Consider the following 57671-nt stretch of genomic DNA (forward strand, 5'->3'; position numbering starts at 1 on the left):
GCCGCTGGGAACGCCACGTCGCAATTCCGATGCCGGACCGAAAGGCGCTCGCGGCGATCCTCGCTCATCATCTCGGCGCCGATCTCGAGGGCGTGCTCGCCAGCGCTCCGCCGAAATCGCCGATCCTGGCAAACAGCGTGCACGACGGGGAAATTGATGTCGGCAGCGCCGAGCGCAATTCCGACGACTCGGGCGCGACCACCTCAGAGGAGCCTCGGCCATGACACCTTCCCCCTCGACAGCGCTGGACACGCTGGCCCGCCAGGCCGTCGGCATGAGCGGCGCCGACATCGAACGCCTGGTGCGTGAGGCGCGGGGTCGAGCGCGGCGCGAACAGCGCCGTCTGGCCTATGCCGATCTCGAAACGGCGCTCGCCCGGTCGAAGCCGCAGCGCTCCGCCGAGCTTCGCCATCGGATCGCCGTGCACGAGGCCGGACATGCCGTCCTGCGTCATGCCTTGAGCCTCGGAACGATCGTCGCCCTCTCCGTCGTCGACGAAGGCGGCGGAACGACCACTGCGCAGGACGACCAAGCCATTCAAACCGAAGATCGGATGATGGCTCTGATCGCCGTCTATCTCGGCGGCCGCACCGCGGAGGAACTGGTCTTCGGCGAAGTCTCCGCAGCGAGCGGCGGACCCGAGTACAGTGACCTCGCCCGGGCGACGCGACTGGCCCTCGGCATCGAGATGTGCCTTGGCCTCGGCGCCGACCGTCCGCTGGTGCACCGCAATCTCGACCTGGCCGAGCACATGCTCCTGCGGGACGGCGCTCTGCTCGACCGCGTCAACGCCAGGCTGGAGGCAGCACAGCAGCAGGCCCGGATCACGACCGCTGCGCATCTCGATCTGCTTCTGCGCCTTGCTGATGCGCTGACCGAGGCGGGCACGCTCGACGCCGACGAGATCACCACTATCCTCGACGGTGACGAGAAGGCGGCACCGCCGCCGTCGGGCTGAAGGGCTTCGGCAAGCCCGCGTTCATCATTGCGCGGCGACGGGCGTCACCCCTCCCGCCGTTCGGGTACTTTCGGAGATAGAGGGTTGCCGCGTCTTGGCTGCAGGCTCCTGCAAACATCATGGCGCTGGATTCCTACCTGCGGCTCCTCGGTCTCCGGGGGCCTCTCTTCTCCCATCTCACCGGGACGCTCCAAGGCGCCCGATAAAGGACTTTCCGATGAGCATCCTCATCGCGGCCGACGGCACCGTGCTTAACCTCGACGAACTCGATCTGCTCCACCGCCTCGTCGCTGACCTCGAGCGCATCCAAAACGGCGACAGGCCGACTCGGGGCGATCTGGCCGACGCGCCGATCCTCGACAACTGGTCGCTGGCCATGCGGCTGCAACCGTGCCTGGTGGGGCAGGTCCACGGCCATCCCTCGATCGCCCGCGGCCACCGCTCGGTCACTTCGCAACTCCACCTGTTCGCGCCTCACCACGGCTACGCCCGGACGCTCTCCCGCTTCTATCGCCTCGGCGAGCCGCGGGGCGAGGACTAGAGATCACAAGTGGACTCGGCGCACGATGAGGAGCGGAAAACTTTGCCGCTTCCGCCCGATCTGAAAGGCAAGGTCAGGCCGAAAAGGGTCCGGCAGCTCTGGAGCAATTCCCAGCGGAAAGCGGCCGGCTAAAAATCCGTCGATTCCGTCCGAAGCCCAATCGCCGCGCTCCAAAGCGGCCATCAACGCCAGTCGGGAGCGAGCGCAACCAGGAACTAGCGCACGACACAACGTACAATTTCTCCTCTCAACCTCTTCTTGAGGGGAATCACTTGTGCCGTAACGCCGGCGCGGCTTATGAAAAGTGAGCTTCGAATGGGGGGGTAGGCATGCCCAAGGTTGTGTACGTCACAGGAGCGCCCGCGGCGGGGAAGAGTTCCACCTTAAGGAAGCTCGCGGAAGACGTTCCTGCGCTCAAGGTCTGGGAGTACGGCGCACGTTTAACAGAACATTTAAGGGAGCGCTCCGCGGATGTAGAAAACCAGGCCGACCTCCGATCTCAGTCCGCTTCCATTGTGAAACCTTCTGATGTGGCAGAAGTTGACCAAATACTTCTCTATTTCGTGGAATTACATCGAACCGATTATAATATTTTGATCGATTCCCACCCCGAGACAAAAGAAGAATACGGCTACCGTATCACGCCGTTCTCTCTTGATCAGTTCACACGACTCGCGCCCGACGAAATTTGGCTATTCTATGTGAGCCCTGATGAGACCCGGAGGCGGATTAGCTTGGACGCCGCCGGACGCCCGTTGGTCACCGAAGAAGAAGCGAGGATGCACACTGCATTGCAGTCGTCAGTGGCAGCGACATACGGCATGGCCATAGGTAGACCAGTCTACTTATTCGACACCGCAGGTTCTCAGGAGCAGCTCGCTTACCGACTCCGCCAGAGGCTCCAGTGAACGGATTTTTCGACTGGCTGAGCAGAGCTGTAGGCAACGGCTCACACCAGGCGCCGGCTGCGTCAACGCCTGCCACGCCGCACCAGGAGCGGCGTCGTGTCGATCTGCGGAAGGCTATCAACGCCGTGTCCGACGTGGTCCAGAACCGGCCCCGCCCGCTGCGCGTCTTCGATCAGATCCATATGAAGACGGGCGATATGGTCTTGCAGAGCGAGATTATCGCCGATTGGGCCGATGGGAAACGCCTGGCGTTTATCGGCGATGGCGATGCGATCAGTGTATGTGTAGCGTACCTTCGAGTGCGTGAGGTTCTCAACTTTGGTCCTGCTCATATCACAGTGTTCGACTTCGACGAACGAACGGTGGAGGCCGTGATGAAGTTCGCTGATCGGGAGCGAATCGGGAACCTTGATGCACGCCTTTACAATGTGCTCGATGCCTTCGACGTATCGGATCGCTACGACTGCTTTTATACCAACCCGCCATGGGGGGCGTCAAACAACGGCGAGAGCGTGAATGTGTTTGTTCAGAGGGGGATGGAGGCAACTGATCACTCCGGCGAGGGAGTAGTCGTTATAGCGGACGATGACGAACTTGACTGGCCGAAGCAGGTTCTAGCTAGCGTGCAACGCTTCGCTTCCAGTCAGGGCTTTTATGTCTCCCGGATGCAGCGAAAATTGCACGAATATCACCTCGACGATGCACCAGACCTGAAGTCCTGCAACCTTTACCTAACTGCATTGCCCGGCAACCCACCTCGCGAAGGCAGTGGCGCGATCACAGACCCCCGACGACTCGAGAACTTTTACGGACTATCTCAGGAGCCTCGGGTCCGGTACGTGAGAGCAAGGCGTCGTCTCGATTACGGCGTGGCCCACGAGGATGAGTACAAACTTGAGTTTTTGGAGAGCGGCCATGAATGAGATCGTTAAGCCGGGCGCGGGCGTGCTTTTCATGAAGATCGGCACTCATGCACAGGAAGAGTTGGCAGATATTATCGCTCGAAAGAAGGAAGAGATAAGCAAGACCGGGTATGGGATGTGGGGCTACGGAGGCAATACGTGCCATCCAGCTTCAATGGTTCAGCCTTTTGCGAGGAAATTCGCGCAAATCGGCCAGCCTATTCATCTCTGTATGGAGACGATGAACTCAAGCCATATTGCTGCACCGATGTGCGCCGCTGAATACTCGGTAGATGGGGTGCAGTGGGAGGAGATTCCGCATACGATCGAAGTCCGAGGGTCCAAGTATGCGTTGGTGATTGATCAGCTTAGAGAGGAACAACTCAAGTTGCCTCTTGATCAGACGCGCGTTCCGGTCGGACCGAGCACAGGACGGTTGGGCAGCCGGTACGTCAAGGGCCGCGTCGATAAAGCCTGCTTAAGCGTCCTCGACGCTCCAGAATTGACCAACGAGGGCGATCCTCGCGAAATTGATATCGACCTGGTAGCAACGCTACGCGAGCCGTATGCGGTATTCCTGCGCGGCGAGCGTTAAGGTGTCTGTGGCTTCTCGCGGACGAGGCCTCGGAAACTTCCCTCTCGCGAGAGCACGCCCGGGGCTTCTCCATTCAGGTGACGGGAGTAGCTCGCAAGGCCATCGAGGACGTATTGTGGGTCGGGTGCCTCTGACAGGGAGCAGCCAAAGCACGACGTGACGGCCCGATCCGCAAGCGGCTCACCACAGACTCTGACACGGACATTGTCGTGCCCTGCGGCCGAGACAATGCAAGCCACGAGCTGTTCAAAGCACATTATGCGCGAGTCCGCTTCTTTCGCCGCGACTCGCGACATAGCAACGATAGCGCGCTTATCGCCCGTCACTAGGAAGCTACACGATCTGTTCGCAAGCACCGCGAGCAGTTGGCTCTCTCCGCCATCTAGTTCTAGGCCTCGTCGGTTGGCTTCAGCTTCTAGGTCAGCCGCGATCGACAGCTCGGTGTCGTCCGGCTCGATCATCAGAACCCTGGCAAGGAGGCGGGAAAATGCGGCAGACGCTCGATTGCGATCCATGATGTACTTAGCGCGTTCGATGCGCTTTGCAATCACGAAGCGGCCTACCCCGAGCATTGCGGGCGCGACGTCATCGATCGTCAAGACCTCAACAGTCTCTTCAACTAGGGTGTAGCAAGCTGCCTTTAGGGCTACGTCGTTGTCGATAAGCGTTCTTTCAGTCATCTTTACCGAACATGACGTTTCGGAGGAAATGGGCGCCTTCGTCGTTTAGGAGGCTCCAGTCCAGCTCCGTTTCAGCAATCTGGTTCACTTCGTCGGAAGCACGTTTACGTTCTTTGTAGATGAAGCGGAGCGATGACATCGCCACAGCCCATGCATTGCGGCGGTATGCTAGGCAGAGCGCTAGAGTGCCTGGCTCTACACCGTACTCACCAGAGGCGGCTAAAACGGCCGCTGCTAGCGTGGGCGAGTTGAAGCTAGATAGGTTCGTCTGAATGTCGGGCTCGGGCGACCCCGTGAGCAACATCAGAGCGAACTGGTCGGCTTCGCGCTCTTGGGAGTCCGAATCATGAAAACGAGCAGGATCTTGAACGTCAACTAAGGCGGGAGCCTCGGCAAGATGGTTGAGCATGACGTGCCCAAGCTCATGCGCCAATGTGAAGGCTACCGGAGCGGGGTAGGCTGCATCCTTGCCAAGCAGGACCGCGAAGCGCCCGTCCATGCCGACAACCATCGCATGCATGGACTTTGCTTCTAAGGGGAAGACGCGCAGGTGAATGACCGGAACGCCGAGAGCCCAACAGGCGGCTAACAGCGATTGGAGATCCACAAATCGCGATCCACGCAGGATGGCGTCCCTAAGGGCATCGGAGGAGACAGTCCGGGTCGGCGGACCGGCTGTTGCGCGGAGTAGCAGGCGCCCTACAGACATGCCAAAGGAGGATAATGCTGCCCGCTGACCCTCATCCCCAGCGGAGAGGTGCTTGAATTTGACGTCGTCGTCCCAAACGAACTCCACACGCTCACCGAGGAGAGGTTTGGGCTCGAGCCCCAGCCTCCGCGCGAGGGCGAAGCGGAGCTCCGCGCGTCCTGACGGCGTAGCCCCGGCTTCGTCAGTCCACCACGACGGCCATGCAGCGCGGATAGCGGCACGGCTAATACCTGCACTTCTCAGCCGCTCGATGAGTTTGTTTTCGCCGCTTGCCACCGCTGCCCCTGATAGATGCCCTGATGAAGGGCTAGCATAACGCGATGCTAACGCGAAGTGCGCTAGAGGAGCTTCCCTCCGGAGGCGGAGTCAGTTCGGCGTGGCCCACTCCTGAGTTCGGACACCAAGGTGGACCATTCATCTACTCCACGTTGACCGGCATCTTCGAGCTTCGATCGCATTTCCGCGCTAATCTCCACTGGGTCCGTGAGGCGCACCCAATAGCTACCGGTTAGCTCCGCCACTAGATTCGCTTCATAGTCTGCACGCGTACTCGCAGGGTGCACCCGACGAATGAGCGCCGTCACCTGCGAAGCACCCACTGGCGCCCCAGTCCCTCCAACATTCCGGTATGCGCTGGGATCAAATACGTCCCCTCGGCGAAGGATCAGCGGGGACTCCGAACGACACATCAGCGCATAGTGGGCTCGCTTGCCTCCTCCGGTGGTGCTTCCCCTGCTTGTGATCAAGGAGCGGGGCGGCAGCTCCCGTTCCACCCCACAGGCGTCAATGTAGTGGCGCCAGACGAAGATGCGGGTCGGTGCGCTATCGACCGGCTTTGGGCGGGACTTCATGATCGAGAATACTGCCCTCACTGGGACATTCGTACGTGCGAGCACATTCGTGATCACTGCGGGGGCATTTCCTACGCCCCACAGAAACAGGCCTTCGCCAGCCCGCCGCTCAAGCTCTTTTCGAGCGATTATTGTATCAAGCTTCTGCCCTGCCTCGGCTTGCATCCGGGACCAGCATACGAACTCCTCATTCGCGTCCTTGTGATGCCAGTCGCAGGAGGGATCAGTCTGCATTTTTTCGTTCATCGCTGTAGCCGGGGTCGTACCTACTGCCTCCCTTGGCATTGCTCCAGGCCAACCTCAACACCGGGGCGCCACAATCACCGTTCGACCCGAATAGCTGTGGAACCTATGTGCATAACCCTCTCCGCCGCTATCAGGTTCTCAGCTTCCGCGGTAAGGTGTTAACTTACGCAATTAATGGCATTCATCGCCTTCAGAATCCCAGCGCAAAGCTGGGCTCTATTCGCGAGACCTCTTGAGAGCCAAGGACCTGCTTTGAAGCAGAGACCGGGGCGCGATCTCGCGAGCCATAAAGCCATAAGCTTCTGTTTCTCCGCCCTCCGATCTTGCCTCTGAAGGAGGGACAAGTTGAACCGCGCCGGGTTTGCCGGAGGCTCCCACTCCTGAGAGGATGGAGCCACGATGAGCAAGACGACCAACAAATTCTCGCCGGAAGTGCGCGAGCGAGCGGTGCGGATGGTGCTGGACCATGAAGGGGAGCACGTCTCGCGCTGGACCGCCATTCTTTCGATTGCCCCGAAGATCGGCTGCGCGGCGCAGACGCTGAACGAATGGGTCAAGGCGCCATGTCGAAGCCGTCGAATTCGCGACACTCGAATGGGTGGATTGGTTCAACAACCGCCGTCTGCTCGAGCCGATCGGCAACATTCCGCCCGCGGAAGCTGAAGCCAACTATTACGCCGCCATGGACCAAACCGACATGGCCGCATAGCTAAGATCAATCAGCCTCCGGCAAATCCGGCGCGGTTCAGCCATCGGAAACGGCCGCGCTTCATGTTCTGGTCCTCGTCGATTGGCCAGAACGAGCTTCAACCTGGATCAAGCCCCGGGGGCAACGTCACGCGCCATCCGGTCGAGGGCGGCGACTGGAAGGCCCTTCTCGATGCTCGCCATCAGGCCGAAGGGCGAGGCGGCCATGGCGTCATCGCCGGACAGCCCGAGAACGGCAACCACGTCTTCAAAGGCCTGCATCGATCCGCCTCCGTATCATCGAAGGTAGGATAGAGCCTTCGACGGGCGTGAGCCACACGGGCGCTTGGGGGAGCCAGCCCATACGGATGCATTTTACCGTGCGGATTTCCCTCTGTGGCGGAATGTCGCAAGGTCCGGAGAGGAGGGGAGCGGAGTTTAAGGAAAAGCTCCTTGCGAATTCATGACTTATCCCAATTCGGGGCGGCAGAATGGGGGCTTTGTCCCCGGTGATTTGCCGCCTTGGTCTACGTCTTCCGTGCGGGATCGCTCAAATTCGAATTGTTCTCTTTATGTCCTGTCAGGTCCTGCGGACGCACAACCCGCGTCCCGCCAATTCCGGCGCCAGCAGGACCAACAATGCTCAAGGACAACAGCAAGCAGACCCACGAGACCGCCGCCGACACGGAGACCGCCCAGGGACAGATCCGCGGACGCAAGCGCAAGGCGGATGTCACCCAACAGGCCATCGACAAGCTGAACGAGCAGGAGCGGCAGCGTCTGGCTGATCTCCGCAATCGCGTTCACGAGCTCGGCCGCCGGACCACCGGGCAGGTCTTCGATTTCGGGGCGTATCTCGAGGAGGCGGCTGAGCTGTTGCCGGAAAAGGCCTTCGAAGGTTGGGTGAAGCGGGAGTGCGAGATCTCGACCCGCCACGCCCGCAACCTCCGCGCCGTGCACCGCGCGCTCGGTGAGCGTCAGGACGAATGCATCGACTACAACATTCCGCCGTCGGTCCTCTTCAAGATCGCGGCCGCGGACGCGAAGATCATTGACACGGTGATCGCCGCCTATGGCAAAGGTCGCCGCCTCAAGGTGCGCGAGGTCGCCGAGATGGTCGCGGGCGATGCCGGGACGGACGGTGAGCCGCTGGCGCCGGAACTGCGCGGCGGCGCCAAAGGCTTGAAGGCGCTCGCCGCCGCCAAGGCCGCGCGTCAGCAGAAGAGCTTCGAGGCCGGGCTCCAGTTCATCCGGACGACCTTCGAGGAGGCGCTGGAGGCGGCCGGACAGAAGCGACTGTCGAAGAAGGATCTCTGGACGGCGCTGGAGCTGCCCGGGCGGCTCTGCCACCGCGAGCTGACGGAACTTCTCTGCGACATCGACGCGGAGACGATCAGCGGGACGGTCTCGCACAGCCACCACGATCTGCCGGAAGGCCCGTGGACGGAGCTTCACGACCTGCTCGGCAAGCTTGGTAGTCGGGAACACTGGCCCGACGCGGCAACGCTGAAGGCTTGGGCCGAAGATCGCCTCCTGCCGCTGCTCGCCTTCGCCCTGGACGGCACGCCGATCGAGCCGCGCGCGCCGGAAGCGAACGCGGATGCGGACGCCGTCTACGCCGACGCGGAAGAAGAGGACGTCGCGGACGACGAGGCGGATGACGCATTGGAAAATGCCGAAGCCGAGGTCGTTGCCGCCGATGTGGGGCTGGAGCCGGGCTACGCGGAAAAGTTTTCCGCTGCGGACCAGATCGACGCAGCAGCTCCGGCCGAGGACACTTCGCTGGATCCGCTCGATGACCCCACCGCCTCGGATGACGATGAACACGACCGCGTTGCCGCTTCCGACGAGGCGTCGGCCGCGGAGGCTCTGCGGACAACGTCCCTGGCGGGGCTGCGTCCGAACCGCAGGGCGTCGCTGACTCCGCCGCCGATGCCGACAGAAATGGTGCGTCCGCAGCCCGGGCCCGCTCGGTAGGCAGCGCTCTTGGCGTTGCGGCTTCGCCTTCGGGCGGGGCCGTGATGCCGTGAGCGACCGGACAACGGCGCACCATGACCTCCTCGAAAGCCGACAAATCCGGTGCCTCCGTCAGGCGCCAACGGCGCAATGCGGACCAAGCGGACTATCAGCGAGCGTATCGTGCCGCACAGAAGGAGCGCCGCCGTCCGTCGCGGGACGACGTCGCGCGGGTTCTCCTCAATTGGATCATCACGCTGCTGTTGGAAAACAAAGACCATGACGGCCTGATGAATTTCCGGACGGGGGTCGTGCTCCGCCTCGTCGAGCAGGGCTTCGACCGGAAGGAAAGCCAACTTCGTTTCGACGGTCTCATCGACAAGTATGAAGACGGCTGGGACTTCCGCCGCAAGCCGCATCTGATGAAGCCTGAACTCGACGAGGCCGAGTGAAAGGCGATTTCGATCCGCAGCCGACGAGCGATCCACGGACCGCGACCGCTTCCGGCTCGGTCTCGTCTGACCTGATCGTCATCGGCGTCGCGTGACGGGCCTCACAATCCGGCCGAGGCCGCGCCATTCGGGGCTTCTGCTAACGCCGTTAGCGCTCAATACGTGAATCGGGGCCATTACTCCTGCAAACGGCGTTTGCCGCCGCAACGATGGTCCAGACGCACGACGTGACTGAGTCGCTAAGCGGTGCCAGCCCTCTCTTGGCCGAGGGGGAGGTGAAGCAGGCCGGCAAAAATCGGCTCCATCGTTCTTCGGTGTTTGGCATCCGTGATGTCGACGCACTAGCGAGCGTCCCCATAAACGGGTTCATCGGCGCGTCATGATCTGGTTCAATCTCCCGGAAAGGAGATTGCCATGTGACGCCATGAACTGACGGACCAGGAATGGGCGGTCATCGAGCCGCTGCTGCCTCGAAATGGCCGCGGCGTCGCCCGTGTTGACGATTGCCGGGTGATTAACGGGATTTTTGTGGCGGTTTCGAACGGGCTCATCCTGGCGCGATGTGCCGGAGCGCTACGGCCCTCGGACCACGCTCTACAACCGCTTCTCCCGCTGGCGGGCCGCCGGTGTGTGGGATCGCCCGCTGGCCGCAGTTTCTGAGGCCTACGATAGCGACATCGTGATGATCGACAGCTCCTGCGTCCGCGTCCACCAAGCATGGTGCCGGCGAAAAAAGGGGGGCCTGCCGATCCTTGCATGGGACATTCGCGTGGCGGCCTGACCACCAAAATCCATGCCCTCGGCGACGCCGACGGACGCCCCGTGCGCCTCGAACTGACGGCTGGACAGGCTAGCGGCGCCCCCATGGCGACCAAGCTGCTCGACGCTGTCGCACCCGGCGCCACCGTCATCGCCGACAAGGCCTATGATACCGACGGCATCCGCTCCTTCGTCGCCAGCCGTAAGGGTTGGGCGAACATTCCGCCGCGATCCATCCGAAAGGACGCCTTTGCCTTAAGCGGCTGGGACTATCGTCAGCGCAACCGGGTCGAACGCTTCTTCAACCGCATCAAACAGATGCGAGGCCTCTCAACCCGTTACGACCGAAGGGCGGACAACTTCCTCGCCGTCCTCAGGCTCGCCGCCATCCGTATCTGGATCAACGCCAAATGAGTCGGCTTCCTAGAACGATCCTTTAGGCAGAATATCCGTGCTTCATGGAACCCCAATGTGATGCTGTATACCCCGGCTCGGAGCACAACATGGAACACTTGGACGAACTTGCAAACGTGGCGGGCATTGCCGGAGTTGCCGTTGGTGCATCGGTCCTGGTCTTCCGGGTGGCTATTGCCCGTAGCACAAGTTGGCCGCCTGCGACGGCGTCTCGGCTCGTCAACCGAATTGCAGTTTATTCATTCGCAGTTGCTCTGGCTGCAATTGCAGTTCGGATCTGGATTGAGGTCCGACCGAGCGCTCAAGAGCGCGCTGCCGCGCGGCAAGCGGATTGCCTGAAAGAACTCGCAGATCTTCCATCGCACGACGCTTCTCTCGCGCCTCCTGCGGCCATTGAAGCAGGCGGAAGCGTTAAGGCTGGCCGCAGGATAGCGATTAGGGCCGATCGACTGGAGCGTAAATTTATCCAGGCAACGTGCGGCGATGTTACTGCCGAAGACATCGACATAATCATCGGCAGCGTCAAGGCGCTGATGGGAGAGGCAGGGCAATGAAACGCCTAATAACTGGGTCGCTCCGGATTGAGTTGGCGCTGGCTGCCTTTTTTCTCTTGTCAGCGCCCGACGGGAGGGCACAGGATATCTCAACACCTGCCATTCAGGCAGATGGCGATGTTATCTCCGGCCGTGACATCAACATCACGCAAATCATCAACGGTCTCACCGAACCGCAAGTCGCTGACATCGTTCGAAGAGTTTTAGACGAACAAGATGCATCTCAGATCATTGCGGGTCTTGCCGAAAAATTGGGAATAACGAATGCGGCAACGGAAAATTTCTTTCGAATATTGGGGCGAAAGAACGTTCCTCACGAGGAACTGCTGACCACGCTTGCCGATATTGCCGTAAGGCACAAGGAGTTGGTCACCCGTCTTGCGGCACTCGAGCCGGAGAACCCCCAAACGCGCCGTTTGTTCGATAAGGCGAAGTCCGCGGTGGAGGCTGGCCAACTGGAAGAAGCGGATCGGCTGTTATCTCGCGCGGAGGGGAACGAGTTGACCGCGGCGCGCACGGCCCGGGAGATCATTAGGCAAGCGGCCGAAGCAGCCAACCAGCGGTTTCTGACGGCGGCACAAGCGCGTGGTGAACGCGGTGAAGTCGCGTTGCAGACCTTGGACTACCTGACGGCCGCCGCGCATTTCGAAAGAGCTGCTGAGATCGCAGGAGAGGCTTCGGCGGATGCTGCTGTTACCTACGTTGTGAGGCAAGCAAATGCTCTGGCCGTATATGGAGACCAGCACGGTCAGAATCAACCTCTTAAGAAAGCAGTTGTCCTATTTCGGTCAGTACTGGAGGAGCGCACGCGCGAGCGCGTGCCGCTCGACTGGGCCATGACGCAGATCGGCCTGGGCACTGCGCTTGAATGGCTGGGCGAGCAGGAGGCGGGCACGGCACGTCTGGAGGACGCGGCAATGGCCTTCCGCTCTGCGCTAGAGGAGTTGCCCCGCGAACGCCTGCCGCTTGACTGGGCCACGGCGCAGAACAACCTCGGCGCTGCGCTTACCGCGTGGGGAACGCGGGAGGCAGGAACAGCGCATCTGGAGGAGGCGGTGATGGCCTTCCGCTCAGCACTGGAGGAACGGACGCGCGAGAGCGCGCCGCTCGATTGGGCTGCGACGCAGAGCAACCTCGGCGGCGCGCTTGTAGCGCTGGGCGAGCGGGAGGCCAGCACAGCGCGTCTGGAGGAGGCGGTGATGGCCTACAACTCTGCACTAGAAGAGTTGACCCGTGAACGCGTGCCATCCTACTGGGCTACGGCGAAGAACAACCTCGGCAGCGCACTTGCCGCGCTGGGCAGGCGGGAGGCGGGCATCGCGCGTTTGGAGGAGTCGGTGATGGCCTACCGGTTGGCTTTAGAGGAGCGAAACCGCGAGCGCGAACCGCTTGACTGGGCTGCGACGCAGGCCACCCTTGGCAGTGTGCTTGCCACGCTGGGCGAGCGGGAGGCCAGCACAGCACGTCTGGAGGACGCGGTAACGGCCTACCGCTCTGCACTGGAGGAGTTGAGCCGCGATCGCCTGCCTCTCGGTTGGGCTGCGACGCAGGCCAGCCTGGGCAGTGTGCTTGCCACGCTGGGCGAGCGGGAGGCCAGCACAGCACGTCTGGAGGACGCGGTAACAGCCTACCGCTCTGCACTGGAGGAGTTGACCCGCGATCGCCTGCCTCTCGGTTGGGCTGAGACGCAGGCCGGACTGGGCAGAGCGCTTGCCACCCTGGGTGAGCGAGAGGTGGACACAGGGCTTCTGGAGGAGGCGGTGACGGCCTACCGCTCTGCACTGGAGGAGTCGACGCGCGAGCGCCTGCCGCTTGACTGGGCCGCTATCCAGAACAACCTCGGCAACGCGCTTCAGATGTTGGGCGTGTGGCAGGCGAGGGCAGCGCGACTGGAGGAGGCGGTGACGGCCTATCGCCTTGCACTGGAGGAGTTGACCCGCGATCGCCTGCCGTTTGGCTGGGCCAAGATACAGAACAACCTTGGCAACGCGCTTCAAAGGTTGGGCGTGTGGCAGGCGAGGGCAGCGCGCATGGAGGAGGCGGTGACGGCCTATCGCTTTGCACTGGAGGAGTTGACGCGCGAGCGCCTTCCGCTTGACTGGGCCGCGGCGCAGAACAATCTCGGCATAGCGCTTACAATGTTGGGTTTGCAGGATGCGGGCACAGCGCGCCTGGAGGATGCGGTGACGGCCTGCCGCAATGCACTGGAGGAGCGAACCCGCGAACGCTTACCGCTCGACTGGGCCGAGACGCAGATGAACCTCGGCTTTGCGCTCGCGGCGCTCGGGATGCGGCAGGCCGACAAGATGCGTCTGGAGGAGGCCGTTTCAGCCTATCGATCGGCGCTAGAAGTATTACTCTGCAGGGATTTTGCAGTTCAGTGTAAGAAATCGCAAAAAATGCTAGATATTCTGTCAGCCGTTTTAAGACAATGAACAGATAGTCACTGGATTATTACACCTTTGTCGCGGGAGGGATCACGAATCGCTGCAAGGTCTTTCTCACTTGCTACTGAGGTGACAGCCCAACGACAACGGTATCGGCTTTATCCCTCCGCCTCCTCCACAAATCCCTCCTCGATCGGCGCGGCTTCCGTCAGCTTCCCGAGGTCGAGCATCACGGGCGGCCGATTGCGCTTGGCCTCTTCGGCCGCTTGCGCCATGCGGCGTTCCAACTCCGCCTGCGCGCGTTCGGCCTGACGGCGTGGGGGCGCCTGCATCGGTAGCTGCGGCGGATGACGGAGACGGCGGCCGAGTCCCTGCTTCCGACGGCGTTCGACGATCTTCTCATATTCGCCGAGAACCGCGTCGGCCCAGGCCTGCAGGCCGCGGTATTTCAGGTTCAGGCGCTGACTCTTGTTGTAGTGGTCGCGCGTCACCTGCGCTTCGCGCGCCGCGGGATCGAGCTCGGTCGGCGCGTGGTCGAGGATGGCGGAGGCGGTCGCGGCCGGGAGGCCGGTGTGGGTGGCGAGGTGGGAGGTCATCGCCTTGCGCAGGTCGTGCAGGGTGAAATGCGGCAGGCCCGCTGCGGCGAGCAGGTCGGTCCTGTCGCCGTCCTTGCCGCGAAGGCGGTTCAGCAGGCTGTTCAAAATGGTGTCGCCGATGGGCTTGTCGGCGTGACCGTCCTTGTCGCGCAGCTTGGTGCGCGAGGACGGGAAGACCCAGAGGCTGTCCGGGCGGCGATGGGGATCGAGCAGGGCGCGGGCGAGGGTGCGTTCGAACACCTCTTCGGGGATCGGCAGGGCGAAGGGGCGGCCGCTCTTCATCGCGCTTGGCAGCCAGGAGACCTCGTACCAGCCGTCCGTGTCCGTGCGGTCCTCGATCCGGTCGGTGATGACGTTATAGGCGGCGTGGGTGCGCTGCGCCGTCAGCGCCACCCACCAGAGGGCGGCGAGCGCGATCTCGCTTGTTTCCAGGCGGATCTTGCGGTCCGGCTTGATGCGGTGGCGCTCGGCGATGTCGAGCAGCGTGGCGACCTGGGCGGCCGTCAGTGGTGGGATCGGCGGCTGGCCGTCCATCTCGGCGAGTGTGGCTTCCGTCGCATAGGTGTGGTGGGTGAGTTCCAGCCACCAGGGCGCGATGTCGTCGAGGTGCGCGGCTGCGTGGTGCTTCTTGGTCCACTTGAAGGCCGCCTTGGTGTAGATGACCAGCTTGCGCTGCCGCGCCTTGTGGCCTGCCGCCCACCACGCATCGCGCAGCCCCTCCATATCCACCTTCTGGATATCGCGGACGAGCATCTTGCCGAAGCGCGTCGTGACCTCCGGGTGGCGCAGGATCAGTTCCGTGTCCTTGATCGTCTTGGCGCTGGCGGGCTTCAGCCTGCCGTTCGCCTTGACCTTCGGCTGGGCGACGTGCTCGGCGATGTAGCGGTCGACGAGCGTCGGCCAGCGCCAGGCGCCGTCCCGCTCCGCGGCGAAGGACGCGCCCTTGGCCGCTGCCGTCGCGGCCGACTGCCCGCTGAGACGGGCCTTGAGGTAGACGTCGACCTCCAGCCCTTCCTTCATGCGCTCGCGGATCTCGCCCGCCAGCGCATCGGCATCGGTGACGGTGTAGAGGACGCCCGGCTTGCGCTGCTCGCTCTTGGTGTCGGGATGGCCGACCGGGGCGAGGCGCTTGAACGTGCCGCTCCATTTCAGGAACCACCCGGCGCTGTGGCCGGAGACGCGGATCGACAGGCCGACGCGGCCCGGATCGGTCAGCGATAGCGCCTGCGAGGAGGCATGGCGGCCGTCGGCCTCGGCGAGGGCGCGCTTCTGCGCGGCGGGACCGAGTCGGACCTTCTCTGTGGGCATCGGCGCCTCCCGGTGGATATGGCAGATCCCATATCCACTCCATATCCAGTGACCGGGTGCAGAATCGGTCGATCCCGGCCTGGAAAGCGCTGGCAGAGTACCGCGGAAACCGTAAGCCAAACATGAAAAAAGCCCGGAAAACCGGGCCTTTTCAGCTCTTTATGAAGAGAAGGAGTGGCTGGGGGACCTGGATTCGAACCAAGACTAGCGGAGTCAGAGTCCGCTGTTCTACCATTAAACTATCCCCCAGCGGGGCGAGCGCCCAAGCGCTGCGAGGGCGCTATATAACGATGTTGGCGCCGTCTGTGAAGCCTCCCGCGAACTTTTTCCTGCATGGCGCCCGCCGCCATCGTCTTCGCGCCATTCCGCTTTCGCCCTGCCCTTGTGCTTCGTCTGCGGCTTGGTACACTTAACGCAACACACGCCGAGACGGGCATGGCGCGATGCCGTGTCCCACGCCGGAGAGACAAGAGTGACTATCCGTGAACTGCACGGGAGAGAGTATCCGCCAGAGGAATCTGTTCGAAACAAAAAGCTTTTCGAGGATCATGCTTTCGGACACGGCGCATCGGAGAGCCTGAGAGCTTCCGATGCGATCTCCCACCAACGTGAAGAGGCCTCTGCCGCAAGGTCAGGTGCCCCAGGCGCTTCGCAAACCGCGCGACGTCATACGCCGCCTTCCGCGCCGGGCGGCCTGACCAAACGCCAGAAGCGCCGCCGACGCCGCGCCGGGGCTTCGCCTTGCGTGGCGGAGGCTTCGCCGGCCGCCGAAGTTGGGGAAAGCCCTGAACGCAGCGAGAAGCCCGCGCACAAGCCCCGGAGAAAGCGCCGGAACGGCCGCTGCGCTCCCGCGGCGGACCATGCCCCCAAGGTGGCGCCTCCCAAGGCCGCGCAGGCGGCATCCTCGCCCAGCGGCGGGTCGGTGGCGCGAAGCACGGCCCTGGAGGCGCCCGGCATCATCTCGGTGCGCTCGCCGGCGGCTAACGGCGTACGGCCGCGCGCCTATGCCGCACTCGACCTCGGCACCAACAATTGCCGGCTGCTGATCGCCATTCCGACGCGCCCCGGCCAGTTCCGGGTCATCGATGCCTTCTCGCGCATCGTGCGGCTCGGCGAAGGCCTCAGCCGTACCGGACGGCTTGCCGCGCCCGCCATGGACCGCGCCCTCGCCGCGCTCTCCGTGTGCAGCCAAAAGATGGCGGCGCGCACCATCGCCGACGCCCGGCTGATCGCGACCGAGGCTTGCCGCGCCGCCGCCAATGGCGAGGAATTCATCGAGCGGGTGCGCGCCGAAACAGGGCTGGACCTCAAGATCGTCAGCCGCGAGACCGAGGCGCGCCTTGCCGTATCGGGCTGCGGCTCGCTGGTGGACCGGGAGGCCAAAGGCGCCGTTCTCTTCGATATCGGCGGCGGCTCTTCCGAGATCGCCCTGCTCGACCTGCGCCCCGGCTACACGCGGCGCCTGTCGAACCGCATCGTGGCGTGGACGTCCCTGCCTGTTGGCGTTGTCACGCTGGCCGAGCGGCATGGCGGGCGCGACGTCTCGCCGGAGACGTTCGAGGCGATGATCCAGGAGGTGCTGGAGCGCATCGAGCGCTTCGAGGGCCGCTCGCGGCTCGAGGATCTCGTCGGCACTGATTCGTTCCATCTTCTCGGCACGTCGGGAACGGTGACGACGCTCGCGGGCGTCCATCTGGCCCTCGAGCGTTATGATCGTCGACAGGTGGACGGAACATGGCTGTCCAATGGTGACATCGACCGGCTGATCGCCAAGATAGCCGGCTGGAGCTTCGAGCAGCGTGTCGCCAATCCGTGCATCGGCAGCGATCGCGCCGATCTGGTCCTTGCCGGCTGCGCGATCCTGGAGGCGATCCGGCGCGCCTGGCCGGCGAAGACGCTGCGGGTGGCCGACCGGGGCCTGCGGGAGGGCCTGCTCACCGAGATGATGGTCGCCGATGGCGTATGGCGCCGCCGCTCCAACGAACGATCGAGGCGATTGGCATGAACGACAGGCACGGCGGCGAGCGCGGCCTCACCGTCAAGGTGAAGAGCAAGCAGAAGGCCTCCTCACGACGCTGGCTGGAGCGCCAGCTGAACGACCCCTATGTACGCCGGGCAAAGGCCGAGGGCTACCGCTCCCGCGCGGCCTATAAGCTCATCGAGATCGATGACCGCTACAAGCTCCTGAAGAAGGGCATGCGCGTGGTCGACCTCGGCGCGGCTCCCGGCGGCTGGTGCCAGGTGGTGGTGGATCGAACGGGGGCCGGCGCCGACGCGGTGCGCCTCGTCGGCATCGACGTCCTGCCCATCGAGCCCCTCGCCGGCGCGACCTTTCTGGAGATGGATTTTCTCGACGACGCGGCGCCCGGCCGCCTGATCGAGGAACTCGGCGGGGCGCCCGACGTGGTGCTGTCGGACATGGCGGCGCCGACCACCGGGCACCGCCGCACCGACCATCTTCGAACCATGCACCTTTGCGAGATCGCCGCCGATTTCGCGCTTCGCACGCTGCGGCCGGGAGGCCACTTCCTGGCCAAGACATTCCAGGGGGGCACGGAGAACGAGCTTCTTTCGAGCCTCAAGCAGGCATTTTCCAGCGTGCACCACGTCAAGCCTCCCGCCTCGCGGGATGGGTCGGTGGAGCTCTATTTGCTGGCCCGAGGCTTCAAGCGACGCGCATCCCCGGAAACGGAGGATGGTGCCGAGAACGAGGCGGCCGAATGATTCGACCAGGCCAGTTCCTTTGCCGGCTTACTCCGCTGGCTGGCGGCCTGCCACCTCAGCCCCGGCGTCATCGCCGAGCGGCGTGAAGCTCAGCGTGGCGGAGGCGGAGAGAAGGCCGACGAGGATGAAGGCCACCGAATAGGTGGCAATCGCCGGCGTCTCGCGTCCGCTGAGGTGGATGCCGATCTCGAGGATCAAGCCGGCGAGGGCGACGCCGAGGGCGATCGAGATCTGCTGCGCGGCGGCGAGCATGGCCGTCGCGTCGCCGGCCCGCTCATTGGGCACGTCCGCGAAGGCCAGCGTGTTCACGCCGGTGAAGAACATCGACCGGAAGAAGCCGCCGACCAAAAGGAGCGCCAGGACGATGGCGACCGGATAGTCCGGCCGCAAGAGGCCGAGACCCGCCGTCGTCAGGCCGCTGAGGATGGCGGCCCAGATCAGCGTGGCGCGGAAGCCGTGTCGCTTCAGAACGGGCTTGGCCGCGAACTTCATCGCCAGGGCGCCGCTGACGCCGACACAGGTGATGAGGCCCGACTGAAAGGGCGAATAGCCGAAGCCGAGCTGCAGCATCAAAGGCATCAGGAAGGGCACGGCGCCCGCGCCGATGCGGAAGATCGTGCCGCCGGAAATGGCGGCGCGCAAGGTCGGGATGCGAAGCAGCGAGAGCCGGAGAAGCGGTTCGGGCACACGGCGCGCATGGCGCATGTAGAGAAGGCCCGCCGTCGCGCCGATCGCCATCATCGCGGCGCCGACGGCTGGGGGCAGCGCGGGCAGCGAGACCACGGACGACCCGAACACGAGGCCCGCGCAGGCGAGCCCCGACAGGACGAAACCCCGTCCGTCGAAATGGACGTTCCTGACCCTGTCGATATGCGGCAGGAAGCGGGTGGCGAGGACGATGCCGAGAAGGCCGATGGGGACGTTGATGAGGAAGATGTAGCGCCAATCCGCGAAGGTGGTGATGGCGCCGCCGACCGGCGGGCCGACGAGCGGCCCCACCAGGGCGGGAATGGTGAACCAGGCCATGGCCGAGACGAGATCGGAGCGCGGCACGGCGCGCACCAGCAAGAGGCGGCCCACCGGCGTCATCATGGCGCCGCCCATGCCCTGGGCGAACCGTGCGGCGACGAAGCCCGTCAGGGAGCCGGCGAGGGCGCAGGCGATCGAGCCCAAGACGAAGATGACGATGGCCGCGCGGAAGACGAGCTTGGGTCCGAACTTGTCCGCCATGCGCCCCGAGATGGGAATGAAGATGGCGAGGGAGACATAATAGCTGGTCAGCGCGAGCTTGAGCGCGATCGGACTGGTCCCGATATCGGCGGCGATCGCCGGCAGGGAGGTGGCGATGACCGTCGAATCCATGTTCTCCATGAACAGGGCGACGGCAAGAACAATGGGAACGATGCGGGTCAAGGAAGCCTCGAGCGGGCGGGGAGCGCGCCTTGCGGTGCTGTCCGATGGATCGGGATTGGAAGCCGGGTGGGCGAACGAACGAAAACGCCTCGACTGTCATTATGGTTCAAGTTGGCGTGTTTCAACCTTTCTGCGGCGCTGCCTCGAGCCAAATGAGCGCTCAAGGTCTCAGGACGACAAAAGGACGGAGGATAGGGCGATGATAGCAGGACTCGGTTTCAGCCGGCGCTCGATGATGAAGGCGGGCGCGGCAGTGGCGGCAGGGCTGGGCGCCGCCGTCACCTCGCGGTTCGACATGGCACAGGCCGCGTCGTCTGGCGAAACCGGCGCGGCGAAGGCTCCCGAGGGCAGTCCGATGCCGGCATGGTCGCGGGTAAAGCTCGGCGACGCCTTGATCACCACCGTCCTCGACGGGACGCGCGCCGGCGACGGGCCCTATCCCACCTTCGGCGCCGATCAGTCGCAGGAGGCCGTGGCGGCGCTGATGCGCGAGAACCACCTTCCCGAGAACCGCTTCGTCAACATGTTCAACCCCGTCCTCATCGAGATGGGCGGCGAACTGATCCTGGTGGATACCGGCATGGGCGCCGGCGCGCGGGGCAACGGAATGGGCTTCCTCACAGAAAGGATGAAGGAAGCCGGATACAAGCCCGACGACGTGTCACTCGTCATCCTCACCCATTTCCACGGAGACCACATCGGCGGCCTCATGGAGGACGGCAAGCCCGCCTTCGCCAATGCGCGCTATGTCGCCGGGGCGAAGGAATACGAGTGGTGGACGTCGGACGAGGCCCGCTCCGGCGATCGCGCCAAGAACGCCGAGATGGTCGAGAAGAACGTCGTCCCCTTCAAGGACAAGATGACCATGGTCAAGGAAGGCGACCAGGTCATCGAAGGCATCACCGCGCATGAGGCATTCGGCCACACGCCGGGGCACATGATCTTCGCCGTTCAGTCGGGCGGCAAGAAGCTCTGGCTGACCGGCGATACGGCCAATCACTTCGTCGCCTCGCTCCAGCGGCCGGACTGGTCGGTGAGCTTCGACCAGGACAAGGCGATGGCGAAGGAGACGCGCCGGCGCGTCTTCGACATGATCGCCGAGGAGCGCTCGCCCTTCATCGGCTACCATATGCCCTTCCCCGCCCTCGGTTATGTCATGAAGATGGGCGAAGGCTACCACTACATGCCCCACACCTATCAGCTTCTGGTGTGACGGGAGAGGCCGGTCCCTTCGCTGCGGTGCGAAGACCGGCCTTCCCAACCCCCGCTCGCCGTGCTACCAGCCCTTGCCATCCCAGTTCGCCCCGGCCCTTCGGCGCCGCGCGCGGCGAACCCTTTCTGCTTGACCACCTTCAGGAAAGACGGCGATGGCTCGGATCATTCAAACCGCAACCGGCGACACGGCGCTCACCTTCGATGACGTGCTGCTTCAGCCCGCCTATTCGGAGGTGATGCCGGGACAGGTGGACGTGCGCACGCGCATCACCCGCTCGCTGAAACTCAACATACCGATTCTCTCGTCGGCCATGGATACGGTGACGGAATCGCGGCTGGCCATCGCCATGGCGCAGGCCGGCGGCATCGGCGTCATCCACCGCAACCTCACCCCGATCGAGCAGGCCGAGGAGGTTCGCCAGGTCAAGAAGTTCGAGAGCGGCATGGTGGTCAACCCCGTGACTATCGGCCCCGACGCGACACTTGGCGATGCCAAGGCGCTGATGGCGCAGCACCGCATCTCGGGCATCCCCGTGGTGATCAACGGCGGGCTCGGCGGCCAGACCAAGGGGCGGCTCGTCGGCATCCTGACCAACCGCGACGTGCGCTTCGCCACGGACGATCGTCAGCCCATCCATGAGCTGATGACCAAGGAGAACCTCATCACCGTGCGCGACACGGTGGATCATGCCGGAGCGAAGCGCCTGCTCCACGCCCACCGCATTGAGAAGCTCTTGGTAGTGGATGAGGAAGACCACTGCATCGGCCTGATCACGGTCAAGGACATCGAGAAGTCGCAGCTCAACCCGAACGCGGCCAAGGACGCCCACGGCCGCCTGCTCGTCGCCGCCGCCACCAGCGTCGGCCCGGACGGCATGGAACGGGCGGAGCGCCTGATCGACGCGGGCGTCGACCTCGTCGTCGTCGACACCGCGCACGGCCAGTCCTCGCGCGTGCTCGAGGCGGTGAGCGCGGTGAAGCGCCTGTCCAACGCCGTCCAGGTGGTGGCCGGCAACGTCGCGACGCCCGAGGGCACGAAGGCGCTGATCGATGCGGGCGCCGACGGCGTCAAGGTCGGCATCGGGCCGGGCTCCATCTGCACGACGCGGGTGGTGGCGGGCGTCGGCGTGCCGCAGCTCTCGGCGGTTCTCGGCGCGGTGGAAGTGGCCGACCGGGCCGACATTCCGGTGATCGCCGACGGCGGCATCAAGTTTTCGGGCGATCTCGCCAAGGCGCTGGCGGCGGGCGCCTCGGCCGCCATGATCGGCTCGCTGCTGGCCGGGACGGAAGAGAGCCCCGGCGAGGTCTACCTCTACCAGGGCCGCTCTTTCAAAGCCTATCGCGGCATGGGCTCTGTCGGCGCGATGGCGCGCGGCTCGGCGGACCGCTACTTCCAGGCAGAGGTTCGCGACACGCTGAAGCTGGTGCCGGAGGGCATCGAGGGGCAGGTTCCCTACAAGGGGCCGGTCGCCGCCGTGCTTCATCAGCTGACGGGCGGCCTGCGCGCCGCCATGGGCTATGTCGGCGCCCCAAACCTTCAGGAATTCCGCGAAAAGGCGACGTTCGTGCGCATCTCGGGCGCGGGCCTCGCCGAAAGCCATCCGCACGGCATCACCATCACCCGCGAAAGCCCGAACTATCCGGGCGCGAGGGGCTGACACACTTCTCTCCCGCCGCAACGACGCCAAGGGTACGGACTGTCGTGGTGGGTGTGAAGCAAGACAAGACTCACGCCGGCCGGAACCGGCGTGAGGAAAGCTCTCAGGGGTGGACGCCTACCACTCAGCCGGCGGGCGTAAGGGTCACGGACGTGCCGGCGGCGGCCGCGTTGAGGCCGATCTGACCGGTCAGGCTGACCGTCTGAAGCTGGATCGAGCCAGCCGTGCCGCCGACGAGAATGTTGGCGCCCGCTCCGGCTCCGACCGTCGCCTGGACGCTGGCGCCCTCATAGAGCCCGCCGAGCGAGCCGCGATGATAGCCGGCGGTCGGCGCGAACACCGCCCAGACGAGTTTGCCGCGCGTGGTGAAGCCGACATCGATGCCCATCTTGCGGATGGTGCCGGTATAGGCCTCGGCGCGGCCCGTCTTGGAGGACGGCTGGAACATGCAATCCAGCGTCTTGGCGGAACCGAGGACGTAGCCGACGCCGCCGCCGACATCGCAGCTGAGATATCCAAGCCTGACGCCGCCATAGGAATCGGTCTGCTCATAGGTGGGGGCGGGTTCGGCAACGACGAGATCGGCGGCTTGAGCGAGAGAGGCGCCGCCGAACAGGGATGCTTGCGCCAGCATCGTGATGGCAAGGGCTCGCTTCATCGATATCTCCTTCTGGATGTGATCGCTTGGTTCATGGAACAAGCGCGAGACGCGGCACTAACGAAGTCGCGCGCCAATCGATCCATCCGAAGCGGCGGTCCCGATATTCTTGTTCGCGGTGTGCGCGCGATGCAACAGCGCGAGCGTTCAGGCCGCGCGCGAAGCGATCAGCGACCGAATCCGCTCGGCATCGGCGGGCGTGGCAGGGTTGTAGACGATCATTCCGAGATCGGGGCGGCCATCCACGGCGAAGGCGGAGAATTCGAGAGCGATGGAGCCCACCTCGGGATGGCAAAGCCGCTTCACGCATTCTCCACTCGCCGCAATATCGTTGCCGCGCCACAGCGCCTCGAACTCCGGGCTGGCAAGAGACAATTCCTCCACCAACTCGGCGATCTCCTTGTCCGCGCCGGCTCTGGCGGCATCCGCTCGGAAGGCTCCCACGACGTAGCGCGCGACGCCCATCCAGTCCTCCTGGACCGCCTTGATGCGGGAATTCCCGAAGATCAGGCGCAGGATGTTGCGCTGCCGTGGGGGAAGCCGGGCATAATCCGTCAGCAACGCCGCCGCCGCGCGATTCCACGCCACGACGTCCCACGTGGCGGTCTTGACGATGGCGGGGCTCTCACCCAGCGCGTCGAGCACACGCTGCAGCCGCGGCGTCACACCGTCCACCGGCTTGTAGCGGGCTTCGGGTGGGTGTCCGCGCCCGAGCATGAAAAGATGCTCGCGCTCGGGCTCGGTCAGCATCAGCCCGCCCGCGATGCGGTCGAGAACGTCGGCGGAGGGGGCGCCGCCGCGCCCCTGTTCGAGCCAAGTGTACCAGGTCGGACTGATGTTGGCGCGCTGGGCCACCTCCTCCCGGCGAAGCCCGGGCGTACGCCGGCGCCCGCCCGAGAACCCCAGTGCGGCCGGATCGAGTCGCAGGCGCCGATCACGCAGAAAATTGCCGAGCTTGTTGCCGGTTGCAACGGACATGGCCAGCCTGTTGATGATTATACCAGGATAAGGTCACTACTTTAACAGGACAAAGCTTAGGCCGAAAAGGTTCGCCGAACAACGACGGAGACTCTTATGCGTGTATTTCTGACTGGAGCGACCGGGTTCATCGGCTCGCACATCCTTCCCGAACTGCTCGAGGCAGGGCACCAGGTGCTTGGGCTGACGCGTTCGGATGCCGGCGCGCGGGCGCTCGCGGCGGCAGGCGCCGAGGCGCATCTCGGGACCCTCGAGGACACCGACAGCCTGCGCGAAGGAGCGGCGCGCGCGGACGCCGTGATCCATACCGCCTTCGATCACGACTTTTCCAATTTCGCGGCCAACTGCGAGAAGGACGGGCGCGCCATCGCGGCGCTGGGCTCGGCCCTCAAGGGAACGGACCGGCCGATCCTCATCACCTCGGCCGTCGGGATGGGTGCCACCGGCCCTGGCGAGGCGGCGAGAGAGGATGTCTTCGACGCTCATCATCCCAGCCCCCGCATCGCGTCCGAGCGAGCAGGCGCGGCCCTTTCGGCAGAAGGGGTCAACGTCTCCGTGATCCGGCTCCCTCAGGTTCACGACACCGCCAAGCAGGGCCTCGTCTCTCCCTATATCGAACTCTCGAAGGCCAAGGGCGTGGCGGCCTATGTCGGCGATGGCCTCAACCGCTGGTCGGCGGCGCACGTCGTCGACGTGGCGCGGCTCTACCGGCTGGCGATGGAGAAGGCGCAGCCGGGCACACGCTATCATGCGTCCGCAGAAGAGGGCGTTCCGGTCCGTGAGATCGCGGAGGTGGTGAGCGCTGGCCTCGGAGTTCCGACGGTCTCCCTCTCCCCGCAGGAGGCGGGAGAGCATTTCGGCTGGCTCGCATTGTTCGCCGGATGGGACATGCTGACTTCGAGCGCGTGGACACGCAAAGCGCTCGGCTGGGAGCCCAGGGGCCCGGGACTCATCGCCGATCTTCGGAATATGGACTATTCGGTCGTCGGCGCCGCGCACGGGGCCTGAGGGCTCACCGTTCACTCGGCCTCAGGGGGTCGGTAGGGCGGTCAGGCCTTTTCGACCTTCTGACGAGCGAGGTTCATGTGACCGTCTCGGCGAAGACATAGCCGAGGCGGTATTCGGTGAGGATCATGGTGGGTTCGGCGGGATCTCGTTCGATCTTGCGCCGCAGCCGCGCCACCAGGACGTCGATCGTCCGATCCTGCGGGTTCCACTGGTGGTCCCCGATCGCCTCGATGAGCTCGCCGCGACTCATGATGCGACCGGGATGAAGAACGAGGGCGGCCAAAAGACTGAACTCGGCGTGGGTGAGGCGCACCGACTCACCGGCGGGCGATTTCAGCCAATGCTCCTCCAGATTGAGGCTCCAGCCGGCGAAACGGCGCGCCTTGTTGCGCAAGGGCGGCTCTGCGGGGCGCGCGGTGCGTCGCAGCACCGAATGAACCCGGGCCAGAAGCTCACGGTTGGAGAACGGCTTGGTGATGTAGTCGTCGGCTCCCAGCTCCAGGCCGACGACGCGATCCGCCTCGGCCGTCTTGCTGGTGACGAGGATCACCGGGATTCGCGACCGGTCCTGGATCTCGCGCATTAACGCCAATCCGTCGCCATCCGGAAGGCGAATATCCATCAGGACGAGGTCGAAGGTGACGCGATCGAGAAGGCGTTTGAGGCCGCTCGCGCTATCGGCGGCGGCAACACGAAAGCCTTCTTCCTGAAGATAGGCGACCAGCGTTTCCTGGATCACCGGCTCGTCGTCCACCACGGCGATTCGGATCTGGTTGGGAATGATCGCGACGCTCGTCCAGTTCATCAACTCTCTGCTTCTTCTTGGATCAGCGAGGTGCGCGCATTTCATGCGGCAGACCGTTGCCGCACCGTGCTCCCGCGACCGGTCTTATTCCATGACCTTCCTCAGTATATTGAGCAACCCAAGCGGGAACTTCATACTCTTAATGGTAGAACTTCCTTCAGGCCGCCTGATACTCCGACAGTGCATATAACATGAGCCTGCCGAAGTCTTTGCCCGGCTATCGATTTTGCCGCCGGATGGGCGCGCGTCCCGGCGGCCGCGCCCCTGAACCAGCAGGGGGCGGCGCCGATGCGGCACCGCCCCCCTTGACGTTACCAAGCCGGCCGGCGCCGCTTCGGGCACCGGCCGGCAGAAGAGTCGGGTCGATCAGGCCGCGTCTTTCGGCGCGTCGAAGACCGTCACGGCCGGTGCCTCGCCCTTGAACTTCTCGACCTCGGCCATGCAGGTCGCCGCCGAGGTTCCCTGGGCCAGACGCGACGTGCCGATGTCGGGCGTCAGGACGTTCACATCGCCATACTTGCAGATCGTGTTGTCGTCCGAGACGTCCTCGGGGTCGTACCAGCCGCCTTCCCACAGGCGCACCACACCGGGGCGGATCTCGTCGGTGACGACGGCGCCCGCCAGCACCTGACCACGGCCGTTGAACACCCGCACGATATCGCCATTGGCGATGCCGCGCTTCTCGGCGTCCTTGGTGTTGATCAGGCAGGGCTCGCGGCCCGCCACCGTGTACTGCTCTCGCACCTTGGTGCCGGCGAGCTGCGAGTGGAGGCGGTACTTCGGGTGTGCCGAGTTGACGTGGAGCGGATAGGTCTTGTCCTTCTGGCCCAGCCATTCCATCGGCTCGATCCACGTCGGATGCGGAGGGCAATCCTCGGTGTAGCCCATCTTCTCGATCGGCTTGGAGTAGATCTCGATCTTGCCCGTCGGCGTCGGCAGCATGTTGATCAGCGGGTCCTCGCGGAACTCGGCATGCTTGACGTAGTCGCGGTTCTTCTCCGGCACCTCGAATTCGAGGATGCCCTGTTCCCAGAAGGCGTCGAACTCGGGCATTTCGACTTTCTTGCCGGCGGCCTGAGCCTTCGCGGCCTCGTAGACCTCCTTGATGCGGTCCATCTCGCTCTTGCCCTCGGAGAACTCTTGGCCGATGCCGAGCTTGTCGGCGAGAGCGGAGAAGATGTCGTAGTCGCTGCGCGATTCGAACACCGGATCGATGATCTTCTTCATGGCCAGAAGAGCCTTGCGGCAGGTCGGGCTGACCATCTCGATATCATTCCGCTCGGCCGTGGTTGCCGCCGGAAGGACGATGTCGGCGAAGCGGGCGCTTGCCGTCCACTCGATGTCCTGGACCACCACCGTCTCGAACTTCTTCCAGGCCTTGCGCATACGATTGCGGTCCTGGTGGTGATGGAAGGGATTGCCGCCCACCCAGTAGGTCATCTTGACGTCGGGGTAGAGGTGGGTGCCGCCATTATGCTCGTACGACTCGCCGGGCTTCTCCAGCATGTCGACGACGCGTGCCACGGGGATGATCTGCGCCCCCTTCTCTTCCGGCCACTCCTTCGTCTCCTTGCGCTTGCCGGCCGAGATCGGCGAGCCGATGCTCGGGCCGTTGGTCACGGGAGCGCCGCAGGCGTCGAGGTGGTAGCGCTGGCTGAAGCCGCCACCGGGAAGACCGATCTGGCCGATCATCGAGGCGAGCGTCACCAGGGCCCAGGGGAACTGCTCGCCGTGGTGCTGACGCTGCGTCGACCAGCCGCTGACGATCATGGTGCGGCCCGCCACCATACGGTGGGCGAGGTCGCGGATGTCATCCGCAGGAATCTCGGTGATCTCGGAGGCCCACTCGGCCGTCTTCTCGACGCCGTCGGAACCCTTGCCCATCAGGTAGTCGGCGAACTGCTCGAAGCCGTAGGTGTAGTCGGCGATGAAGTCCTTGTCGTAAAGGTCCTCGCTGAGCAGCGTGTGGCAGAGGCCGAGGGCGAGCGCGACGTCCGACTGCGGCCGGATCGCGATCCATTCACCGTTGAGATCGTTACAGGACTCGACCTTCACCGGGTTGAGGAAGACGGTCTTCTTGTTCGCGGCCTTGAGCTCGTCGATCCAGTTCCACTCGTCATGGCTGGGGATGGTGTTGGAGATCCGGTTGTTGTTGACCGGATCGACCGCCCAGAAGACGACGAGATCGGAATGCTCGTTGACGGTCTTGAAGGTCGTCTGCGGCCCCTCGGCCTCGATCATGCCCATGACGTAGGGCATGATGGCCTCGATGCCGGCCTTGGAATAGTTGCTGGAGCTTGAGACCGAACCGCCCATGAGGTTGAACAGGCGCTGCAGCATGGCCTGCGGGTTCATGCGCCCGGCGCTGCGCCAGCCATAGGAACCCGTGTAGAGCGCCCAGGGGCCTTCCTCGTCCTCGAGACGCTTGATCTCCTTGGCGACGAGGTCGAGCGCCTGGTCCCAGGAGACGCGCACGAAGTCGCCCGCGCCGCGGCTATCGCGCTCGGCCTGCGGTCCCTTTTCGAGATAGGCGCGGCGCACCATCGGGTAGCGGATGCGGCTGGCCGAATAGACGATGTCCTGCACGCCATCCAGCATCTCGGCCGGATGCGGGTCCTTCTCCCACGGCCGCACGCTGGCGAGCCGCCCGTCCTCGACCTTGCCGTAGAAGACGCCGAAGTGCGATCCGCTGAGAACCTCGCCCGCCTCGCCGGCGGCGAAGGCCCGGCCCATGCCCATCGGGAGCATCGCGCCGGCGACGCCAAGAGCCGTCAGGGACGAGCTGACCTTCAGAAAGCGTCGCCGTGACAGCGAGCAGGACGTCAAGGATAGACTCGACATGTCTTTTTCCTCTCCAGTTTTGTGAAACATTCGAATGAAGTCACGCGGGCCAGTCGACGGTCCGCGCCAGAAGCGCCGCGAGCAGCGATGCCGCGGACGCATAAAATCCCGTGCGGTCGTGATCGCGACAGGATTGCGCGAAAGCGGGAACCCAGCCCTCCATGCGCTCGCGCAGCCCCTCGGCCGTCGCCATGTCGCTTTCGTCGCCGCTGACGGCGCCAAGCCGCAGCGCGTCGTCGAAGAGCGCCAGCTCGACGACGAGGTGATCGGGCGCCTCGGGAAAGTCTGTCGTCGTCTCCATTCCCTGCTGGCGCAGGAGGAGAGCCATCTCGCCAGCCGGCTCCTGATAGAGCCGGCCCGATCCGCGATAGGCCGACTCGTAGGGCGCCGCGCTCTTTGGTCCGCCAAGCCCCATGAAGAGCTGGCAGAAGGCCCGGTTGAGCGCGATCTCGGCCTTCTGCGAAGGCCCGAGCGCGACAAGCGCCGCCGCCATCGCCTCGACCTCGCGAGACAGTCCCTCGATGCGGATCAGCGGCTTGAGGACACCCGATTCCTCCGGCCGAAGGATGGCCTCGACATCGGCGAGTTCGAGCGGCGAGCCAAAGAGCCGGGCACACAGACGGATGGCATCGGCGTAGACAGGGGCGCTGACGCTCAGGAGTGAATTTTCTCCCATGTCTTTTCCTTTTCCTTTCCGCTTCAGTTCCCGATCAGCTGCCGGCCGCCATGTCCTTGGCGTGCAGCTGATAGAAGTTCTGAAGGAAGCGGACTTCCTCGGCGCTCAGCGCGGTGTAGCCCTTCATCTCCTTGATGAGGCCGATCCACTGGTTGGCGAGGTAGTGGTTGGCAGGAGGCGTGGCGTGGCAGGCTCCGCAGGCGGCGCTTTTCAGCTCCGACCCGTATTCCTCGAGGCCTTCCGCGTTGCTCGTGAGATTGTCCGCCTTGGTCCAGGCCACGAAGCTGGCCTCGTTCCACGTCAGGTCGGTCTCGGGGTCGACCTTCGTCTGATGGACCTCGAGCGTCTCGGCGGCTTCCGTCGACAGCGTCGCCTGGAAGATGCGCCGGCCCATCGCCGCGACGAGCAGCCGTTCCACGCCTTCCTGGGTCCAGCCGTCGATGGAGACCTTGGCCCAATCGCCGGAGCGCTCCAGCACCTTGGCCTTGGTCAGCGGCATGAGCTGGCCGTCGCCCTTGCCCGACGCGTCGGACGGCTGCTCCATGTAGAGCGGCATCGTGGCGATGGCGTAGACCTCGTCCGCGCCATCCTTGCCGGCCTCGGCCTTGAGGTCGTTGAGCATGGCCTTGTATCCGGCGGCCATGTCGGGGAGCTTGTGGGCGATGCCCTTGTGGCAGGAGATGCAGGTGTCGCCGTTCTTCATGGCGGTCTGCATTTGCTTGGCCGCCTCGGGCTTCTGCTTGTCGAAATCCATGTGGGCGAAGTCGTGGCAGCTGCGGCACGTGGCGGAGTCGGTCTCCTCCATGTGCTTCCACACCTGCTTGGCGAGGCGCAGGCGGTTCTGCTCGAACTTCTCGGGCGTGTCGATCGTGCCGCGGATCTCGCCCCAGATGTCGCGCCAGGCGTTGAACTTGTCGACATAGGCGGCAAGGCCGGTCTTGCGCTCGTGGCAGTCGGCGCACTCGGCCTGGACGCCGGCCGGGTTCTTGAAATGGATGGACTGGACGTATTCGGGATAGACGTTGTCGCGCATCGAGTGGCACGACACGCAGAACTCGAGGCCGCTCGTCTTTTCCATCGCGTAATGCAGGCCGTTCCAGCCCAGGACGCCGACGAAGATGCCGCCGATCAACAAAATTCCGAGGCCCCATTTCGTGCTGGGACGCCAGAATGCTCTCCATGCCCGTCTGATCATTGTTCTCTCTCGGTGAGGCTCCCCAGACGTGGGGCCGGCTGCTCAAATCGAGAGGCGGTCTATCAATCGCCTATGAAGACAGATGCGGACGAATGTGAACAGACCTTGCGGACATGTGAACGAAATGCTTCCCGGCGACCTTCAGGCAGCGGCGGCGATCCCCCTTCGAATATTCTCGTCAGACACGCAAGCGAACTATACGGGCCGTCGACTCGCCTTTGCCTGGAGGAAAGCCGTCATACCGCTCGCACGAGGGCAACCCGGAAAACAGGTTCGGCGGGCCTTTTTCCGCAATATTGTCTATACAATTTTCGTACTGGCGATTTCATGAATCCCTATCGGCCGGAGCGCGCCCCATTCTTGTCTCCAACTGAGACAGCTGCCTGTCTGCTTCCCGTTTCCATTGGGCGAGAAGGTCCTCGCCCTGATCGACAAGGCGCCTGACAGCGTCAAAGAGCCGCGCCTCCTCGCCGGCTGATGCTGCCTGTTCGATGTTTTCGGCGATTTCGGCGATCGCATCGGCGCCGACATGCCGCGCTCCACCCCTCATCCGATGGCCAAGCGCTTCGAGAGCGGCGATGTCGCGCCGCTCGCCCGCCAGCCGAGCCTCCTGAAACAGCACGCGCTGGGTCGAGAGATAGAGGTCCACGAGTCGATGGGCGCCCTCGACGCCGAGGTCACGCGCCTGTTCGCCGATCGCGCCGAGCGCTCCGATCTCCCGCGCGGGGCCCCGGGGCCGCACGCCGATGGCTTCGGCGATCGCCGCGATAAGGTCCTCCCGCTGGAAGGGCTTCTCCAACCAGCCGTCGAACCCGGCCGAAATGTCGCCGGCATCGCCCCCACCCGCCGAAACCGCCAGGATCGGAACGGCATTTCGAACCTGATGGGCATTCGCCCGGATCTGGCGGCAGGCCGCCGCGCCGCCCAGGCGCGGCATAGACAGATCCATCAGAATGATGTCGAAGTCGCGCGTGGTCGCCGCCCGCACCGCCTCGACGCCGTCCTCGGCGATCTCGACGCGATGGCCGTCCTTCTCCAGAAGTGTCCGGGCGATCAGCGCATTGACCGGATTGTCCTCGGCGACCAGAATGTCGAGCGGCGGCAGCTCCTCGCCCTCCTCATCGACCACCGCCACACTGTCTTTGGCCGCCTCCAGCGGGAAGAGAACCGTGAAACGGGTTCCGTCGCCGACGGACGTCTCCACCTGGATATCGCCGCCCACCGCCTTGAGAAGCCCGCGACAGACCGCGAGCCCCAGCCCCGAGCCGCCGAACCTTCGCGCGACGCTTCCGTCGGCCTGGGCGAAGGGCTCGAAGATATGAGCGAGCGCCTCGGGCGCGATACCGATTCCTGTGTCGGCTACGACGAAGCGGATCATGTCACGGCGCCCGGTGGCCGGCTCGACGGCAAGGCTCACCTGTCCCTTTTCCGTGAACTTTGCGGCGTTGCCGATGAGGTTCAGGAGGACCTGGGCGAGCTTGCCGGCGTCGCCGCGCACCACGTCCGGCAGCGCCGGGTCGACAGACACCGAAAAGCCGACGCCCTTCTGATCGAGGGAGGAAGCCACCGCCGCCTCCACCATATGGATCCTTTCCCTCAGGCAGAAGACCGTGTTCTCGATCGTGACACGGCCGCTTTCCAGCCGGGTGAAATCCAGGATGTCGTTGATGATGTCGCGCAGGATGGCACCCGAGCGCTCGAGCGCCAACATGAGTCGCTGCTGCTCCTCGCTGGCCGGCTTCTCCAGAAGCTGGATGGTGCTGAGAATGCCGTGCAGCGGCGTCCTGATCTCATGGCTCATGGTCGCCAGGAACTGGGATTTGACGCGCCCTGCCCGCTCGACCTGGGCGACGAGCTCGTCCCTCATGTGGTCGATGCGCTGGCGCAAGCGCTCGTGCTCCAGCGTGTTGTGGCGAAATTCCTCGAGGGTCGCCGCGATCGAGCCGAGCTCGTCGTGGTGAGTCGGCACAGTGAGCGGCGTCGTGAAATCGCCGACGCGGAAGCGCTTGAGAGCTGTTTCGATGGTTTCAACGGGCCGCGTCAGGCGCCGCCGGACGAAACGCAGGGAAGCCACGCCGAAGCCGAGGGCGGCGATGAGAAACAGCGTCGAGACACTTCCGGCGACCAGCGCCTCATGCCGCCGCTCGCCGGCGGTCATCACCGCGAGATCGAGGGCATGGCGGCCGATATTCAATATGCCGGCATAGGCGGAGACGCAGTTGTCGAACCACTCCGTGACGCCGATGGATGTCGATCCGGTTTCGTCTAGTTCCGCAATGGTTTGCGAGATGAGGGCCTGAGCCTTCTGGGTATCACCGAGCCCGCTCCTGACCAGCGCCGGAAAGTCGCCTGGTTGCGGAAGCTGCGTCGCCAGCGTCAGGAGTTGGGTCCACAGCTCGTTGTAGGCACCGATATCGTCGCGCCAGCGCAGCTTCTGTTTCGCATTCAGGGGGACGTTCTTGACGACGTTCGGTCTGAAATCCGAACACTGGCGGGCATAGCGATTGCGCACCGCGAACGCGAGCTGTCGAAGCGCGAGCAGATCGGAAAACCGGGCGTCGATCTTGCGCAGTTCGTGGCCGGTGTAGGTGCTGGCGGAAGAGATGGCGGCCGCGACATCGAAGATCGCCATGCGCCACGGCTCTATGGCGAAGAGATTGCGCTCGTCGCGCGGTGCGTCTTCCTGCTGGCGAACCAGGACGCTGAGGCGGCGCAGCTTCTCGTCGGCATGCGCCAGTTGCCGGACGCTCGCGCCGTCGTCGTCGAAGGACTGCTCCATGGCCTCGACGAGGCGGGCATTGGTCGCGGCGATGAAGGCAAGATCGCCCTCGACCGTGGCCTTGGGATCCTGCTCGTCCATCAGGGCGACGCCGATGGTGCCGATCCGCAGGCGCACTTCGCTGGCGGCGTTGAACAAAAGGCGGTCGATCTCCACGAGTCGGGCCGCGCGGTCGGCCGAATAATAGCTGTTCCACGCGTAGCCGACGATCGCCAGGGTAATCGCGGCGCCGAAGGTGACGGCAAGCCAATGGGCGATGAGAATCGTCTTGCTGACGGATCGGTTCTTCATGAGGCGGACGTGTTCGGTCTTGTTCCTTTCGCCCGGTTTGAAAGGATGGGGCGCGGTGCGCCATGATGCGGAACAAGAAGCCCGCCGGCAAATCATGCACGGATTGCCGGCGCCCACCTATGTCGAGCTAGCGGTCGCGCCGCTGAAGAGGATCGATCGGTGCACGGCCTCCTTCAGCAAGGCGACGAAGCCGTCTGTGAGGCGGCTGGACGGCGCCTGGGGCGGTCGCAGCACGCGGTAGGTGACGGGTAGGACGGGTGAGAGCGGCCGGGCGACGAGGTCGAGATCGAGGCCCGACATGACCAGCGGATCGACGACGCCGACCCCGAGGCCGCGCGCGGCCAGCTCGCAGCAATTGGCCAGCGAAGCCTCGATCGGCCGTCGCAGATTGATACCCTCGACGCGCAGGTGCTCGTCGAGAACCATGCGCAAAGGCGAGCGGCGGCCCGGCAGGACGACGCGGACGTCGGCGAGATCGGCGAGCGTGACCTCGCTTCGATCGGCAAGGGGATGACCGGGAGTCATGACGGCGACGGCGGCGCCCTCGGCAAGCTCCTCGTCGGGCAGTTCACCCGCCTCCCGCCCGCCGACCACGAGGCCAAGGTCGTAATGGCGCATGGTGACGAGGTCGAACACGCGCTCGGTGTTCTCGGTGTCGAAGATCACCGTCACCTCGGGATAGAGTTCGGCGAAGCGGAGGAGGACGTTCGCCACGCACAGGCCGTTGAGCGAGGTCACCGTGCCGACGCGCAGGACGCCCCCCGTCATGTTGCGAATGTCGTTGGCAATGCGCCCGATATGGTCGAGGCCGACATAAAGATGCTCCACCTCGCGGTAGAGCAGCACGGCCTCCTCGCGCGGAAAGACGCGGTTTCCGTTGCGCTCGAACAGCGGAAAGCCGGCTTCTGCCTCGAAATCGCGGATGAGACGGCTGATCGCCGGCTGAGTGATGTGCATGGTCTGTGCGGCGGCCGAAAAGCTGCCGGAGATCATCACGGCCCGGAAGGCCTCCACCTGACGCGGCTGGATTCTCATCGATTTCTTCCCGGCCATGGCTTTGATTGACCGCACGGCATCGGCCTCGCTAGGAGACTGCCTCACCGCCTATTATAACATCTGGTGATCCGCGGCCAACAAATTGCGATTTGCATTGGCCTAGGGCGGTCTGCAATGGTTGCGGTCGCGCGGAAACGAGGAGCCGCGCCATCGAGAACCGGGAGGAAGATTTGAAGCAGGCGATTCTGGCCGCCGCCGTCGCGGCGCTTATTTCCACGACCGCTGGCGTCGAGGCCGCGGATCTCACGATCGGGCTGGCGGCTTCGCCGACGTCCATGGACCCTCAGTTCTACGTCGTCGGTCCCAACAGCGCGATGGCGCGCAACATCTTCGACGGCCTGGTCAATCAGGACAAGAATCAGCAGATCCAGCCGGCTCTCGCCGTCTCGTGGAAGACGACCGACGATCTGACATGGGAGTTCAAGCTGCGCGAGGGCGTGAAATTCCACGACGGATCGGACTTCACCGCCGAGGATGTCGCCGCGAGCATCAAGCGCGTCGAACTCGCCTCCAAGAACAGCCCGAGCTCGTTTCTTCCCTATGTGGCCGATATCGAGAGCGTCGAGGTCGTCGATCCGCTAACGGTGCGCATCAAGACCAAGCAGCCGGCGGCGCTTCTCCTCAACAATCTATCGCGCATCGCCATGATGCCGGCCGAGCTCGAGGACGTGCCGACCGACACGTTGAACCAGGGCAAGGACGTGATCGGCACGGGGCCATTCAAGTTCGTCTCCTGGCAGCCGGAAAATCGCGTCGTCCTGGAGCGCAACGACCAGTATTGGGGCGAACCCGCCGCCTGGGACCAGGTGACGTTCCGCGTCTTCACCAATCCCAGCGCCCGCGTCGCGGCGATCCGCTCGGGCGATGTGGACATGATCGAGGCCGTTCCCACCGCCGATCTCGATACCCTCAAGAACCAGTCGGACATCGACGTCGTCACCCATTCCAGCAACCGGGTGATGTATCTCCACCTCGATCAGGACCGCGATCAGTCGCCTTTCGCCAAGGGGCGGGACGGCTCCAACCCGCTGAAGAAGGCTGAGGTGCGCCGCGCCATCTCGCTGGCGATCAACCGCGAGGCGCTGGTCGATCGCATCATGGACGGCCAGGGCGTGCCCGCCGGCCAGCTCGTTCCCGAGGGCTATTTCGGCTATGCGCCGGATATCGCCGTCGACCCCTACGATCCGAACGAGGCCAAGAAGCTGCTGGCCGACGCGGGCTATCCCAGCGGCTTCAGCCTCACCTTCCACGCCTCCAACGACCGTTACCCGAACGACTCGCTGGTGGCGCAGGCCATTGGTCAGCTCCTGACGCGCGTCGGCATCAAGACCGAGATCGTCACCCTGCCGGCCAGCGTCTACTTTTCCCGCGCCTCCAAGCTGGAATTTTCCATGATCATGGGCGGCGCGGCGGTGGAGACGGGTGAGGCGTCGGGCGTCCTCGGGCCGCTTCTTGAAACCTACGGCCCCGGCGCTGGCCAGGGCAATCGCGGCCGCTATTCCTCACCGGAGTTCGACGCCGCGCTTCAGAAGGCCCGGCTGACCGTCGACGAGGGAGCGCGGCAGGCCCTGCTGCAGGATGCCATGCGGATCGCCATGAAGGATCTCGGCGTCATTCCGCTGTTCTTCCTGGCCAACAGCTGGGCGATGAAGGACGCGTTCCAGCTCACCCCGCGCACCGACGGCTACACCCTCGCCTACGACGTGAAGCCGGCCGGCCAATAAGCCCAACCGATAGGGACGCACAGTCATGCTTTCGCTCAAGGGCGTCTATCCCTATCTCGTGTCGCCTGTCGACGCGAGCGGGCAGGTCGACGAGGCCGTTCTGGCGCGGCTCGTCGACGATCTCATCGCCAAGGGCGTTCACGGCGTGACGCCACTCGGTAGCACCGGCGAGTTCGCCTATCTCTCCAACGAACAGCGGCGGACGATCATCCGCGTCGTGGTCAAGGCCGCGCGCGGCCGCGTTCCCGTCATCGCCGGCGTCGCCTCCACCTCCATCGCCGACGCGAGGGCGCAGACCGAGGCGGCGCTGGGCGAAGGGGCGGACGGCATCCTCGCGGTGCTCGAGGCCTACTTTCCGGTGACGGAAGACGGCGTCGAGCGCTATTTCCGCGCCGTGGCCGAGGCCGCCTCCGGCCGGCCCGTCGTCCTCTACACCAATCCCAACTTCCAAAGGTCCGACCTCAGCCTCGCCGTCATCCGACGGCTCAGCGAGGTGGACAATATCGCCTACATCAAGGACGCCTCGTCCAACACCGGGCGGCTTCTGTCGATCCTCCAGCAGACGGAAGGGCGGCTCGGCGTCTTCGCCGCATCTGCCCATATTCCGGCCTGCGTGATGATGATCGGCGGCGTCGGCTGGATGGCGGGGCCGGCCTGTCTCGTGCCCGAACAGAGCGTCGCGCTCTACGAGGCGGCCGCGGCCGGCGACTGGACGCGCGCCATGGCGCTGCAGAACCCGCTCTGGCGCCTCAACGAGCTCTTCGCCCGCTTTTCCCTGGCCGCCTGCATCAAGGCCGGCCTGGACATGCAGGGCTATCCGGTCGGCGACCCGATCCCGCCTCTCGCCCCGCTCGGCGCGGCGGAGCGCGAAATCCTCGCCAAGGCCCTGCGCGATATCGGAGCCCTTTAAGCCTTGTCCGCGTCCCCTTCCGCACCGCTCTCCTCACCGGGAAGCCGCCCCATCGTCATCGACTGTGATCCCGGCGTCGACGACGCCATCGCGATCCTCCTGGCGCTCGCCTCGCCCGAGCTCGACGTTCGCGGCATCACCACCGTCGCCGGCAATGTCGGTGTCGAGCGGACCTCGCGCAACGCGCTCCAGATCGCCGAACTCGCCGGAAGGCCCGACATTCCCGTCTTCGCCGGCTGCCATCGACCGCTGGTCGTCGCGCCGATCGGCGGGCAGTTCCATGGCGAAAGCGGCCTCGGGCCGCTGATGCTTCCAGAGCCGTCGCGTCAGATCCAGCCCCCCCACGCCGTGTCCTTTTTCATCGAGATCCTGGAAGACGCGTTGGCGCGAACGCGGCCGATCACCCTTTGCACCCTCGGCCCGATGACCAACATCGCGGTGCTCCTGCGCGTGCGGCCCGACCTCATTCCCGGCATCGAGCGCATCCTTTCCATGGGCGGCGCCTATGTCGAGGCCGGCAACCGGACGATGACGTCCGAATTCAACATCCTCGCCGATCCGCACGCCGCCAGCATCGTCTTCTCCTCCGGCATCGCCATCACCAGCCTGGCGCTCGACGCCACCCATCAGGCCATGGCGACGCCGGAGCGCGCCGCCGCCGTGCAGCAAGGGCTGGGCGGACCGGTGGGCGCGGCGGTGAAAACCCTCCTCGCCCACTGGGACCGCAACGATCCCCGGCGCTACGGCTCACGCGGCGGCCCGATGCACGATCCCCTGGTCATCGCGGCGCTCTTGCGGCCCGAGCTCTTCGAGACACGCAAGGCGCGGGTCTTCGTCGAGCATTCCAGCGCCCTTTGTCTTGGCCAGACCGTCGCCGACTGGTACGGCAAGTCGGGCGAGACGCCCAATGTGGATATCGTCACCCGCGTCGATGCGGACGGCTTCTTCGCCCTGCTCGGTGAGCGGCTGGCGCGTTACGGGCTGCGAGAGGCGTCATGACGGCGCGATCCGTCATCCTCGACGCCGATCCGGGCGTCGACGACATGGGCGCGATCCTTCTGGCGCTGGCGAGCCCCGAGCTCGATGTCGAGGCCGTCTGCGCGGTGGCGGGCAACGTGCCGGTCGAGGCGACCGTGCGAAACGCGCTCAAGACTGTGGCCCTCGCCGGGCAGCCGGGCATTCCGGTCCTTCGGGGAAGCGCGCGGCCGCTGGTGGCCGAGCAGGTGCTGGGCAAGCACGCCGCCGTCGGCGTTTTCCCCGACGACATTGTTCCACCCACCGAAATTGACCCGCAAAGCGGAAGTGCCGCGCTCTTCATCGCCGAAAGGGCGATCGTGGCGGCGAGGGACGGGCGCCGGCTCAGCATCTGCGCGAGCGGTCCGCTCACCGACATCGCCCTCGCGCTGACGATGGACGCGCGGGTGGCGCGTGGCATCGAACGCATCGCCATCATGGGCGGTGCGTTCACCGCCCTCGGCAACCGCCGCCCCTTCGCCGAATTCAACATGCTGGCCGATCCGCACGCGGCGGCTTCGGTCTTCGCCAGCGGTGTCGCCGTCACGCTTTTTCCGCTCGACGTAACGCAGCAGGCGCTGCTCCAGGACCACCATCTCGCCACTCTTCGCGCCTCGTGCGGAGCGGCGGGGAAGGCGCTCGCCGCCATGTTCGAGTTCTCGGATCGAGGCAATCTCGCCCGCTACGGGCGACCGGGCGGACCGATCCACGACATCATGCCCGTCGCCTTCCTGATCGCCCCCGACCTCTTCACGCTGCGCCCGGCGGTCCTTGGGATCGAAACCGGAGGATCGACGGCGGGGCATACCTTCGCCGACTTCGATGCGCCGGCCGGCGACGTGCCCGTGGCCGAGATCGCCGTGGCGGTGGACGAGGAGCGGTTGTTCGCTCTTCTCCTCGGCCGCCTCAGCGCCTACGGCGAGAGGGAAAAGGCTCAATCGGAGACGCGCTCATGACAGCTTTTCTCCTGCGCCGCCTGTCGCAGACCGTCATCACTCTCCTGGTGATGTCGGTGCTCGTCTTCGTCGGCATCTACATGGTCGGCAATCCCATCGACATTCTGATCAGCGCCAGCGCCACGCCGGCCGAAAGGCAGCAGATCATCACGGCGATGGGGCTCGACCTGCCCGTCTGGCAGCAATACTGGATCTTCCTCAAGAACGCGCTGGCCGGCGATCTCGGCAATTCCTTCGTCTACAATCAGCCGGCGATCCGGCTGATCCTGTCGCGCATGCCGGCGACGCTCGAACTCGCCTTCTCGGCCTTCGTCATCGCGCTCCTCATCGGCATTCCGCTCGGCCTTTATGCCGGGCTCAAGCCGCGCGCCGTCGGCTCGCGCGGCGTCATGGTGTTCTCGATCCTCGGTTTCAGCCTGCCGACCTTCTGGATCGGGCTGATGATGATCCTGGTCTTCAGCGTCTATCTCGGCTGGTTGCCCGCCTCCGGTCGCGGCCAGACGGTGAACGTTCTCGGCGTTCCGCTCAGCATCCTGACGCTGGACGGCCTGTCTCATCTCGTGCTGCCGGCGCTCAACCTCGCGCTCTTCAAGATCTCCCTGGTGATCCGGCTGACGCGCGCCGGCGTCATCGAGTGCATGCAGATGGACTACGTGCGCTTCGCCCGCGCCAAGGGCGTGCCGGAGGCGCGCATCGTCCTCCTCCACGTGCTGAAGAACACGCTGATCCCGCTGATCACGGTCATCGGCCTGGAGCTCGGCTCGCTCATCGCCTTCGCGGTCGTCACCGAAACCATCTTCGCCTGGCCGGGTATGGGCAAGCTCATCATCGACGCCATCGGCGTGCTCGACCGGCCGCTGATCCTCGCCTACCTCTTGATGACGGTGGTCATGTTCACGATCATCAACCTCATCGTCGACATCTGCTATTCGCTCGCCGATCCCCGCGTCCGTCTCGGGGAGGATTCCCGGTCATGACCGACAACAACGTCCATGCCGACGCCGCCATCCTAGAGGCTGCCGGCGAGGAGCTCCCGGCCAAGCCGACACGCCCGATGCTCCTGGTGATCGGCCGCGTCCTCCGAGATCCGGTCGGCCTTCTCGGCGTCCTCATCGTCACCGTCATGGTGCTGGCGGCGATCTTCGCGCCGTGGATCGGCTGGCAGAACCCCTACGACCTGTCGCAGCTCGACTTCATGGACGGGCGGCTGGCGCCCGGCTCGCAGTCGATGTCGGGTGTCACCTACTGGCTCGGCACGGACGACCAGGGCCGCGACCTGTTCAGCGCCATTCTCTACGGCCTGCGCACCAGCCTGATGGTGGGCGTCCTCAGCGCCGCCATCGCCCTCGTCATCGGCACGGCGGCGGGTCTGACGGCCGCCTATGCGGGCGGGCGGGTCGACACGCTCATCATGCGCGTCGTCGACATCCAGCTGAGCTTCCCGCCGATCCTCATCGCGCTCATTCTCCTCGCCGTTCTCGGCCAGGGCGTCGACAAGATCATCGTCGCCCTGGTCGTGACCCAGTGGGCCTATTACGCGCGTACCATTCGCGGCTCGGCCCTGGTCGAGCGGCGCCGCGCCTATGTCGACGCCGCGCGCTGTCTCGCCCTGCCGCCGCGCAAGGTGGTGTTTTCCCACATCCTGCCCAATTGCCTGCCGCCGTTGATCGTCGTCGCCACCATGCGCGTCGCCTATGCCATCAGCCTGGAGGCGACGCTCTCCTTCCTCGGCATCGGCCTGCCCGTCACCAAGCCCTCGCTCGGGCTGCTGATCGCCAACGGCTTCAACTACATGATGTCGGGAGACTACTGGATCTCCCTCTTCCCAGGTCTGGCGCTGCTTCTCCTCATCGTCGGCATCAACCTCGTCGGCGACACCCTGCGCGACGTCCTGAACCCTCGAATGCAGCGTTAGCGCCATGCCCGAAGAGATGAAAACACTGGTCGTGACCGGCCTGCGGACACAGTTCAACACCGCCAAGGGGCCGGTGGCGGCGGTCCGCGACGTCAACCTGAAGGTTGCTAGGGGCGAGATCGTCGGGCTCGTCGGCGAATCCGGCTCGGGAAAGTCGGTGACGGGGCTGTCGATCATGGGCCTCATCGACGCGCCGGGCGAGATCACCGCCGGCGCGATCCTGCTCAATGGCGAGGATCTGCGAAAGGCGAGCCCGAAGCGGCTGCGCGAACTGCGCGGCGACCGCATCGCCATGATCTTTCAGGACCCGATGATGACGCTCAATCCGGTCCTTCGCATCGACACGCAGATGATCGAGGCCATTCGCGTTCACGATCACAAGGTCGGCCGCCAGGAGGCGCGCGAGCGCTGCCGCGACGCGCTGGGCCTCGTCGGCATCCCCTCGCCGGAAGAGCGGCTGGAGGCCTATCCCCACGAGTTCTCGGGCGGCATGCGCCAGCGCGTGGCCATCGCCATCGCCATGCTCAACCGGCCCGACATCATCATCGCCGACGAGCCGACGACGGCGCTGGACGTCACCATCCAGTCGCAGATCCTGGCGCAGATGCAAAAACTCTGCCGCGACACCGGCACCGCCCTCATCTGGATCACCCATGATCTGACGGTGGTGGCCGGCCTTACCGACCGTGTCTACGTGATGTATGCGGGCGACGTCGTCGAGGAGGCTCCCGTGGAGGACCTCCTCGACCGGCCGATCCACCCCTATACGGACGGCCTGATCCGCTCGATACCCTCGCACAACGCGCCGGGCCAGCCTTTGAACCAGATTCCCGGCATAACGCCGGCGCTCGACCGCATGCCGGCGGGTTGCCGGTTCCATCCCCGCTGCCCGCGCCGCACCGACGCATGCCTTGAGGAGATCGCGCTCCGCTCCTTCGGTCCGGCCCGCGAGGCGCGCTGCATCCACCCCCTCGTGGAGGGCTGAGTCATGTCCGCTGCGCTGATCACCGCCGAAGGCATCTCACGGCGTTTCGCCAAGCATCCGGACCTTGCGGCCAGGATCGCCAACAAGCTCGGCGCCCATCACGCCTCGCGCGTCGTCCACGCGGTCGACGACGTCAGCCTTTCCGTCAATGAGGGAGAGGTGGTCGGGCTGGTCGGCGAATCGGGCTGCGGCAAGTCGACCATCGGGCGCATCATCGCCGGCATCGACAGCCCCAGCGACGGGCGCATCCTCTATCGCGGCGAGGACATGGCGAAGGCCGAGGGCGCGCGCGCCCGCCACATCGCCCTGAAGATCCAGATGATCTTTCAGGACCCGCTGGATTCGCTCAATCCGCGCTACCGGATGGGCGAGATCGTGCGCGAGGCGCCGCGCTATCACCGGGTGGCGCCGGCGCGCGAGCTGGAGGCGCATGTCGACAGCGTCCTCGAACGCGTCGGCCTCGATCCGCGCACCAAGGATCGCTTTCCCCACCAGTTTTCCGGCGGCCAGCGCCAGCGCATCGGCATTGCGCGGGCGCTCGCGGTCAATCCCGAGCTGATCGTCTGCGACGAGTCTGTCGCCTCCCTCGACGTCTCGATCCAGGCGCAGATCATCAACCTGTTCATGCGTCTGCGTCGCGAGCTCGGGCTCTCCTACATCTTCATCAGCCACGACATCGGCGTGGTGCGGCACATCTCAGACCGCGTCGTCGTCATGTATCTCGGGCGCGTGGTGGAGGAGGCGCCGGTGGAGGAGCTCTTCGCCCACGCCAACCACCCCTATACCCAGGCGCTTCTGCGCGAGGTGCCGCGCCTCGACAACCGGCACATCTCGTTCACGCCGCTGTCTGGCGAAATCGCCTCGCCGCTGGCGCCGCCCCCCGGCTGCCATTTCCATCCGCGCTGCCCGTTCGCCATGGATGTCTGCAAACGCGTGCGGCCGGCGCTTCTGGAGATCGCGCCGGGTCACAAGTCCGCCTGCCATCTCAACACCGAGCCGGCCGCAGCTGCGGCGGAGGCATAGGAAGGCGCGTCAGAAGCGGTAGGCGAGGCTTTCCGCCAGAGGCTCGCCGCGCTCGCCGTCGACTTGCGCCGCCAGAAGGTTCGCCGTGGTCGGCCCCAGCGTGAAGCCCTGGTGGCCATGGCCGAAATGGAACCAGAGGCCCGCGTCGCGGGGCGCCCTTCCGACGACGGGCAGCATGTCGGGCATGCACGGCCGGTTGCCGAGCCAGGGTTCGGCCTCGACCGGCTCGCCAAGATCGAACAGCTCGGCCACGCGACGCTCCGCGAAGGCGAGCTGGCGGGGTGTCGGCGCGGCATCGAAGGCGGCGAGTTCGGCGCCGGTGGCAATGCGCAGCCCGATGCGCATGGGCGAGCAGACCGCCCCCGTCTCCGTGTCCATCAGCGGCTGGCGGAGCGGCGTTGTCTGGCGGTAGTGGCGATGATAGCCGCGCTTGCGCAGCATCGGCACAGGGTAGCCGAAGCGGGCGAGGAGCTGGGGCGACCACGGCCCGAGCGCGACGACGACGTTCTCCGCCTCGATCGGCCCGGCATCGCCCATGACGCGCCATGCGGCACCGTGGCGCGCGAGGCTCATCGCATCGCCCGTGGCGAGCGTTCCGCCACGCCGGGCGAAGAGATCGGCATAGGCCGCGACAAGCCCGCCGGGATCGGACGAGGACCACGCCTCGGTCCAGTGAAGGGCGCCCTCGAGCCTCTTCCTCAGCGCCGGTTCTTCGGCGCTGAGCATGTCGGACGTCAGCACCCGAACGCCGACGCCGTACTCGCGGCGAAGATGCTCAGCCTCCTTGACCGCCTCGTCCATCCGGCGCGCGCTGCGATAGGCCTGGCGAAACCCGTCCCTGGAGACGAGATCGCCGGCGCCGGATGCTTCGATCAACGGGGCATGATCGCTCGTCGCCCGCCGGATCAACTGGCTGTAGATGACGGAGGCGGCGCGATGGCGGGCGGGGAACGAATGGGCCAAATAGGCAAGGAGCGGGCGGGCCATTCCCGGCAGGGCGGCAAGATGCCAGTGGACATTGTTTGTCCGCCTCGCGGCGATGGCGAATAGATCGCCAAGGCCGAGGGGCATGGCATAGGGCTCCATCGCCTCGGCCTGGATGATGCCGGCATTGCCGTAGCTCGTCTCGCGGCCCGGCTCCCGCCGGTCGACGAGCACCACCTGATGGCCCCGCGCCTGAAGGGCAAGCGCGCTGGCCACGCCCACCATGCCGGCGCCAAGAACAATCGCCTCGCTCATCCCTCGCGGCCCCCATGCATATCGGCGCAGCATCCTCGCTGCGACGCCCGAGCATTATCAGGGTGAGCCCGTCACGTCTTCCAGGAGGTTGGAGGATTGCGGTCACGAAAGCCGAAGGGCGATGAAGCGGCGTGATCGGAGTGATGTCCCACCACGGAGCGCCAAGGGCGGGCCGGGAGGCCCGCCGCATAGCATCGGCGCCCGTTACTCCGCCGGGTCGATCCGGCCATGGCCGGCGAGGTCGCGCAGCCATTTGCGGTGGTGTTTCCACGCCCAGCCGCCGGTGACGGTGCCGCGCGTCATCGCCCGGAGCGTGCCCCGCGCCCAGATCGCCGCATAGACGTGGACGATGAAGACGCAGATCATCAGCACCGCCGCGATCGAGTGGATCAGGATGGCGATGCGCTTGGTCGGGATCGCCGTCGCGGTGGCGAAGTACTGATCCCACATGATGACGCCGGTGACGATCGACACCACGATCAGCGCGGCCATCGCCCAGAAGACGACCTTCTGGCCAAGATTGTACTTGCCGAGCTCCGGCAGCTTGTCCTCGTTGCCGGCGAGGAAATCCTTGGCGTGGGCGGCCCAGACGAAATCCACCTTGCGCGGAATGTTCGCCCGCCAGAGCTGGAAAAAGAAGATGTAGAAGCTGACGAACAGGACGACGCCGATCCACGGGTGAATCCAGCGCGTGTTCTGGCCGCCGCCGAACAGCCCGGTGAGGAAGAACAGCGAGGGGTGGAAGAGCGCGAGGCCCGATAGCGCCAGGAGGATCAGGCTGGTGGCCGTGATCCAATGGTTGATGCGCTTGGGTGTCGTGTAGCGCGACACGATCACCGGATCGCCGGGATGAATGGCATCGCCGCGCTGGATATCGGACGAAGAAGCCATCACACGCCCTCCCCGTTTTTCGGCGCCTCTTCCACCAGCGCCTCGGCGTGCTCCTCGTCCTCCCGCTTCACCGTCGAGGGCTTGGCGATGAGCCCGTGAAGCGCGGCGCCCGCCGCCATGATGCCCATGGCCGCGAGGCCGACATATTTGACCGCGCCTTTCCAGGTCTCGACCACCGGCGAAATCTCCGGCCGGTCGGGAAGGTCGGAATAGATGTGCGGCTTGTCGGCGTGGTGGAGCACGTACATGACGTGGGTGCCGCCGACGCCGGCCGGATCATACAGTCCGGCGTTCTCGTAGCCGCGCGACTTCAGGTCCTCGATGCGCTCCTCGGCATGGGCCTTCATGTCCTCCTTGGAGCCAAAGACGATGGCCTGGGTCGGGCATGCCTTGGCGCAGGCCGGCCCCTGGCCGACGGCGACGCGGTCCGAGCACAGGGTGCATTTGTAGACCGTGTGGTCGGCCTTGGAGAGCCGCGGAATGTTGAACGGGCAGCCCTTGATGCAATAGCCGCAGCCGATGCAGTTCTCGTGGATGAAATCCACGATGCCGTTGGAATACTGGACGATCGCGCCCGGCGAGGGGCAGGCCTTGAGACAGCCAGGGTCCTCGCAGTGCATGCAGCCGTCCTTGCGGATCAGCCATTCGAGATCGTCGGTCTCCGGGTTCACCCATTCGCTGAAGCGCATCAGGGTGAACATGTTGGGGTTGAGATCGCCGGGGTTCTCGTAGACGCCGACATTCTCGCCGACGCCGGGATCGGTGTCGTTCCACTCGACGCAGGCCGACTGGCAGGCCTTGCAGCCGATGCATTTCGACACGTCGATGAGCTTGGCGACCTCGGTGAGCTGCCGCTCGGGCGGCGGCAGGTCGAGGGTCGCCGAGCGGCGCTTCAGGTCCCTCGGGCCAAGATCGGCCGAAACCGGCTGCACCGGCGGGTTGGAGACGGCGGTGATGGGGCTGTTGCTCATGCGCTCGCCTCCTCAGGCCCGCTCGACGGCTCGATATTGACGAGGAACGCCTTGGACTCGGGCGTCTCGATATTGGCGTCGCCGACGAACGGCGTCAGCGAGTTGGGGCCGAAGCCCTTCTTCGCCGCGCCGGTGAAGCCCCAGTGGAGCGGAATGCCGACGACATGGACCGTCTTGCCGTCGCAGACGAGCGGACGGATGCGCTTCGTGACCACGGCTTTCGCCTTGACCGAGCCGCGCTTGGACCAGACGCGGACCCAGCCGCCCTTTTCGATCCCCTTCTCCTTGGCGAGCTCCTCGGAAATCTCGACGAAGAATTCCGGCTGGAGCGCCGCGTTCACCCGGTTGTGCTTGGTCCAGTAGTGGAAGTGCTCGGTGAGGCGGTAGGAGGTGCCCACATAGGGGAACTCCGCGCTGGTGCCGAACTCCTCGGCATCCGTGACGAAGACGCGCGACACCGGATTGCCGACCATCTTCGGGTTCATGACGTTGGGGATCGGCGCCTCGAAAGGCTCCATATGCGCGGGGAACGGCCCGTCGCGCATCATGCCCCGGGTGAAGAGGCGCGAGACGCCCTCCTGGTTCATGATGAAGGGGCCGACCTCCTCGGGCTTGGCGGTCGGAGAGATGTCCGGCACGTCGTAGCCCGTCCACTTCTCGCCGTTCCACTCGATGATCTTGCGGGTGGGGTCCCACGGCTTGCCGGAAAGATCCGCCGAGGCGCGGTTGTAGAGCGTGCGGCGGTTGACCGGCCAGGCAAAGGTCCAGCCGAGATAGGCGCCGGTCTCGTCGGGATCGTGATTGTCCCGGCGAGCCATGTTGTTGCCCTGCTCGTTGAAGCAGCCGGAATAGATCCAGCAGCCGCACATGGTGGAGCCGTCGTCCTTCAGCTGCGAGAAGTTCAGCACCTGCTTTCCGGCCGGCACGAGGACCTTGGTCGGATCGGCCGGGTCCATCACGTCGGTGAGGGCCCGCCCGTTGATCTCGCGCGCCAGCTCTTCCGCCGTCGGCTCGTTCGGGTCCGCGTAATCCCAAGAAAGGTTCATCAGCGGATCGGGGAAGGCGCCGCCCTCCTTGCGGTAGAGCTCGCGCATGCGCAGGAAGATCTGCGCCATGATCCAGGTGTCGTGCTGGGCCTCGCCTGGCGGCGTGCCGCCGGCCCAGTGCCACTGTAGCCAGCGTCCGGAATTGGTGAGCGAGCCCTCCTCCTCCGCAAAGCACGTGGTCGGCAGCTGGATGACCTCGGTCTCAATGCTTGCCGTGTCGACGTCGTTGTATTCGCCGTGGTTCTCCCAGAAGCGGGCGGTTTCGGTCTCCAGCGGGTCCATGGTGATCAGGAACTTCAGCTTGGACAGCGCCGCCGTCAGCTTCGCCCGGTTGGGGAAGGCGAGCAGCGGGTTGAAGCCCTGGCAGATGTAGCCGTTGACCTTGCCGTCATACATCAGCTCGAACATGCGAAGCACATCGTAGGACGGCACGTCGAGCTTGGGCAGATAGTGGTAGTTCCAGTCGTTCTCGGCGGTGGCGCTATCGCCCCACATGGCCTTCTGGAAGCTCACCATGAACTTCCTGTAGTTCTGCCAGTAGCTCGTCTGGCCGGGCCTCAGCGGCTTGAACTGCCGGGTCTCCATGTATTTGGCGAAGTCCGGCTCCTTCTCGGTCGGCATGTTGAGATAGCCGGTGAGAAGGTGCGACATCAGCCCGAGGTCGGTCAGCCCCTGAATGTTGGAGTGGCCGCGAAGGGCGTTCATGCCGCCGCCGCGCATCCCGATATTGCCGAGGATGAGCTGGAGCATGGCCATGGCGCGGATGTTCTGCGAGCCGCTGGAGTGCTGCGTCCAGCCAAGCGCGTACATCGAGGTCATGACCTTGCCGGGCGCCGAACAGGTGGAGATCAGCTCGGCCACCTTCAGGAACTTCTCCTTGGGCGTGCCGCAGATGCGCTCGACCATCTCGGGGGTGTAGACCGAGACGTGCTCCTTCAGCAGGTTCCAGACGCAGCGCGGGTGCTGAAGGCTCGGATCGGTGACGGCAAAGCCGTCCTCGCCGATGACATAGTCCCAGCTCGTCCTGTCGTAGTCGCGCTTCTCCTCGTTATAGCCCGAGAACAGGCCATCCTGGTAGGCGAAGCCGTCCTTGACGATGAAGGAGGCGTTGGTGAAGTTCCGAAGGTACTCCCACTGCACCTTGCCGTTGGCCATGCAGTAATTGATCACGCCGGAAAGGAACGCGATGTCGGTTCCCGGACGGATCGGCGCGTAGAGGTCGGAGACCGACGCGGTGCGCGTATAGCGCGGGTCGACGACGATCAGCTTGGCGCCGCGATGCGCCTTTGCCTCCGTCACCCACTTGAAGCCGCAGGGATGCGCTTCCGCCGCGTTGCCGCCCATGACGACGACGAGGTCGGTGTTCTTGATATCGGTCCAGGCGTTGGTCATCGCGCCACGGCCAAATGTCGGGCCCAAACTGGACACCGTGGGGCCGTGTCAGACGCGTGCCTGGTTGTCGAATCCTACAATTCCGAGGGTCTTGGCCACCTTGAAGGTCGCCCAGGCCGTTTCGTTGGTGGTGGCGGAGGCGGCCAGCATGCCGGTGCTGGTCCAGCGGTTGACCGGAACACCCGCCTCGTTGTGGGTCAGGAAGTTGGCGTCGCGATCGTCCTTCATCAGCCGGGCGATGCGATCGAGCGCCTGATCCCAGCTGACGCGCTCGAAGCGGTCGGAGCCAGACTTCCGGATCATCGGGTATTTGAGGCGCGTCGCCGAATGGACGAAATCCTTCAGCGCCGCGCCCTTGGGGCAGAGCGTTCCGCGATTCGTCGGGTGGTCGACATCGCCCTCGATGTGAAGAATGTCGGCCTTTTCGCCCTTGGAGGCGTCTCCCTTGGCGTAGATGATGATGCCGCAGGCGACGGAGCAATAGGGACAGGTGTTGCGCACTTCAGTCGTGGCGGTCAGCTTGAACTGCCGGACATGCGCCACCGTCGCGGCCTCGGCCTCGCCGAAACCCATCGCTCCCAACGTCGTTCCCGCCGCACCCGCACCCGCCAGCTTCAAAAAGCCGCGGCGCGAGAGCTCAACGTTCATGCGCACCTCCCCGAGAAGATCGACCTGACGTTGAGGGTAGATTAGAATCGTTGGTTGTCAATCGAGCTTTTGTCGGGCAACGACGCGCAAACCGTTTCGATCGTTACGGTTTTCCTCTCCTGATCGTCAGCCGTCAGACACGGATGTCCCGCCCTCTGGCGCGCAGGGCGGCGATCTCCTGCCCCGTCATCAGCGCCGCCGCCGTCGACAGCGCATCGGCGCGCGCGGCGCTGGCATCGACGACCGAGACGCGCGCAAAGGTCGGAGCGACGGCGCCCTTTCTCGGATGGAAGATATGGCCGACGCGTGCCGCGCCATCGAGGACCGTGCCGAGAGCCATGGACGTGGCGACCGTCTCGTCCGTCAGCCGCAGACGCTCGGCGATGCTCTCGTCGTCCGGGCCGCGCGACAGGCCGACGCGCCAGCCGCCGCCTTGCGGGCCGGCGCCGGCGGCGGTGATCTCGCCGATGTCGAGGAGCATGTCGGAAAAGCCGCGCGCCTTCAAAAGCGCCGCCACGCGATCGGTGGCATAGCCTTGGGCGACGCCGTTGAGCGTGAGGGCCATTCCGGGCCGACGAAGTTCGACCGAACCGGCATCGAAGGCGACGTCATCGAGCCCGACCTTGGCGAGCGCGGCCTCGACCGCCGCGGGGGGCGGGCCAGCGGGATCGGCGCCCAGTGTCGCGAAATGCTCGGCATAGGCGGCGAAGAGAGGCTGAACCGTCGGATCGAACAGGCCGCCCGTCTCGCGATGGATGGCGCGCGACAGCGAAAGCACCGCGAGAAGGTCCGGCGAGGGCGCGGCAAGGCGCCCTTCCCGGTTGAGGCGGCAGAGCTCGCTGTTTTGCCGATAGAGGCTGAAGATCGCCTCGATGCGGGAAATTTCGGCTTCCACGGCGGCAAAGGCCTCCCGCGCCACGCCTTCCGGCGCGCCGACAAGAACGATGGAGGCGTGGGCGCCCAGCGCCTGGCCCTGCCAACGGCGTATATCGGTCCGCGCCGGGGCAGCGCTCCACGGCATGGCCGCCGCCGCGGCGAAGGTCGCGCCGACGAAAAGCAGGCGGCGACGGGTCAAGTTCGGGTGAGAGGTGTCTATCATGGCCTTACATCCCGGCTGGTTCGGCACCCGCGCCCGCATCCTCGGTTGCAGACGCATCGCGCGCCGAGCGCACATAGGCTTCGGGAATCTCGGTGAGCGTCACGATGCGCCCGCCCTTCTCCCTGACGAACGCCTCGGCATCCGGCTTCTCGGCGAAGGGGATCGCCTCGGGGGTTCCCATGCCGCCGCTTTGCCGGCTATCGATCACGAAGACGGCACTGTCGGCGTCGGTCCAGTTGTCCGCGCCAGGGTCTCCCCAGGATGGCGCCTTGGCCATGTCGGTGACGTAGACGGCGCGCACCTCGGCCTCGCGCTCCGGGTCGTGGAGATAGGCGACGGCATCGCTTACCTGGGAGAACCACAGCGGCTTCTCCATCCCGGCGAGGTGAATCTGCGCCTTGGGCCCGGCGTGATCGATGACGTCCATCTGGCAGTAATGGCCGACCGCCTCTTCGGTCATGGTGATGGGGACGGGCTTGGCGGCGCTCTCCTCGGAGCAGCCGGAAAGGGGACCGGCCAGCGCGGTCGCCAGCACCAGGGCGGCAAGAAGCTTCTTCATGGACGCACCTTCTGAAAGCGCCAGAGCCCGGCGGCGATCATCGCCGCGAGCCAGGCGGCAAGCGCGGCGAGCGCCAGCGATGGCGGGAAAGGCAGGCTCCGCGCCAGGCCGTCGATGCCGGCGACGGGCGCCGAGCCTTCGAGCGCGGCGAGATTGTAGAGCCGGAAGGCGTCGCCCGGATTGGCGATCACCAGGGCGGGGAAGAGGCTCTTGGTGAAGAAGCCGCCGTCGTCGACGATGAGGCCGGCCAGAAGCGCCAGATCATAGAGGACGATCAGCACCAGCCAGATGCCGACGAGGAGCGCCGCCGCCGTGCCGACGCGCGCGGTCGAGGCCGAAACCAGGATGCCGATGGCGACGAACACCGCGCCTAGAAGCACACCCGTCGCGATCAGCCGCGCCCAGGCCAGAGCCCCATGGAGATCCGCGCCATGGACGGCGACGACCGCAAGGGCCGCGATGGAGTAGCCGACGACGATGGCGAGGGTCAGCACCGAGAGATGGCCAACGAACTTGCCGGTCAGCACCTCGAAGCGCCGAACCGGCGTCGCCAGCACCAGGGGCAGAGTGCTCCGCTCGACCTCGCCGGCGATCGTCTCGTAGGAAAGGAGCAGCGCGATCAGCGGGATAAGATAGACCGAGAGAGTGGCGAGACTCGCCGCCGTCAAAGTCAGCGCGCCGACCTTGCTGGCGCCGGCCGGTCCCGAGCCGAGAAAGGCAAGGGCGAGAGCGAAGAGCACCAGGATGAGGGTCGAGAGCGCCACCCATCGATTGCGGACGGACAGGCGGATTTCGATCGCCGTCACCGCCGCGATGCGGTTGAGCGTCGCTTTCATGCCTCACCTCCCGCCGAATGGCCGCTGAAATGGCGATAGACGTCGTCGAGCCTCGGCGTGTCGATGTCGATATCGGCGACCACGTCGCCGAGCGCCGCGATGCGCGAGAGCACGGCCATCTTGTCGCCGGCCGCGCAGTCGAGCTCGACCGAGCGCCCGTTGAGGCGCCGGCCGCCGATCCTGGCGTGGAGCGCGCCGGCGTCCTCGGCGGCAGCCTTGACGCGCACGGTGACGGGAAGGGCCGCGGCGCGGGCGAGTTCGGCGAGCGAGCCCTCCGCCACCAGCCTGCCGCGGGACAGGATGGCGATGCGGTCGGTGCGCGCCTCCACCTCGGTCAGCGAGTGGGAGGAAAGGACGACGGCCGTGCCCTCCCCGGCCAGGCGATCGAGAATGGCATAGAAGTCGCCGCGCGAAATGGGGTCGAGACCGCTGGTCGGCTCGTCGAGAAGCAGCAGCTCGGGCCGGCCGATCAGCGCCTGGGCGAGGCCGAGGCGCTGGCGCATGCCCTTGGAATAGGTGCCGACGCGCCGGTTTGCCGCATCAGCGATGCCGACGGTTTCCAGGAGCGGCATCGCGCTTTTCGGCGTCTGGCCCTTGAGCCGCGCGAAATAGGCCAGCAGCTCAGCCCCCGTCAGCGCCTTGGGAAACGCGACCGACTCCGGCAGATAGCTCACGGTGCGCCGCGCCTTGTCGGAGCCGGGAGCCGCGCCGGCAACCTCGACCTTGCCGGACGCGGGCGAAACGAAGCCGAGGACGGTGCGAAACAGCGTCGACTTGCCGGCGCCGTTGTGGCCGAGCAGGGCGAAGCGCTCGCCAGGCCGCACCGCCAGCGACACCCGGTGGAGAGCCTTGAGGGAGCCGAAGGCGACGGAGAGTCCGGTGACGTCGAGAAGAGACGGATCGCTCATTTCAAGCCTGCCTCCTGCTGAAGGTCTCGCCGCGTCCCGGCCGCATCGGGCTTCACCAGCGGATGGGAATCCACCACTCCGCCCGGCAGAAGTCCCGGAAAGCGCGACTGCGACCAGCGGATGAGCTGCACAGCCGGCGAGCCGAGCAGTAGCTTAGCCATGGGCTGGTGCCAGGTGACGAGATCGATGGTGTCGTTGGGCCGGTACGGCGCATCGGCGATGCCGTCGCCGTCGATGTCGTAAGAGACATGATCGGACCAAAAATTGCCGCGCCCGTTCTCGCTCCATTCGAGCCAGCGGGTGCCGACGTTCTTCACCTGCGTCCGGTTGCCCAGGAAGGCGTTCTCCGCCACCACGTCGCGCTGCGAGCCGGCGGTGAAGTGGATGCCGATGTCACAGCCCTGGAAGAGATTGCCGACGATGCGCGTGTCGTTGACGTTGTAGACGAAGACGCACTTCTCGCCGCCGTCGCGCACCTCGTTGTGCCCGATCTCGGAGCGGTTGACGAAGTTCATGAAGATGCCGTGGCTGGCGTCGCTCTCCGAGACGTTGTCCTCGGCCTTCACCCGGTTCGAATACATGAAGGCAAAGCCGATCTCGTTGCCCGTCGAGCGGTTGCCCGCGACCTCGATGTCGTTGGCGTACATCGAATGGAAGGCGAAGCGCAGATCGCTCATGCGGTTGCCGCGATAGACGGCATGGTGGGAGGTGGTGACGAAGATGCCGTCGCGCCCGCCGGAAATCTCGTTGTTCTCGGCGAGAAGCCCTGGCGCGTTCCAGACATAGATGCCGGCGCCGCGCTCGTTGCGGCGAAGGTCGGTGCGGTTGGAGACGCGGTTGCCGCTGAGGAGCGCATCCTTGCCGCCCTGAACGTCGATGCCGATGAGATTGCCCTCGACGGTATTGCCGATGATGCGGGCGCGCTCGGACGTCTTGTCGATGACGATCCCCGAGTCGAGATTGTCGAGGCGCTTGCCCGAGCCGGTGACGGTGAGCCCCTCCAGCCTCACGTCATCGGCGGAGATGGTGACGACCGACCCTTCGCCGTCGCCGACGATCCGCGCACCCGTGCTGCCGATAAGGGCGAGCGGTCGATCGATCGTCACCTTGCCGGCGTGGTCGCCGGAACCGAGCCGGAGCGTGTCCCCCGGCGCAGCGTTCGCGATGGCCGCCGCAAGCACTCCCACCCCCGGCGCCACCGCGGTCTCGGCGGCGGACGCCGGAGCCACCGGCGCGAGCGTCAGCGCGGCCGCCGTGGCAACAAGGATGGGAGAAACCTGCATGGCCAGTTCCCGCCTCAGGCGTTCTTGGGCTTCACCAGCATCCGGCCGCGCATCTCCATGTGGAGGGCGTGGCAGAACCACTGGCAGTAGTACCAATGAACGCCCGGCCGATCCGCCGTGAAGGTGACGGAGGCGGTGGCCTGCGGCCCGATCTCCATGGCGACGCCATGGTTGCCGAGGGTGAAGCCGTGGGTGAGGTCGTCCACATCGTCCATGTTGGAGATGGTGATCGTCACCTCGTCGCCCTCGTTCACCTCGAACTTCTCGAGGCTGAAGGCCGGCGCCATGGAGTACATGTAGACGCGCACCTTGTTGCCGTCGCGGATGACGTCGGCGGCCGCGTCGAGGTCGACGCCGTCGGCCTTGGCACGCTGGCGAGCCTCCTCCCACATCGGATCGTCGCGTGTCCACATCGAGGCCGGCGTCACCTTGTCGGCGCGCACCAGGATGCAGTCGTGCGGCTCGGCGAAGGACGGGCCGTCATGGACGAGCTTCATCTCGCCCGTCGAGATATCGATCAGCTGGTCGTTCTCCGGCTTCAGCGGGCCGACGTTGAGGAACCGGTCCTTGGAGAACTTGTTCAACGAGATCAGGTACTTGCCGTCCGCCTCCAGGGTTTCGCCCATGGTGGTGTGGTTGTGGCCCGGCTGGTAGTGGACGTCGATCTTCTGGATGATGGGGTCGACGTCCTCGCCCTTGAACTTGGCGATGGCCTTGTCGATGTTCCACATCGCCATCTGGCTGTCGAGGAAGAGCGTCGTGAAGGCGTTGCCCTTGCCGTCGAAGGCGGTGTGAAGCGGCCCGAGGCCCAATTCCGGCTCGGCGACCACGGCCGAGCGCGGCTCGGCGCCGTCAAACACCTTGTCGAGCAGGTCGACGTCGATGACGGTGACGGTGGGCGACAGCTTGCCGTTGATGCACAGGTGCTTCTTGTCCGGCGCCATGTTGCAGCCGTGCGGGCTGTTGGAGACCGGGATATAGGCGGTGTAGGGCGAGCCGTGGCGGCCATCGAGCACCTTGACGCCCTTGTGCTCGGTATAGTCGCCCTTCTTGATACCCTCCTCGATGCGCTTGATGTTGAAGACCGTGACCCAGTCCTGCTCGTTCGCCGTCATCTCGGCGACAGTGACGCCGCCTTCGGAGTTGTAGCAGGTCGAGAAGGCATATTTGCCCTGATAGTCGGCGTCGCAATTGTCGAGGTTGCCGTCGACGATCACCTGCCAGGCAATCTCCATCGTGTCGCCGTCGATGGCGGTGAACAGGGAGACGTACTTCTCCGGCTCGTCGAGGATCGTGCCGTCGTTGGGCAAGGGAATGCGGTGTTCGCCATTGGCGAAGACATAGCCGGTGCGTGGCCACTTCTGCGGGCGCAGGCCGTGAATGTCGGAGGTGTTGGGGATCTCGATGATCTTGTCGCACTTCATGACGTCGCAGCGCACGCGCGCGACGCGCGTGTTGGCCTTGTCGTTCATGAAGAGGTAGCGCCCGTCGTAGGTGCCCTCGGTGAAGGACATGTGTGGGTGATGAAGGTCGCCGTTCTCGTAGGTCTTCATCCCGCGCTTGGCGAGGAATTCCTTGGTTTCAGGCAGAAGGCCCTCGGTGAGGATCTTGAGGCTTTCGTTCGTGCAGCCCCAGCCCGTCGCCGAGCAGCGGTTGAAAACCGGTACGCGCATGAACTCGCGCATGGAGGGCACGCCATAGATGCGCAGCTCGCCGGACTGGCCCGACGACCAGAAGCCGTAATACTCGTCGAGCTCGCCGGGCTTGACCTCGACCGAGCCGGCTTCCTGGGCCGCGGCCGGTCCGATCAGGCTCTTGCCGCCGGCCAGCACCGCCCCCGCCAGCACCGCGCCGCTGGCCGTGCCGCTGAACAGCGCGCGCCGCGACAGTTTCGACTTTTCCTCTGGCATGACTTTCCTCTTCCTCGTTCTTGAGATCATTGGGCAGGGGTGGTCTCGGCCCTTGCCTTGGGCCGATAGGTGACGCCGGGCTGGCCGGAGCCGGAGGGAGCAAGGCCCGTCTGGGCTTCGAAGCGCTGGCGCTTCTTGATCTTGCCGATCACCACCGGGCAGCGATCCGCGCTCTGGTAGAGGACCTGGCAGTGCAGACAGGAGATGCACTCGTTGGGATTGATCTCGCCCGTCGGATGAATGGCCTGGACCGGGCATTCATGAGCGCAGGTCTGGCAGGGATTGCCGCATTCGCGGTAGCGCTTCAGCCAGCGGAACATGTGGAGCCGCGCGGGGATCGCGAGGCCGGCGCCCAACGGGCAGACGTAGCGGCAGTAGAACCGCTCGATGAAAAGGCCAGGCGCAAGGCAGGCCAGCGCGAAGAGCACGAAGGGCAAGGGCCGCGCGAACTTCAGGATGATCGCCGTCTTGAAGGGCTCGACCTCGGCATAGTGCTCGGCCAGCGCCAGCGAATAGAGCGACAGGCCGAAAAGACCGAGGAAGATGACGTATTTCACCGGCCACAGCCGCTCGTGAAGGCCCCAGGGCAGCGTCACCTGCGGCACCTTGAGGGCGCGGGCGATCTTGTTGGTCAGTTCCTGGAGCGCGCCGAAGGGGCAGAGCCAGCCACAATAGGCGCCACGCGCCCAGAACAGCAGCGCCGCCGCCACCGCGAACCACAGGAGGAAGATCAGCGGGTCCATCAGGAAGGTTTCCCAGCGGAAGTCGCTGAAGAGCGCCGAGGCGACGGCGAGGATGTTCACCACCGAGAGCTGGGCGTTGGCGTACCAGCCGACGAAGACCAGGGTGAAGACAAGGAAGCTGGTGCGGATGATGTCAAAGATACGCTCGTTCTTCGTCGCGAAGGTCTGGAAGAAGAAGATGCCGGTGAGGAAGACGAGCGCGAGGCTGAGGATGACGATCTCGACGCGCTTGGTCTGCCAGATCCTCTTCCAAAGGGCGTTGCGGATCTCGGCCGCGCCGTCATCGCCGGCGACGTTGGTGGGCGCGGCGGCGGCGGCATCGGCCTGCGGCGCGGCGGGCGCGGCCTGAGGCGCCGGCGTTACTGTCCGCAGATAGCGATCCGGCAGATCGTAGCCGAGCTCATAGGTGAGGAAGACCTTTTCGATCGGGCCGACGGCGCGCTGGACCAGCATCTGAAGGCGCCAGGGCTCGGCGGCGTCGAAGCCGGACTTGGCCGGAACGATGAAGAGATCGGCCTCGCCGAAGGCGGGCGCGCCCTCCGCCGCCACGCGCACCACGCGGCGATGCTCGCGGTCGCGGAAGCGATGGGACACGTCGTCCTGGATCACCTGGATGCGGTCGAAGATGCCACCGCGCACATAGCCCGAACCCTTGAACGACCAGCGCCCGGAACCGGCGATGAGGATGGCCTCGTCGCCCTCCTTCAGCATCTTCTTGAGATTTTCGTACTCCGAATCGCCGAGGAGGCTGCGGCCGATGGAAGGCTGGCTGGCGAGACCGACCCACAGGTCGATATAGGCGTCGCCCTCCGGCCCCGG

The 57671-nt window shown here is 65.2% G+C and carries 47 protein-coding genes, 1 tRNA gene and 3 pseudogenes (2 of these 51 cut by a window edge); 26 read left to right on the forward strand and 25 right to left on the reverse strand.

Annotation, left to right across the window (positions count from 1 at the left end; translation table 11 throughout):
- From B5D38_RS17170 to B5D38_RS17195, 6 genes are all read left to right on the forward strand, one after another.
- Positions 1–224: the end of an ATP-binding protein gene (locus tag B5D38_RS17170; protein WP_078709670.1), read on the forward strand. Its footprint begins 1420 nt before the window's first position; only the last 224 of its 1644 coding nucleotides appear in the window; its start codon lies beyond the left edge, outside the window; it ends in the stop codon at positions 222–224.
- Entirely contained in the window at positions 221–958 is a 738-nt protein-coding gene (locus B5D38_RS17175) for a hypothetical protein (RefSeq protein ID WP_078709671.1), read from the forward strand. The genes B5D38_RS17170 and B5D38_RS17175 overlap by 4 nt, the downstream gene beginning before the upstream one ends.
- A gap of 217 nt (positions 959–1175) precedes the next feature.
- Positions 1176–1499, forward strand: a complete 324-nt coding sequence (locus tag B5D38_RS17180; RefSeq protein ID WP_078709672.1) for a DUF6634 family protein — start codon at positions 1176–1178, stop codon at positions 1497–1499.
- 329 nt (positions 1500–1828) lie between these two features.
- A complete protein-coding gene (locus B5D38_RS17185) occupies positions 1829–2407 on the forward strand; it encodes an ATP-binding protein (protein ID WP_078709673.1) in 579 nt (192 codons plus the stop codon).
- Positions 2404–3330 (forward strand): bis-aminopropyl spermidine synthase family protein, encoded by a 927-nt coding sequence (locus tag B5D38_RS17190; protein ID WP_245319324.1) that lies wholly within the window; start codon positions 2404–2406, stop codon positions 3328–3330. Before B5D38_RS17185 ends, B5D38_RS17190 begins: the two co-directional genes overlap by 4 nt.
- Entirely contained in the window at positions 3323–3904 is a 582-nt protein-coding gene (locus B5D38_RS17195) for a hypothetical protein (RefSeq protein ID WP_078709674.1), read from the forward strand. Before B5D38_RS17190 ends, B5D38_RS17195 begins: the two co-directional genes overlap by 8 nt.
- Here the strand turns inward: B5D38_RS17195 and B5D38_RS17200 are convergent.
- Positions 3901–4584 carry a hypothetical protein gene (locus B5D38_RS17200; protein WP_078709675.1) on the reverse strand — a complete coding sequence of 228 codons (684 nt, stop codon included), beginning with the start codon at positions 4582–4584 and terminating at the stop codon, positions 3901–3903. The genes B5D38_RS17195 and B5D38_RS17200 overlap by 4 nt on opposite strands.
- Positions 4577–5104 (reverse strand): ImmA/IrrE family metallo-endopeptidase, encoded by a 528-nt coding sequence (locus B5D38_RS22600; RefSeq protein ID WP_245319327.1) that lies wholly within the window; start codon positions 5102–5104, stop codon positions 4577–4579. The genes B5D38_RS17200 and B5D38_RS22600 overlap by 8 nt, the downstream gene beginning before the upstream one ends.
- A gap of 1685 nt (positions 5105–6789) precedes the next feature.
- Here B5D38_RS22600 and B5D38_RS21895 point away from each other — a divergent pair.
- Together B5D38_RS21895 and B5D38_RS17215 are read left to right on the forward strand one after the other, a co-directional pair.
- Positions 6790–6948, forward strand: a pseudogene (locus B5D38_RS21895) (transposase); the annotation flags it as partial.
- A pseudogene (locus B5D38_RS17215) lies at positions 6941–7099 on the forward strand (IS3 family transposase); the annotation flags it as partial. The pseudogenes B5D38_RS21895 and B5D38_RS17215, both read left to right, overlap by 8 nt.
- A 107-nt stretch (positions 7100–7206) precedes the next feature.
- Here B5D38_RS17215 and B5D38_RS22250 read toward each other — a convergent pair.
- Positions 7207–7359 carry a hypothetical protein gene (locus tag B5D38_RS22250; protein ID WP_165690891.1) on the reverse strand — a complete coding sequence of 51 codons (153 nt, stop codon included), beginning with the start codon at positions 7357–7359 and terminating at the stop codon, positions 7207–7209.
- Between the two features lie 357 nt (positions 7360–7716).
- Between B5D38_RS22250 and B5D38_RS17220 the strand changes: the two genes are divergently transcribed.
- From B5D38_RS17220 to B5D38_RS17240, 5 genes and pseudogenes are all read left to right on the forward strand, one after another.
- Complete coding sequence (locus tag B5D38_RS17220; protein WP_078709677.1) at positions 7717–9054, forward strand: hypothetical protein; 1338 nt, start codon at positions 7717–7719, stop codon at positions 9052–9054.
- Between the two features lie 74 nt (positions 9055–9128).
- Entirely contained in the window at positions 9129–9485 is a 357-nt protein-coding gene (locus B5D38_RS17225) for a hypothetical protein (RefSeq protein ID WP_078709678.1), read from the forward strand.
- A 429-nt stretch (positions 9486–9914) separates the two neighbouring features.
- Positions 9915–10658, forward strand: a pseudogene (locus B5D38_RS17230) (IS5 family transposase).
- Positions 10659–10747: 89 nt separating this feature from the next.
- Positions 10748–11212, forward strand: coding sequence for a hypothetical protein (locus B5D38_RS17235; protein WP_131829955.1), 465 nt, complete (start codon positions 10748–10750; stop codon positions 11210–11212).
- On the forward strand, positions 11209–13647 hold the full coding sequence (locus B5D38_RS17240) for a tetratricopeptide repeat protein (protein ID WP_078709680.1): 2439 nt from the start codon (positions 11209–11211) through the stop codon (positions 13645–13647). Before B5D38_RS17235 ends, B5D38_RS17240 begins: the two co-directional genes overlap by 4 nt.
- Before the next feature lie 110 nt (positions 13648–13757).
- Here B5D38_RS17240 and B5D38_RS17245 read toward each other — a convergent pair whose 3' ends face one another.
- Positions 13758–15503: a site-specific integrase gene (locus B5D38_RS17245; RefSeq protein WP_078709681.1), complete on the reverse strand. Its 1746-nt coding sequence runs from the start codon at positions 15501–15503 to the stop codon at positions 13758–13760.
- A 175-nt stretch (positions 15504–15678) separates the two neighbouring features.
- Positions 15679–15752 (reverse strand) — tRNA-Gln (locus tag B5D38_RS17250).
- Between the two features lie 346 nt (positions 15753–16098).
- Between B5D38_RS17250 and B5D38_RS17255 the strand changes: the two genes are divergently transcribed.
- Both B5D38_RS17255 and B5D38_RS17260 read left to right on the forward strand, forming a co-directional pair.
- On the forward strand, positions 16099–17508 hold the full coding sequence (locus B5D38_RS17255; RefSeq protein ID WP_425349338.1) for a Ppx/GppA phosphatase family protein: 1410 nt from the start codon (positions 16099–16101) through the stop codon (positions 17506–17508).
- Positions 17505–18227 (forward strand): RlmE family RNA methyltransferase, encoded by a 723-nt coding sequence (locus B5D38_RS17260; protein WP_078709729.1) that lies wholly within the window; start codon positions 17505–17507, stop codon positions 18225–18227. The genes B5D38_RS17255 and B5D38_RS17260 overlap by 4 nt, the downstream gene beginning before the upstream one ends.
- Positions 18228–18254: 27 nt before the next feature.
- On the opposite strand, the gene B5D38_RS17265 is transcribed toward B5D38_RS17260, so the two are convergent.
- Positions 18255–19640: an MFS transporter gene (locus tag B5D38_RS17265; protein ID WP_078709683.1), complete on the reverse strand. Its 1386-nt coding sequence runs from the start codon at positions 19638–19640 to the stop codon at positions 18255–18257.
- A gap of 199 nt (positions 19641–19839) precedes the next feature.
- Here B5D38_RS17265 and B5D38_RS17270 point away from each other — a divergent pair, with 199 nt between their 5' ends.
- Positions 19840–20853, forward strand: coding sequence for an MBL fold metallo-hydrolase (locus tag B5D38_RS17270; RefSeq protein ID WP_078709684.1), 1014 nt, complete (start codon positions 19840–19842; stop codon positions 20851–20853).
- Between the two features lie 154 nt (positions 20854–21007).
- The gene (gene guaB, locus B5D38_RS17275; RefSeq protein ID WP_078709685.1) at positions 21008–22513 is read left to right on the forward strand and encodes an IMP dehydrogenase; all 1506 of its coding nucleotides are present in this window, start codon (positions 21008–21010) and stop codon (positions 22511–22513) included.
- A 124-nt stretch (positions 22514–22637) separates the two neighbouring features.
- On the opposite strand, the gene B5D38_RS17280 is transcribed toward guaB, so the two are convergent.
- Positions 22638–23171 carry a DUF992 domain-containing protein gene (locus tag B5D38_RS17280; RefSeq protein WP_078709686.1) on the reverse strand — a complete coding sequence of 178 codons (534 nt, stop codon included), beginning with the start codon at positions 23169–23171 and terminating at the stop codon, positions 22638–22640.
- A 147-nt stretch (positions 23172–23318) separates the two neighbouring features.
- Positions 23319–24149: a helix-turn-helix transcriptional regulator gene (locus B5D38_RS17285; RefSeq protein WP_078709687.1), complete on the reverse strand. Its 831-nt coding sequence runs from the start codon at positions 24147–24149 to the stop codon at positions 23319–23321.
- Between the two features lie 96 nt (positions 24150–24245).
- On the opposite strand from B5D38_RS17285, the gene B5D38_RS17290 reads away from it, so the two are divergent.
- Complete coding sequence (locus B5D38_RS17290; RefSeq protein ID WP_078709688.1) at positions 24246–25157, forward strand: SDR family oxidoreductase; 912 nt, start codon at positions 24246–24248, stop codon at positions 25155–25157.
- Positions 25158–25230: 73 nt separating this feature from the next.
- Here B5D38_RS17290 and B5D38_RS17295 read toward each other — a convergent pair whose 3' ends face one another.
- The 6 genes from B5D38_RS17295 to B5D38_RS17320 form a co-directional block, all read right to left on the reverse strand.
- Positions 25231–25962 carry a response regulator gene (locus B5D38_RS17295; RefSeq protein WP_078709689.1) on the reverse strand — a complete coding sequence of 244 codons (732 nt, stop codon included), beginning with the start codon at positions 25960–25962 and terminating at the stop codon, positions 25231–25233.
- A 366-nt stretch (positions 25963–26328) separates the two neighbouring features.
- Positions 26329–28803 (reverse strand): trimethylamine-N-oxide reductase TorA, encoded by a 2475-nt coding sequence (gene torA / locus B5D38_RS17300; RefSeq protein WP_078709690.1) that lies wholly within the window; start codon positions 28801–28803, stop codon positions 26329–26331.
- 40 nt (positions 28804–28843) lie between these two features.
- Positions 28844–29479, reverse strand: coding sequence for a molecular chaperone TorD family protein (locus B5D38_RS17305; protein ID WP_078709691.1), 636 nt, complete (start codon positions 29477–29479; stop codon positions 28844–28846).
- A gap of 34 nt (positions 29480–29513) precedes the next feature.
- Positions 29514–30674 carry a NapC/NirT family cytochrome c gene (locus B5D38_RS17310; protein ID WP_078709692.1) on the reverse strand — a complete coding sequence of 387 codons (1161 nt, stop codon included), beginning with the start codon at positions 30672–30674 and terminating at the stop codon, positions 29514–29516.
- A gap of 325 nt (positions 30675–30999) precedes the next feature.
- The gene (locus tag B5D38_RS17315; RefSeq protein WP_165690892.1) at positions 31000–33744 is read right to left on the reverse strand and encodes an ATP-binding protein; all 2745 of its coding nucleotides are present in this window, start codon (positions 33742–33744) and stop codon (positions 31000–31002) included.
- 117 nt (positions 33745–33861) lie between these two features.
- Entirely contained in the window at positions 33862–34779 is a 918-nt protein-coding gene (locus B5D38_RS17320; RefSeq protein ID WP_165690893.1) for a LysR substrate-binding domain-containing protein, read from the reverse strand.
- A gap of 191 nt (positions 34780–34970) precedes the next feature.
- Between B5D38_RS17320 and B5D38_RS17325 the strand changes: the two genes are divergently transcribed.
- From B5D38_RS17325 to B5D38_RS17360, 8 genes are read left to right on the forward strand one after another with little or no spacing between them, the layout of a single operon-like run.
- Positions 34971–36524: an ABC transporter substrate-binding protein gene (locus tag B5D38_RS17325; protein WP_078709695.1), complete on the forward strand. Its 1554-nt coding sequence runs from the start codon at positions 34971–34973 to the stop codon at positions 36522–36524.
- A gap of 25 nt (positions 36525–36549) precedes the next feature.
- Positions 36550–37434, forward strand: a complete 885-nt coding sequence (locus B5D38_RS17330; protein ID WP_078709696.1) for a dihydrodipicolinate synthase family protein — start codon at positions 36550–36552, stop codon at positions 37432–37434.
- A 3-nt stretch (positions 37435–37437) separates the two neighbouring features.
- A complete protein-coding gene (locus B5D38_RS17335; RefSeq protein ID WP_078709697.1) occupies positions 37438–38433 on the forward strand; it encodes a nucleoside hydrolase in 996 nt (331 codons plus the stop codon).
- Positions 38430–39404, forward strand: a complete 975-nt coding sequence (locus B5D38_RS17340) for a nucleoside hydrolase (protein ID WP_078709698.1) — start codon at positions 38430–38432, stop codon at positions 39402–39404. Before B5D38_RS17335 ends, B5D38_RS17340 begins: the two co-directional genes overlap by 4 nt.
- On the forward strand, positions 39401–40381 hold the full coding sequence (locus B5D38_RS17345) for an ABC transporter permease (protein WP_078709699.1): 981 nt from the start codon (positions 39401–39403) through the stop codon (positions 40379–40381). The genes B5D38_RS17340 and B5D38_RS17345 overlap by 4 nt, the downstream gene beginning before the upstream one ends.
- Positions 40378–41319, forward strand: coding sequence for an ABC transporter permease (locus B5D38_RS17350; RefSeq protein WP_078709700.1), 942 nt, complete (start codon positions 40378–40380; stop codon positions 41317–41319). The genes B5D38_RS17345 and B5D38_RS17350 overlap by 4 nt, the downstream gene beginning before the upstream one ends.
- A 4-nt stretch (positions 41320–41323) precedes the next feature.
- Entirely contained in the window at positions 41324–42304 is a 981-nt protein-coding gene (locus B5D38_RS17355; RefSeq protein WP_078709701.1) for an ABC transporter ATP-binding protein, read from the forward strand.
- Between the two features lie 3 nt (positions 42305–42307).
- Entirely contained in the window at positions 42308–43327 is a 1020-nt protein-coding gene (locus B5D38_RS17360) for an ABC transporter ATP-binding protein (protein ID WP_078709702.1), read from the forward strand.
- A 9-nt stretch (positions 43328–43336) separates the two neighbouring features.
- Here B5D38_RS17360 and B5D38_RS17365 read toward each other — a convergent pair whose 3' ends face one another.
- The 11 genes from B5D38_RS17365 to B5D38_RS17415 form a co-directional block, all read right to left on the reverse strand.
- Positions 43337–44566 (reverse strand): NAD(P)/FAD-dependent oxidoreductase, encoded by a 1230-nt coding sequence (locus B5D38_RS17365; protein WP_078709703.1) that lies wholly within the window; start codon positions 44564–44566, stop codon positions 43337–43339.
- Positions 44567–44770: 204 nt separating this feature from the next.
- Entirely contained in the window at positions 44771–45457 is a 687-nt protein-coding gene (locus B5D38_RS17370; RefSeq protein ID WP_078709704.1) for a formate dehydrogenase subunit gamma, read from the reverse strand.
- Positions 45457–46428, reverse strand: coding sequence for a formate dehydrogenase subunit beta (fdxH, locus tag B5D38_RS17375; protein WP_078709705.1), 972 nt, complete (start codon positions 46426–46428; stop codon positions 45457–45459). The genes B5D38_RS17370 and fdxH overlap by 1 nt, the downstream gene beginning before the upstream one ends.
- On the reverse strand, positions 46425–49514 hold the full coding sequence (gene fdnG, locus B5D38_RS17380) for a formate dehydrogenase-N subunit alpha (RefSeq protein WP_078709706.1): 3090 nt from the start codon (positions 49512–49514) through the stop codon (positions 46425–46427). Before fdnG ends, fdxH begins: the two co-directional genes overlap by 4 nt.
- Positions 49515–49647: 133 nt before the next feature.
- The gene (locus B5D38_RS17385; RefSeq protein ID WP_165690894.1) at positions 49648–50613 is read right to left on the reverse strand and encodes an FAD:protein FMN transferase; all 966 of its coding nucleotides are present in this window, start codon (positions 50611–50613) and stop codon (positions 49648–49650) included.
- A gap of 4 nt (positions 50614–50617) precedes the next feature.
- Entirely contained in the window at positions 50618–51172 is a 555-nt protein-coding gene (locus B5D38_RS17390) for a nitrous oxide reductase accessory protein NosL (protein WP_078709708.1), read from the reverse strand.
- Positions 51169–52008: an ABC transporter permease gene (locus tag B5D38_RS17395; RefSeq protein ID WP_078709709.1), complete on the reverse strand. Its 840-nt coding sequence runs from the start codon at positions 52006–52008 to the stop codon at positions 51169–51171. The genes B5D38_RS17390 and B5D38_RS17395 overlap by 4 nt, the downstream gene beginning before the upstream one ends.
- Positions 52005–52916 carry an ABC transporter ATP-binding protein gene (locus tag B5D38_RS17400; protein WP_078709710.1) on the reverse strand — a complete coding sequence of 304 codons (912 nt, stop codon included), beginning with the start codon at positions 52914–52916 and terminating at the stop codon, positions 52005–52007. Before B5D38_RS17400 ends, B5D38_RS17395 begins: the two co-directional genes overlap by 4 nt.
- On the reverse strand, positions 52913–54199 hold the full coding sequence (locus tag B5D38_RS17405) for a nitrous oxide reductase family maturation protein NosD (protein WP_078709711.1): 1287 nt from the start codon (positions 54197–54199) through the stop codon (positions 52913–52915). Before B5D38_RS17405 ends, B5D38_RS17400 begins: the two co-directional genes overlap by 4 nt.
- Before the next feature lie 14 nt (positions 54200–54213).
- A complete protein-coding gene (gene nosZ / locus B5D38_RS17410) occupies positions 54214–56109 on the reverse strand; it encodes a TAT-dependent nitrous-oxide reductase (RefSeq protein WP_078709712.1) in 1896 nt (631 codons plus the stop codon).
- A gap of 26 nt (positions 56110–56135) precedes the next feature.
- Positions 56136–57671: the 3' portion of a NosR/NirI family protein gene (locus tag B5D38_RS17415; RefSeq protein ID WP_078709713.1), read on the reverse strand. 729 nt of this gene lie beyond the right edge of the window; the window shows 1536 of its 2265 coding nt (coding positions 730–2265); the start codon falls outside the window, past its right edge — the gene reads right to left on this strand; it ends in the stop codon at positions 56136–56138.

This window comes from Consotaella salsifontis, from assembly GCF_900167365.1.
In the GTDB taxonomy this organism is placed as follows: Bacteria; Pseudomonadota; Alphaproteobacteria; order Rhizobiales; family Rhizobiaceae; genus Consotaella; species Consotaella salsifontis.

What these genes read in the sequence shown, in the direction of transcription:
- B5D38_RS17175 (WP_078709671.1), top strand. Translation starts at nt 221, where the DNA reads ATGACACCTTCCCCCTCGACAGCGCTGGACACGCTGGCCCGCCAGGCC.
- B5D38_RS17180 (WP_078709672.1), top strand. Translation starts at nt 1,176, where the DNA reads ATGAGCATCCTCATCGCGGCCGACGGCACCGTGCTTAACCTCGACGAA.
- B5D38_RS17185 (WP_078709673.1), top strand. Translation starts at nt 1,829, where the DNA reads ATGCCCAAGGTTGTGTACGTCACAGGAGCGCCCGCGGCGGGGAAGAGT.
- B5D38_RS17195 (WP_078709674.1), top strand. Translation starts at nt 3,323, where the DNA reads ATGAATGAGATCGTTAAGCCGGGCGCGGGCGTGCTTTTCATGAAGATC.
- B5D38_RS17200 (WP_078709675.1), bottom strand. Translation starts at nt 4,584, where the DNA reads ATGACTGAAAGAACGCTTATCGACAACGACGTAGCCCTAAAGGCAGCT.
- B5D38_RS22600 (WP_245319327.1), bottom strand. Translation starts at nt 5,104, where the DNA reads ATGCATGCGATGGTTGTCGGCATGGACGGGCGCTTCGCGGTCCTGCTT.
- B5D38_RS22250 (WP_165690891.1), bottom strand. Translation starts at nt 7,359, where the DNA reads ATGCAGGCCTTTGAAGACGTGGTTGCCGTTCTCGGGCTGTCCGGCGAT.
- B5D38_RS17220 (WP_078709677.1), top strand. Translation starts at nt 7,717, where the DNA reads ATGCTCAAGGACAACAGCAAGCAGACCCACGAGACCGCCGCCGACACG.
- B5D38_RS17225 (WP_078709678.1), top strand. Translation starts at nt 9,129, where the DNA reads ATGACCTCCTCGAAAGCCGACAAATCCGGTGCCTCCGTCAGGCGCCAA.
- B5D38_RS17235 (WP_131829955.1), top strand. Translation starts at nt 10,748, where the DNA reads ATGGAACACTTGGACGAACTTGCAAACGTGGCGGGCATTGCCGGAGTT.
- B5D38_RS17240 (WP_078709680.1), top strand. Translation starts at nt 11,209, where the DNA reads ATGAAACGCCTAATAACTGGGTCGCTCCGGATTGAGTTGGCGCTGGCT.
- B5D38_RS17245 (WP_078709681.1), bottom strand. Translation starts at nt 15,503, where the DNA reads ATGCCCACAGAGAAGGTCCGACTCGGTCCCGCCGCGCAGAAGCGCGCC.
- B5D38_RS17260 (WP_078709729.1), top strand. Translation starts at nt 17,505, where the DNA reads ATGAACGACAGGCACGGCGGCGAGCGCGGCCTCACCGTCAAGGTGAAG.
- B5D38_RS17270 (WP_078709684.1), top strand. Translation starts at nt 19,840, where the DNA reads ATGATAGCAGGACTCGGTTTCAGCCGGCGCTCGATGATGAAGGCGGGC.
- guaB (WP_078709685.1), top strand. Translation starts at nt 21,008, where the DNA reads ATGGCTCGGATCATTCAAACCGCAACCGGCGACACGGCGCTCACCTTC.
- B5D38_RS17280 (WP_078709686.1), bottom strand. Translation starts at nt 23,171, where the DNA reads ATGAAGCGAGCCCTTGCCATCACGATGCTGGCGCAAGCATCCCTGTTC.
- B5D38_RS17285 (WP_078709687.1), bottom strand. Translation starts at nt 24,149, where the DNA reads ATGTCCGTTGCAACCGGCAACAAGCTCGGCAATTTTCTGCGTGATCGG.
- B5D38_RS17290 (WP_078709688.1), top strand. Translation starts at nt 24,246, where the DNA reads ATGCGTGTATTTCTGACTGGAGCGACCGGGTTCATCGGCTCGCACATC.
- B5D38_RS17295 (WP_078709689.1), bottom strand. Translation starts at nt 25,962, where the DNA reads ATGAACTGGACGAGCGTCGCGATCATTCCCAACCAGATCCGAATCGCC.
- torA (WP_078709690.1), bottom strand. Translation starts at nt 28,803, where the DNA reads ATGTCGAGTCTATCCTTGACGTCCTGCTCGCTGTCACGGCGACGCTTT.
- B5D38_RS17305 (WP_078709691.1), bottom strand. Translation starts at nt 29,479, where the DNA reads ATGGGAGAAAATTCACTCCTGAGCGTCAGCGCCCCTGTCTACGCCGAT.
- B5D38_RS17310 (WP_078709692.1), bottom strand. Translation starts at nt 30,674, where the DNA reads ATGATCAGACGGGCATGGAGAGCATTCTGGCGTCCCAGCACGAAATGG.
- B5D38_RS17315 (WP_165690892.1), bottom strand. Translation starts at nt 33,744, where the DNA reads ATGAAGAACCGATCCGTCAGCAAGACGATTCTCATCGCCCATTGGCTT.
- B5D38_RS17320 (WP_165690893.1), bottom strand. Translation starts at nt 34,779, where the DNA reads ATGAGAATCCAGCCGCGTCAGGTGGAGGCCTTCCGGGCCGTGATGATC.
- B5D38_RS17330 (WP_078709696.1), top strand. Translation starts at nt 36,550, where the DNA reads ATGCTTTCGCTCAAGGGCGTCTATCCCTATCTCGTGTCGCCTGTCGAC.
- B5D38_RS17340 (WP_078709698.1), top strand. Translation starts at nt 38,430, where the DNA reads ATGACGGCGCGATCCGTCATCCTCGACGCCGATCCGGGCGTCGACGAC.
- B5D38_RS17345 (WP_078709699.1), top strand. Translation starts at nt 39,401, where the DNA reads ATGACAGCTTTTCTCCTGCGCCGCCTGTCGCAGACCGTCATCACTCTC.
- B5D38_RS17350 (WP_078709700.1), top strand. Translation starts at nt 40,378, where the DNA reads ATGACCGACAACAACGTCCATGCCGACGCCGCCATCCTAGAGGCTGCC.
- B5D38_RS17355 (WP_078709701.1), top strand. Translation starts at nt 41,324, where the DNA reads ATGCCCGAAGAGATGAAAACACTGGTCGTGACCGGCCTGCGGACACAG.
- B5D38_RS17360 (WP_078709702.1), top strand. Translation starts at nt 42,308, where the DNA reads ATGTCCGCTGCGCTGATCACCGCCGAAGGCATCTCACGGCGTTTCGCC.
- B5D38_RS17365 (WP_078709703.1), bottom strand. Translation starts at nt 44,566, where the DNA reads ATGAGCGAGGCGATTGTTCTTGGCGCCGGCATGGTGGGCGTGGCCAGC.
- B5D38_RS17370 (WP_078709704.1), bottom strand. Translation starts at nt 45,457, where the DNA reads ATGGCTTCTTCGTCCGATATCCAGCGCGGCGATGCCATTCATCCCGGC.
- fdxH (WP_078709705.1), bottom strand. Translation starts at nt 46,428, where the DNA reads ATGAGCAACAGCCCCATCACCGCCGTCTCCAACCCGCCGGTGCAGCCG.
- B5D38_RS17385 (WP_165690894.1), bottom strand. Translation starts at nt 50,613, where the DNA reads ATGATAGACACCTCTCACCCGAACTTGACCCGTCGCCGCCTGCTTTTC.
- B5D38_RS17390 (WP_078709708.1), bottom strand. Translation starts at nt 51,172, where the DNA reads ATGAAGAAGCTTCTTGCCGCCCTGGTGCTGGCGACCGCGCTGGCCGGT.
- B5D38_RS17395 (WP_078709709.1), bottom strand. Translation starts at nt 52,008, where the DNA reads ATGAAAGCGACGCTCAACCGCATCGCGGCGGTGACGGCGATCGAAATC.
- B5D38_RS17400 (WP_078709710.1), bottom strand. Translation starts at nt 52,916, where the DNA reads ATGAGCGATCCGTCTCTTCTCGACGTCACCGGACTCTCCGTCGCCTTC.
- B5D38_RS17405 (WP_078709711.1), bottom strand. Translation starts at nt 54,199, where the DNA reads ATGCAGGTTTCTCCCATCCTTGTTGCCACGGCGGCCGCGCTGACGCTC.
- nosZ (WP_078709712.1), bottom strand. Translation starts at nt 56,109, where the DNA reads ATGCCAGAGGAAAAGTCGAAACTGTCGCGGCGCGCGCTGTTCAGCGGC.